Below are 57,671 nucleotides of genomic sequence, written 5' to 3'. Positions count from 1 at the left end.
AGGGCATTCTCCTGGATGAACTCGCGGCGCGGCTCGACGATGTCGCCCATCAGGGTGGAGAAGACCTCTTCCGCCTGATCGGCGTGGTTGACCTTCACCTGCAACAGCGAGCGCTTGGTCGGGTCCAGCGTGGTTTCCCAGAGCTGATCGGGGTTCATCTCGCCCAGGCCCTTGTAGCGCTGGATCGTCACGCCGCGGCGGCCCAGCTCCATCACCGTGTCGAACAAGGCGACGGGTCCGGTCAGGCTGCGACTCTCCTTCTGCTTCTCGAAGGCGCGGCCCGGCTCGGCGTAGACACGCTTCAGGTCCGCCGCGATGGCGTCGAGTTTGCGGGCCTCGGCGCTCTTCAGCAGGTCGGCGTCGAGATGGTGGCGGTGGGTCACGCCGCGGCGCGTCCGCACCAGCGCATAGCCGCCCTGGAGCAGGCTCTCGCCGCGCCAGCCGCCTTCCACGTCCAGCGCGTTCAGCCGGGCGGCCACCGTCTCGGCCGCCTGCTGCGCCTGGGCGGTGTCCTGCGACAGAGCGACCGACAGGGCGCCGCTCACCGCCGCCGATTCCACAACCAGGAGATTGCCGGCCTTGCGGGCCAGCGTCTCGATGTGCAGGCGGGCGCCGCGGGCCTGTTCGACCATCTCCCGCAGCGGGGCGCCGTTCAGCAGGGAGCCGTCGGCGGGGCGCACGGACAGGTCGCCCAGCGCCGCCTCGATCAGATACTCCTCCAGCGCCCGGTCGTCCTTCAGGTACCGTTCCTTCGCGTTGCCGCGCTTGATGCGGTAGAGCGGCGGCTGGGCGATGTAGAGATAGCCGCGGTCGATCAGCTCTGGCATCTGCCGGAAGAAGAAGGTCAGCAGGAGCGTGCGGATGTGGCTGCCGTCCACGTCCGCGTCGGTCATGATGATGATCTTGTGGTAGCGCGTCTTGTCCGGGTTGAACTCGTCGCGCCCGATGCCGGTGCCCAGGGCCGCGATCAGCGTGCCGATCTCCGCCGAGGACAGCATCTTGTCGAAGCGCGCCCGCTCGACGTTCAGGATCTTGCCGCGCAGCGGCAGGATGGCCTGGAACTGGCGCGACCGGCCCTGCTTGGCCGAACCGCCCGCCGAATCGCCCTCCACGATGAAAAGTTCGGACAGCGCCGGGTCGCGCTCCTGGCAGTCGGCCAGCTTGCCGGGCAGGGAGGCGATGTCGAGCGCACCCTTGCGCCGGGTCAGCTCGCGCGCCTTGCGGGCGGCCTCGCGGGCGGCGGCGGCCTCGACCACCTTCTGGACGACGCGCCGGGCGTCCGCCGGATGCTCCTCGAAATATTGGGCGAGGCATTCGCCCACCACCGCCTCGACCACCGGGCGGACTTCCGACGAGACCAGCTTGTCCTTGGTCTGGCTGGAGAATTTCGGGTCGGGCACCTTCACCGACAGCACGCAGGTCAGGCCCTCGCGCGCGTCGTCGCCGGAGAGGTTGACCTTCTCCTTCTTCGCGATGCCCGATTCGTTGGCGTAGTTGTTGACCGCCCGCGTCAGCGCCGCGCGGAAGCCGGCGAGGTGGGTGCCGCCGTCCTTCTGCGGGATGTTGTTGGTGAAGCAGAGAGTCGTCTCGTGGTAGCTGTCGTTCCACTGGAGCGAGCATTCCACGCTGACCAACCCGCCATGCTCGGTCGGGCGCTCCGCCCTGATGGAGATCGCCGGCTTGTGCAGCGGCACCTTGGAACGGTCGAGCCAGTTCACGAAGGCTTCCAGGCCGCCTTCATAATGGAGGTCCTGAACCCGCGGCTCCACGCCGCGGGCGTCGGTCAGCACCAGCCGCACGCCGGAGTTCAGGAAGGCCAGCTCGCGCAGCCGGTGTTCCAGCGTGGCGAAGTCGAATTCGGTGTTGGTGAAGGTGTCCTTGGACGGCAGGAAGGTGACCTCGGTGCCGGAGAGCGGCTTCTGCCCGCCATTGCCGTCGTCCACCATCGGGGCCGGGCCGACGTCGGCCAGACGGGCATCGGCGACGCCGTGGCGGAAAAGCATGAACCATTCGCGGCCGTTGCGCCAGATGCGCAACTCCAGCGTCTCCGACAGGGCGTTCACCACCGACACGCCCACGCCGTGCAGGCCGCCCGACACCTTGTAGGAGTTCTGGTTGAACTTGCCGCCGGCGTGGAGCTGGGTCATCACGACCTCCGCCGCCGACACGCCCTCTTCGGAGTGGATGTCGGTGGGGATGCCGCGGCCATTGTCGCGCACCGTGACCGACCCGTCGGCGTTGAGCTGCACCACGACCGCGTCGCAGTAGCCGGCCAGCGCCTCGTCGATCGCGTTGTCCACGACTTCGTAGACCATATGATGCAGTCCGGAGCCGTCATCGGTGTCGCCGATGTACATGCCCGGACGCTTGCGCACGGCGTCCAGCCCGCGCAAGACGGTGATCGATTCCGCGCCGTAATCCTGCTGCGGGAGGTCGTTCTTAAGTGCTTCCTGTGCCATGGTGCGACTATAGCAGACTGCGTTGGGTTTCGGCGGAATACCGTACTTCGGTCGGTGATTTTCTGGGCTTTTGAGCCCTTTTTCGAGCGCTAGGCCGGGGTCACGGTCGCATCCTCGATGTGAAAGCGTTTGGCCGCACCGCCCAGCGGCCCGAAGACCGAATCGTCGGTGCCGGTCATCCAGGCCTGGGCGCCCAGCGCCAGGATCTCGTCGAACAGCGCCTCGCGTCGCTGCGGGTCCAGATGGGCGGCCACCTCGTCCAGAAGCAGCAGCGGGGCGGCCCCGCGCTCCGCCGCCAGAAGGCGGGCGTTGGCCAGCATGATGGCGATCAGCAGCGCCTTCTGCTCTCCGGTGGAGCAGAGCGCCGCCGGCATGTCCTTCTGGGCGTGGCGCACCGCGAGGTCGCTCTTGTGCGGTCCCAGCGTGGCGCCGCCGCCGTCCGAATCGGCCCGCCGGCTGTCGCGCAGCGAGCGGCGCAGCGCGTCCTCGGCGGCCAGAGCGGGGCCGTCGTCGAGCCAGCGCTCCACCGTGCCCTGCACCGTCAGGTCGGCGCCGGGGAAGGGGCCGACGGCCCGCCCGCAGGCGGCGCGCAGCCGCTGCACAACCTCGCGGCGGGCGGCGGCCACGGCGACTCCGGTGGTCGCCATCTGGTCCTCCAGCCCGCTCAGCCAGCCCTCGTCGCCGTTCCAGCCGCGATGCCCCTCGCGCAGCAGGCGGGCGCGCTCGCGCAGGGCGTGCTCGTAACGGCTGAGCCGTCCGGCGTGGGCGGGGTCGAAGCCGAAGACGAGACGGTCGAGGAAGCGGCGGCGCCCGCTGGAGCCTTCGAGGAACAGCCGGTCCATCTGCGGGGTCAGCCAGACGACGGCGACATGCTCGGCCAGAACCGTCTGGCCCTTGGCGGGGTGGCCGTCCACCCGGACGACGCGGCGGTCGCGCTCGGCGCCCGACGCCGTTGGGGCGCCGATCTCGCGGCCCGTGCCGATGTCCACCGGGCCGGTGGGGGTATCCAGCACGGCGGCGACGGCCCAGCCGGCGCCTGCGCCGGAGCCGATCCGCTCCACCTCCGACAGCTTGGCGCCGCGCAGGCCGCGGCCGGGGGCGAGGAAGCTGACGGCTTCGAGCAGGTTGGTCTTGCCGGCGCCATTCGGCCCGGTCAGCACCACCGGGCGGTGGTCGGGCTCCAGGCGTACGCTGTCATAGCCGCGGAAGCGGGTCAGGGTCAGGCGCGTCACCGCCAAAGCGGCCGGAGTGTCCATCACGGGGACGGGATAGGGCGAAGTCTGTCTGGCGTCGAGCAAAGTGTCCGATCCGGGATGCGGGGACCGGGCCGCCGCACCCCGTCAAACACGGGGTCCGGAGCGCACCGGCCCGAAAAGCGCCGATCCGTCCGGACCGGTCACACACGCATCGGCATCAACACGTAAAGGGCCGTGGGGTCGGCGACGTCGCGCACGATGGTCGGCGAGGCGGCGTCGGCCAGCGAGAAGCGCGCGCCCTCGCCCTCGATCTGCTGCGTGATATCAAGCAGATAGCGAGAGTTGAAGCCGATTTCCAGGGGGCCTTCCTGGTAATTGACCTCCAGCTCCTCGGTGGCGCTGCCGGCTTCGGGGCTGGTGGCGGAGAGGGTCAGCGTGCCGCGGGTCAGCGACAGCTTCACCGCCCGGCTCTTCTCGGTGGAGATGGTGGCGACGCGGTCCACGGCGGCGGCGAACAGCTTGGCGTCCACCTCCATCGTCTTGTCGTTGCCGACCGGGATCACCCGCTCGTAGTCCGGGAAGGTGCCGTCGATCAGCTTGGAGGTGACGACCACCGAATCGAAGGCGAAGCGGATTTTGTTGTCCGACAGCGACAGCTCGATGCGGTCGGCGGCCTCGTCGATCAGCTTGCGGATCTCGTTCACGGTCTTGCGCGGAACGATGACGCCGGGGATGCCGGCGGCCCCCTCCGGCAGCGGCATCTCGACCCGCGCCAGACGGTGGCCGTCGGTCGCCACGGCGCGCAGCACCGGCAGCTCGGACCCGCCGGCCTTGGCCTTGGCGGCGTGCAGATAGATGCCGTTGAGGTAGTAGCGCGTCTCTTCGGTCGAGATGGCGAAGCGGGTGCGGTCGACCAGCGCCCGCAGATCGCCCGCCGTCAGGTCGAAGCGGTGCGGCAGGTCGCCGCCGGACAGCTGCGGGAAATCGTCGATCGGCAGGCAGGACAGCTTGAACTGCGACCGGCCCGCGCGCAGCGTCAGGATCGTGCCGTCGCCGCCGATGTCCAGCTCCACCTGGCTGCCGTCGGGCAGCTTTCGCACGATGTCGTACAGCGTGTGGGCCGGGGCGGTGGTGCCGCCCGCGCGGGTCACCGTGGCCGGGACCGTTTCGACGATCTCCAGATCCATGTCGGTGGCGGCCAGCGACAGCTCGCCGTCGCTCGCCCGCAGCAGCACGTTGGACAGAATGGGGATGGTGTTCCTGCGCTCAACCACGCTCTGCACATGACCAAGGGACCGGAGAAGGGCGGCGCGTTCGATGATGATGTTCATGCTGGTCGTCGTCTCGGCAGGTCGTGTTTTTTGCGATTCGCAGGTGTACCTATGCCGGTCCGGCCACAGTCCAGCGGGCCGGAACGGGGGCGCATGATACCACAACGTCGGTTTTGCCGAACCAAATTCGTTCGGCGCGGTCGGGCGGTCGCCGGAAACGCTGATTCCAGCCCATCCGGAGGCCCGTGACGCCCCCGCGGGGGGCCGCCGTAGGGGGAATGCGGCCGGGGCGGGAGGGCGCGCGATTCGCGCCGCCGCGACTCTAGCGCCCGCCTTCCGCCGCGAATTGCGCGTCCAGCCCGGCGCGGTAATCCGGGTAGGTCAGCTCCACGCCGAGCTGGCGCTTGATGCGGTCGTTCTTCACACGCCGGCAGTCGGCGTAGAAGCTGGCGGCCATCGGCGACAGCCCGGCCTCCGCGAAGGGAACCAGCGGCGGTGGCTCCACCCCCAACAGGCCGCAGGCGTAGCTCACCACCTCGTGGGAGGGGGAGGGCAGGTCGTCGGCGACGTTGTAGACCGCGCCCAGCGTCGGCTTGTCCATCGAGGCGCGGAGCGTCGCCGCGATGTCCTCGACATGGATGCGGCTGAACACCTGTCCGGGCTTGTCCACCCGCCGGGCGGTGCCGTCGCGCACGTTGTCCAGCGCGCTGCGCCCCGGCCCGTAGATGCCGGCCAGCCGGAAGAGATGCAGCGGCACGCCGTACTGCCGGTACAGGTTCAGCCAGCCGCGCTCCGCCTCGACGCGGCGCTTCTGCCGCTCGCCGGTCGGGCGCAGCCACGCCGCCTCGCCCACCCAGTCGCCCTTGGTGTCGCCGTAGACTCCGGTGGTGGAGAGGTAGCCGGCCCAGTCGAGCGTCCGCAGGTCCGCCAGATCCATGGCGTGCTGGTCCAGCACCGGGTCGCCCCGCTCGTCGGGCGGGACGCTGACCAGCAGATGGGTGGTGCCGGCGAGTGCGGCGCGGGCGTCCTCCAGCGGGCGGCCCCGGTCGAACAGGAACGCCTCGATGCCCTGCGCCTCCAGGGCGGCGCGCTTGTCCTCGCCGCGGCAGGTGGCGGCGATCCGCCAGCCTTCGGCCTTCAGCCGGTCGGCGAACACGCGGGCGGTGAAGCCCAGGCCGAAGACGAACAGACGGGGTGAAGCCATGTCTTGCGGGGTCCTTGCGTCGGAAGCGGCAATGGCGGAGTGTAAGGCCGCCATGAACCGACGCAACGCTTACCTCATCACGGCCGCGCTGGCGCTCTTCTCCGTCAGCCCCGCCTTGGCCGCTCCCGCCGTCGATCACAACCGGGAGTTCCAGGCCTGCCTGACGCTCGCCGAAAAGCGCCCGGCCGAAGCGCTGGAGAGCGCGCAGACCTGGCTGAACCGCGGCGGCGGCGACCATGCCCGGCTGTGCCAGGCGCTGGCGCTGTTCCACAAGGGTGACTTCACAACCGCCGGGGCGCGGCTGGAGGAGCTGGCCCCGGTGCTGGGCAAGGACGACCCGAAGGCCGGGGCCTCGATCCTCGGGCGGGCCGGCTGGGCGTGGCTGCGCGCCGGTGACAATGTGCGGGCGGAGCGGGCCTACAGCCGCGCCCTGGCGCTCCAGCCGGACGATGTGGACCTGCTGATCGACCGCGCCATCGCGCGGGCCGAGACGGAGCGCTTCTGGGACGCCGTGGCCGACCTGGACGCGGCGCTGAAGAGGGACCCGCGGCGGCCCGAGGCCTATCTCTACCGCGCCGCCGCGCACAAGGCGCTGGCCAACGACCGGCAGGCCGTCGCCGACATCGACCGCGCGCTGGAGCTGCGCCCCGGCGACCCCGACGCCCTGCTGCTGCGCGCCAACATCAAGGCGCAGGCCGGCAATCTGCCGGGCGCGCGGGAGGATTGGAGCCAGATCGTCCGCAACGCGCCGAACAGCGCGGCGGCGAAGACCGCGCAGGCCAACCTCGACCGCTCCGCCAGGGCGCCGGCTCCCGCACCGGTTGCAAAAGGCGACGCGAAGGGCGCTCCCGCTCCCGCAAAGCCCTAGTCGCCATGGGGTCGTTGCGCTAATTTCACAAGGCTCCTGCGACATTTGGCCGGCTGGACGAATGCGAACGCTTCGCAGGATCATCCGCGGCGAAGAGGGGCGGACACGGACGCGCCCCCCACCTCCCGGTGCGATCAGGTGCAGCCATGAGCGGTCATCCCACCCCCGAAACGGGCCAGTCCCCCGGTGGACGGCATTTGGGCGAGTTGAAGAAGGGCGAGCGCGCCCGCGTGACCGGCGTCGATGAGCGGGGGGTCGTCACCACCCTTCCCGAAGGGGAGCTGGAGCGGCGCATGATCGAGATGGGGCTGGTCGAGGGCTCCCACGTCGAGGTCCTGCACGAAGCCTTTCCGGGCCGCGACCCGATCGCCATCCGCGTGAACGAGCACACGCTGGCGCTCCGCCGCGCCGAGGCGCGCGCCGTGCTGGTGGCGCCGGCCACCTGACGCCCGCCGCCCGCCGCGCGCCGCCGCCACCCTCCGTCAAAGCGACCTCCTGCAAGGACATCCGGCCATGTCGGTCCTGGACTCCGCCCTGCCGCCGCGCATCGCGCTGGTCGGCAACCCGAACTGCGGCAAGACCGCCCTGTTCAACGCGCTCACCGGGTCCCGCCAGAAGGTGGCGAACTATCCGGGCGTCACCGTGGAACGGAAGATCGGGCATTTCGTCAGCCCGCTCGGCCGCCGCGTGCAGGTGATCGACCTGCCGGGCACCTACAGCCTGCGCGCCCGCTCCCCCGACGAGGAGGTGACCCGCGACGTCGTGCTGGGCCGCTTCTCGCACGAGGACAGCCCCGACCTGCTGGTCTGCGTCGCCGACGCCACCAACCTGCGCCTGAACCTGCGGCTGGTGATCGAGCTGAAGCGGCTGGGCCGCCCGATCATCCTGGCGCTGAACATGATGGACGCGGCGGAGAAGCGCGGCTGCCGCATCGACGCGGCGGCCCTGTCCGCAGCACTCGGCGTGCCGGTGGTGCCGACCGTCGCCATCCGCCGCGGCGGCGTCCAGCCGCTACTGGAGCAGATCGACGGCGCCATGGCCATGGCAGTGGATGCGGCGGAAACCCCGCCCCCCTGCGGCTGGAGCGAGCCCTCCTCGCGCGACCTGCGGGCCTATCACCAGGAGGTCGAAGGGCTTCTGGCCGGCTGCGTGGCCGACGCCGGCCTGCCGCCAGTGGCGACCCGGCGGGTGGACGCCGTGCTGCTGCACCCGGTGTTCGGGCTGGCCTTCCTGTTCCTCGTGCTGTTCTTGATGTTCCAGGCGGTGTTCGCCTGGGCCGAGGCGCCGATGAACCTGATCGACGGCGCGGTCAGCGGGCTGAAGGATTGGGTGACCGCGACCCTGCCGGACGGCGCGCTGCGCAGCCTGCTGACCGACGGGATCATCGCCGGGGTGGGCAGCGTGGTCATCTTCCTGCCGCAGATCCTCGTGCTGTTCTTCTTCATCCTGGTGCTGGAGGCGACCGGTTATCTCGCCCGCGCCGCCTTCCTGCTGGACCGGCTGATGGGCGGGGTGGGGCTGCACGGGCGGGCCTTCATCCCGCTGCTGTCCAGCTTCGCCTGCGCAGTGCCCGGCGTCATGGCGGCGCGCACCATCGAGAACCGGGCCGACCGGCTGGCGACCATCATGATCGCCCCGCTGATGACCTGCTCCGCCCGGCTGCCGGTCTACACGCTGCTGATCGCGGCCTTCGTGCCGGACCGTCCGCTGCTGGGCGGTCTGGTCGGGCTGCCGGGGCTGGTGATGTTCGCGCTCTACGCCGCGGGCATCCTGTCGGCGCTGGCCGTCGCCTTCGTGCTGAAGGGCACGGTGTTCAAGGGCGCGCGCGAGCCGTTGCTGATGGAGCTTCCGGCCTACCGCCTGCCCAACCCGCGCGACATCGCGCTGGGCCTGTTCGAGCGGGCCAAGGTCTTCCTGGCGCGGGCCGGGACGACGATCTTCGCGCTGATGATCGTCATGTGGTTCCTGGCGAGCTTCCCCGCCGCGCCGGAGGGGGCGACCGAGCCGGCCATCCAGTATTCCATCGCCGGCATGATCGGCCACGCGCTGGAACCGCTGCTGGCGCCCATCGGCTTCACCTGGCAGATCGCCGTGGCGCTGGTGCCGGGCATCGCGGCGCGCGAGGTGGCGGTCGGCGTGCTGGGCACCATCTACGCGCTGAGCGACAGCGGCGACGCGCTCCAGACGTCGCTGGCCGGCGCGCTGGCCGCCTCCTGGAGCCTGCCGACCGCCCTGTCGTTGCTCGCCTGGTACGTCTTCGCCCCGCAATGCGTCGCCACCCTGTCGGTGGTGAAGCGGGAGACCAACGGCTGGTTCTGGCCGGCGGTGATGTTCGTCTACATGATCACGCTGGCCTATGGGGCGAGCTTCATCACCTACCGCGTCGCGTCTGCGCTGCTGTAAGGGGAGGGCATAGCCATGTGGCAGAATCTGCTGGTTGCGGTGGTTGTGGCGGTGGCCGCGGCGTGGACGGTGTGGCGCGTGATCCTTCCGGCCGGGCTGCGCGCCCGCCTGCTGGGCCGCGCCGTGCCGAAGGGGCCTGGCTGCGGCGGCGGGTGCACGGGCTGCGGCCCCTCCGGCGGCGGTTCGGGCTGTCACTGAGCGGAAGCGCCTACAGGGCCGGGACCCGTGCGGCGCCCCTCTTGACCGCGTACATGGCCTGATCGGCGTGGACGATGAGCTGCTGGGAATCGCGCCCGTCCTGCGGGTAGACGGCAACGCCGATCGACAGGGCGAGCGGCAGCCGCAGCCCGTCGATCAGGATGGGCTCCTCCAGCGCCGCCCGGCACTTGTCGGCGACCGTTTCCGCCCCGGCGCGGGTGACCTCCACCTCCAGGATGATGGCGAACTCGTCGCCGCCGATGCGGGCGATCAGGTCGGATCGGCGCAGCAGGCCGGACAGGCGGCGCGCCACCACGCGCAGGACCTCGTCGCCGCGGCTGTGGCCGTGGGTGTCGTTGATCGGCTTGAAACCGTCCAGATCGATGTAGAGCAAGGCGAACAGCATGCCGCCGCGCTCCGCCCGGTCGATGGCCTGTTGCAGCCGCTGGAGGAACATGGCGCGGTTGGGCAGGCCGGTGAGCGCGTCGTGATGGGCCATATGGGCCATCCGCGCCTCGCTCGCCCGCAGGGCGGCCTCCTGCTCCCGCAGCTTGCCCAGCAGATAGTTGAAGCCCTGCGCCAGCTCTCCGACCTCGTCCATGCGGTGGACCGGCAGGGGCGACAGCTCGACATGCCCGTCGGCCATCTGGTGCATCCGCCGCGCCGCCTCGGTCAGCGGGCGGAAGAAACGGCGCATGCCGAAGAACAGCACGGTCACGGCGAAGGCGGCGATCATCAGGCTGTTGGTGGCGATGAAGGTCTGCAGGTCCCGCACCCCTTCGAACGCCTCCGCCGTGGGCAGCCGGGCGACCAGGAACCAGCCTGCCGTCGGGACCGCCGCGATGGCAGACAACTCCTCCACTCCCGCCGCGTTGACGGTGATGCCGGTGCCGCGGTAGCCGGCCATGGCCCGGTCGTGCAGCGGGTTCACCCCCTCCGGCGGGGTCGCGGCCAGGATCATGCCGTGATCGCTGGCCGACACGAACAGCTTGTCGCGGGGGGAGACCAGCAGGAAGCCGCCGCTGCGCCCGATGCGGTTTCCCTGCACCAGATTGAGGAAGCCGGGAGACGACAGGGCGGTGGCGCCGGCCAGGACCGCGACCGGGGTTCCGGCCGCGTCGGTGACCGCCGTCGCCATGACCACCATCGGCTCATCATCGATGGCGGAGCGGGCGGGCCTCCCGATCACCGGTTCGCGGGTGTCCAGCGCCGACCGGAACCAGTCGCGATCCGAAACGTCGAAATCGGGCGATCGGTGCCGTTCCGGGTAATCGGCGAAGACTCCGTGCCCGTCCGGCCGGACGACCATCAGCCCGCGCGAGAACAGGGGCGCGATCTCGTGATGCGTCTTCAGCCAATCCCGCAGGGCTGCGGGATCGTCGAGGCTCGCCAATGGCAGGCTTCCGGCGGCCCGGCGCAGGAGGTCGAGCCGGGCCTTGATCTTCTCGTCGATGTCGTGGGCAACGTAGGACGCGGTCGATTGCTGTTGGGACGAGGTCAGGTTGTCGATCTTGTTCTCCAAGAAGGAGGACAGGACCCAGATGCGCGCGCAGGCGCCGACAAAGACCAAGACTAGTCCAAACAGCATAAGACGTACGATGATGCTGCGGCTCTGTCGGCGCAGTTCATCGGCCACGGCGACAAGCATCCGCAAGCTCTGCTCCTCCAAGAAGCCGTTTGCTTATTTCACAGATGGATAGGCTTCGTGCCCACCGCTGTCCGAAGATAAACGATGCAGGGCCGGTCCGGAAGACGCAAAGGGAGCTAAATCTCCATCAAAAGCACCGGAACTGATTGAAAAAACGAAATATTTCCACCGCTGGGCGAACAGCGGCGGTGCCGGTTCGCGTGTCTTCCCGTTCTCTTCCCCCCTTGCCGCGATCCAGCGGCGCCGTCCTCCACCGGCTTGCCATACGCACGGGCGGCCCACCGATACCTCCGTATAGTTTCCAGGCCGGGCCGCTTTCGGCACTGTTGTGACGCCGACGTCGTCCCGCGTTGCCCATGGAAAGGCCGGTGTCCGCCTTCCCCCGCGCCGCGGAACTTTCGAGCGCCCAAAAAAATGGAGGGGGTTTTGAGCACGATCTCGACCAAGGACGGCACCCGCATCTTCTACAAGGACTGGGGCAGCGGACAGCCGGTGGTCTTCTCGCACGGTTGGCCGCTCAGCGCCGACGCCTGGGACGGGCAGATGCTGTTCTTCGGCCAGCAGGGCTACCGGGTCATCGCCCACGACCGACGCAGCCATGGCCGGTCCGACCAGACCTGGGCCGGCAACCACATGGACCAGTATGCCGACGATCTGGCCGAGCTGCTCGACGCGCTGGACGTGCGCGACGCGGTGATGATCGGCCATTCGACCGGCGGCGGCGAGGTCGCCCGCTACATCGGGCGCCACGGCACCGGGCGAGTCGCCAAGGCCGTGCTGGTCGGGGCGGTGCCGCCGATCATGCTGAAGACCGCGGCCAACCCCGGCGGCCTGCCGATGGACGTCTTCGACGGCATCCGCAAGGGCACCTACGACGACCGGTCGCAGTTCTTCCTCGACCTGACCATGCCCTTCTACGGCTTCAACCGTGACGGGGCGAAGGTGTCGGAGGGGCTGCGGCAATCCTTCTGGCTGCAGGGCATGATGGCCGGGATCAAGGGCGCCTACGACTGCATCCAGCAATTCTCGGAAACCGACTTCACCGAGGATCTGAAGAAGATGGCGCTCCCGACGCTGTTCATCCACGGCGACGACGACCAGATCGTGCCCATCGACGCGGCGGCGCGCCGCGCCGTGGAGATCGCGCCGCAGGCGACGCTGACGGTCTACGAGGGGGCGCCGCATGGCCTGACCGCCACCCACCAGGACCGCTTCAACGCCGACGTGCAGGCCTTTATCAAGGGGTCGTAAGCAAGGACCGGTCAGGCGTCGCCGGCAGGGGTCACCTTGTCGGCGATGCGCACCAGATCGGGCAGGGACCGCGCCTGCATCTTGCGCATCACGCTGGCACGGTGGACCTTCACGGTGATCTCGCTGAGCTGCAACTCGGCGGCGATCTGCTTGTTGAGCTGCCCGGCGGCGACGAGCCGCATCACCTCCCGCTCGCGCGGGGTCAGGCTGCGGAAGCGTTCCTGAAGATCGGACAGGGCGTCGACGGCGCGGCGGCGGTCGCGGTCGCGCTCGATGCCGGTGTGGACGGCGTCGATCAGGTCCTGATCGCGGAAGGGCTTGGCCAGGAACTCGACGGCGCCGGCCTTCATCGCCGTCACCGACATGGGAATGTCGCCGTGGCCGGTGATGAAGACGACCGGCAGATGGATGCCCGCCCCGGTCAGCTCGCGCTGGAACTCCAGCCCGCTTTGGCCGGGCAGCCGCACGTCCAGCACCAGGCAGCCCGGCGCGTCGGGCCAGCGGTGCTGAAGGAAGTCCTGCGCCGAGGCGAAGGGCAGGGCGGTCAGCCCGACGGAGCGCAGCAGGCTGACCAGCGATTCCCGGATCGACGGATCGTCGTCGATGATGGCGACGAAGGGCGTTTCCATGGCGGTGGCGGGCCGGTCGGAGACGGTTCGGTCGGTCATCGCGTCCGCTCCAGGGCGGCGCCGGCCTCCGGCCGCTCCGGCTCGTCGTCGGCGGGCAGGGTGAAGCGGAAGACGGCGCCGTGGGGCTGGTTGGCGGCCATCCACAGCCGACCGCCATGGGCCTCCACGATCGACTGGCAGATGGTCAGCCCCATGCCGATTCCATGCTCCTTGGTGGTGAAGAAGGGTTCGAACAGCCGCTCCTTTTGGGTCGCCTGCAACCCGGTGCCGGTATCCTCCACCGACACGAGGACGTCGGCGAGGCCGCGGCGGCGCGAGCGGATGCTCAGCACGCGCGGACGGTCGGCGACCGCGCCCATCGCGTCGTCGGCGTTGGCGATCAGGTTCAGGAGCACCTGTTCGAGTTGCACCGGGCTGCCGTTGACCGGCGGCAGGCTCTGCTGCAGGTCGGTGCGGACGGCGATCCGGTTCAGGCGGCGCTCGCCCTCGGTGCGGTCCAGCGCGCTCCGGATCACGCCGTTGATGTCCAGCCGGCGGCGCTGGGGCGGCGCCTTGCGGAAGGAATCGCGGATGCAGGCGATCACCCGCGCGGCGCGGTGGCCGTCGTCGGAGATCCGCTTCAGCGCCGCCCGCACCTCCACCAGATTGGGCGACGGGCGGTCGAGCCAGCGGAGCCCGGCGCCCGCGTTGGTGACCATGCTCGCCAGCGGCTGGTTGACCTCGTGCGCGATGGAGGCGGAGAGCGCCTCCAGGCTGGCCAGCCGCGCGTCGCGCACCCGCCGTTCCGCCGCCACCGAGCGGACCAGCCGCCCGTAAAGCGTCGTCATCTCCGCCAGCAGGATCAGCAGGACGACGCTGGAGGCGGCCAGCCCGAACAGCCGCCCCGACCACCAGCCGGCGCTGAAGCGCCCGCCGCTGATGAAGCTCAGCAGGCAGGTCTCGATGGCCCAGGCGGCCAGGACGACCATCAGCCAGAGGTCCAGGACGGAGCGCCGTTGCCGCCACAGGACGGCCAGTGCGGCGGCGCAGAGCGCCAACGCCGTCACCGGCACGACCCGCCACAACGGCGTTTCCCGCATGGTGTCGACCATCAGCTGGGGAAGAACGGCGTCGTTGGCCAGCGCGAAGGCCGTCAGGCCCCCGGCCAGCGCCGCCGCCAGCGCCACGCCGCCCGCGATGGCGGGGAGGGCCGGGCGGTGGGCCTCGCGCGGCCCGGCCTCCACGGCCTTCAGCAGCGCGTAGGCCAGGATGAACAGCGGCAGCCCGATGCGGCGCCCGGCGGCCACGATGGCCGTGCTCTGCAGGCCGGCGCCGAGCAGCCCGGTCGGCGCGAAGACTCCGGGGAAGGTCAGCGCCCAGGGAACGATCAGCAGCGCCGTGACCAGATAGCCGGCGGCCAGGGCCAGCAGGGCCGGCGAGCGTTGCGTGGCGTAGAGCGCGAACAGCAGGACGGCGGTCATCAGCTCGGTCAACAGGACCGCGGTGGCGTAGGCGGGCAGCAGAACCGCCGTGCCGTCCAGCGTCAGGCGGGCGAAGGGGGTCGCGATCGCAAGGGCGACCAGAAGCCCCGCCACCGTGCCGATGGCCAGCCGCGTCTGCCCTGCCCCCGGGGGCAGGGTCGCCAGAAGAAACCGCTGGTCTCCGGGGACATCCCTCGTGCGCATCACCGTCGCTCGCCTGGCCGTCGGGTCACGTCTTTCCTCAACCCTGTCCCTTTGCCCTGTCCCTTTACCCTGACCGGCACCGGCGGCGAGCGGCGCCTTGGCCTGATATACCAAGGTATAGGGCCGGCAAACGCAAGTTCAATGTCGCCGTCCTCCGTCCCTGGCCGATGCTTCGACGCACCGCCGGGCCACGGGCTTCGCCCATAGGCCCCGTCTGGAGCACCGGCGCCAAGAACAAAGGGATAGAGACATGACCATCACCGCCACCGCGACTCCCGGCAAGCTGCTCGTATCGCCGAAGGACCACGCGCTGATCATGATCGATCATCAGTCGCAGATGGCCTTCGCGACCCATTCGATCGACGCCACGACGCTGCGCACCAACACCGCGCTGGTCGCCCACGCCGCCGCCGGCTTCGGCGTCTCGACGATCCTGACCACGGTCGCGGAGAAGAGCTTCTCCGGCCCGATCTTCTCCGAGATCAGGGAAGCCTTCCCGGAGGCGGAGGTCACCGACCGCACCTCCATGAACACCTGGGAGGACGCCAACGTCATCAAGCGGGTGAATGGCCTGGGCAAGACCCGGCTGGTCTTCTGCGGCCTGTGGACCTCGGTCTGCATCGTCGGCCCGACCCTGTCGGCGCTGGACCAGGGCTTCGAGGTCTACGTCATCGCCGACGCCTGCGGCGACGTCTCGGTCGAGGCGCACCAGCGCGCCATGGACCGCATGGTCCAGGCCGGCGTCCGCCCGATGACCTCGCTCCAGTACATGCTGGAACTGCAGCGCGACTGGGCGCGCACCGAGACCTACGAGATGACCACCGGCATCGCCAAGAAGTACGGCGGCGCCTATGGCCTGGGCATCATCTACGCCAAGACGATGTTCGGCGCGTCGGAAGGCGGCCACAGCGCCGCCGCCTGATCGCGGCCCTTGCTTTGCGGCGCCTGACGCCCTGCGCCGCGGCGGACCGGTCCCGACCCTTCCCGGAGCCGGTCCGCCTCTTTCCGCCCTTCCGGACGAAGAACAGGCACGCCATGATGCCCTATCTGCTTTCCCTCGGCGCCGGCATCCTGGTCGGCGTCCTCTACGCGTTGCTCGGTGTCCGCTCCCCGGCGCCGCCCACCATCGCCCTGATCGGCCTGCTCGGCATGCTGGTCGGCGAGCAGGCGGTGCCGGTGGTCAAGCGGCTGATCGCCGGGCAGCCGGTCCTCGCCTTCATCCAGAACGACTGCGCCCGTCACATCCTGGGGCCGCAGGCCGGCAGCGCCGCCGCTCCCGATGCCGCGAACCCGCCGGTCCCGGCCGCGGACGCACCCCCGCGGGGCCGGGCATGACCGGCCGTACCGGTATCGGCCGCACCGGCATCGGTCGTCGCGGCGCCATCGCCGGAAGCGCCGCCGCCACCCTGCTCGCCTCACCCCTGTTCACCCGCCTTGGGAATGCCGCCATGCCGTCTTCCGACCTTCTGATCGTCAACGCCCGCGTCACGACGCTCGACCGCGCCAACCCGCAGGCCGACGCCGTGGCGATCCGCGACGGGCGCTTCCTCGCCGTGGGGCGGGAGGCCGAGGTGCGCGCCGCATCATCTCCCGACGCCACGGTGATCGACGCCAAGGGACGCCGCCTGATCCCCGGCCTGATCGACAGCCACATCCACGTCATCCGCGGCGGCCTGAACTACAACATGGAGCTGCGCTGGGACGGCGTGCCGACGCTGGCCGACGCCATGGCGATGCTGCGCGCCCAGGTGGCCCGCACCCCCGCCCCGCAGTGGGTCCGCGTCGTCGGCGGCTTCACCGAGCACCAGTTCGCCGAGAAGCGCCTGCCGACGCTGGAGGAACTCAACGCCGCCGCCCCCGACACGCCGGTCTTCATCCTGCACCTCTACGACCGCGCGCTGCTGAACGGGGCGGCGCTGCGGGCGGTGGGCTACGGCAAGGACACGCCCAACCCGCCGGGCGGCGAGATCCAGCGCGATGCCGCGGGCAACCCGACCGGCCTGCTGCTCGCCCTGCCCAACGCGATGATCCTGTACTCCACCCTCGCCAAGGGGCCGAAGCTGCCGGAGGAGTATCAGGTCAACTCCACCCGCCACTTCATGCGGGAGCTGAACGGTCTGGGCGTGACCAGCGTGATCGACGCCGGCGGCGGCTTCCAGAACTACCCCGACGACTACGCGATCATTGAGAAGTTGCACGCCGACGGCGAGATGACGCTGCGCATCGCCTACAACCTGTTCACCCAGAAGCCGAAGGAGGAGTTGCAGGACTTCGCCAACTGGTCGGACAAGGTCAAGCCGGGCGACGGCGACGACCGCTACCGCCTGAACGGGGCGGGGGAGATGCTGGTCTATTCGGCTGCCGACTTCGAGGACTTCCGGGTCGCCCGGCCCGAGATGCCGCCCAACATGGAGACGGACCTGGAGCCGGTGGTGCGCCTGCTGGCCGAGCGGCGCTGGCCGTGGCGGCTGCACGCCACCTACGACGAGACCATCGGCCGGGCGCTCGACGTCTTCGAGAAGGTCAACCGCGACATCCCGCTGCAGGGGCTGAACTGGTTCTTCGACCACGCCGAGACGATCAGCGAGCGCAACATCGACCGCATCGCCGCGCTTGGCGGCGGCATCGCCGTGCAGCACCGCATGGCCTATCAGGGCGAGTATTTCGTGGAGCGCTACGGCGCCAAGGCCGCCGAGGCCACGCCGCCCATCGCCAGGATGATGGCCGCCGGGGTGCCGGTGGGCGCCGGGACGGACGCCACCCGCGTGGCGAGCTACAACCCCTGGGTCTCGCTATCCTGGCTGGTCACCGGCAAGACGGTGGGCGGGCTGTCGCTCTACCCGATGGCCAACCGTCTGGACCGCGAGACGGCGCTGCGCCTGTGGACGGAGGCCAACACCTGGTTCTCCAACGAGCAGGGCAAGAAGGGCCGGATCGAGGCCGGGCAACTCGCCGACGCGGCGCTGCTCAGCGACGACTACATGGCCGTGCCGGAGGACCGCATCCCCCACATCCGCTCCGTCCTGACCCTGCTGGGTGGTGCCGTGGTGCATGGCGAGGGCGATTACGACACGCTCGCCCCGCCGCTGCCCAAGCCGATGCCCGACTGGTCGCCGGTCGCCACGGTCGGCGGCTATTACCGCGATCCCAAGACGGTGCAGCGGCAGGCGGCGGAGTGCGGCTGCCACTCCGGCTGCGCCGTGCACGGCCACGACCACGCGGCGGCGCTGGGCGCCGACGTGCCCTCGGCGGACGCGCGCAGCTTCTGGGGCGTGTTCGGCTGCGGCTGCTGGGCGGTGTGAGGGGGAGCGGGACGATGGCCGACACCCTTTGCACGCGCAAGGACGCCGCCGGTGCGCCGGTCGCCGCGCTGCTCGACTGGCCGGGGACCGCCTGGCTCGCCCGCCTCGCGCTGGCGGCGCCCTTCCTGGTCAGCGGGCTGGTCAAGCTGACGGACTTCAACGGTGCGGTGGCCGAGGCGGCGGGGCTGGGTCTCGGCCTGCCGGTCCTCGTCGCGGCGGCGGTGATCGTCACCCAGCTCGGCGGGTCGGCGCTGTTTTTGACACGGCGCTGGTGCTGGCTCGGCGCCGGGCTGCTCGCCGGCTTCACGGTGGTCGCCACGCTGCTCGCCCACGCCTTCTGGACTTATGAGGGGCCGGACCGCGCCCGCCAGACCGCCACATTCCTGGAGCATCTGGCCATCGTCGGCGGCTTCGCGGCGGCGGCGGTGCTCACCCACCGCAACGCCCACCGCCGGGGAGGGTCCGCATGACCGCCGAAACCGTTCCCTCCCCTGGAACCAAGCCGGCCGGGGCCTTCGCGCCGCTGCGCAACCGGCTGTTCGCCGTGCTGTGGGTGGCGGCCGTGCTGGGCAACGTCGGCACCTTCATGCGCGACGTGGCGAGCGCGTGGCTGGTGCTTGACCTGTCGGGATCGCCGTCCACCGTCGCGCTGATCCAGGCAGCGGGCTCGCTGCCGATCTTCCTGCTGGCGATCCCGGCGGGCGTGCTGTCGGACATCATGGATCGGCGGCGGATGCTGATCGTCATCCAGTGCCTGCTCGCCTGCGTCAGCGCCGCGCTGATGGTCCAGGCGTGGCTGGGCGTCGCCAGCGTGGCCTCCATCGCCGGGCTGACCTTCCTCGGCGGGGTCGGGGCGGCGCTGATGGCGCCGGTCTGGCAATCCATCGTGCCGGAGCTGGTGCCGCGCGGCGAGCTGAAGGGCGCGGTGGCGCTGAACAGCCTGGGCATCAACATCGCCCGCGCCATCGGCCCGGCGGCGGGCGGCGCGATCCTGGCCGCCGCCGGGGCCGCCGCCACCTACGCGGTGGATGTGAGTTCCTACATCATCGTCATCGCCGCCCTGCTGTGGTGGCGGCGCACCCCCGACGCCCGCGACGATCTGTCGGAGCAGTTCGGCGGCGCGTTGCGCGCCGGGCTGCGCTACGCCCGCGCCAGCAAGGAGTTGCACCGCGTCTTCCTGCGCGCCGGCCTGTTCTTCGCCTGCGCCAGTGCCCTCTGGGCCTTGCTGCCCATCGTCGCCGGGCCGATGCTGGGTGGCGGGCCGGGCTTCTACGGCCTGCTGCTCGGCGCCGTGGGGGCGGGTGCGATCGGCGGGGCGACCGTCCTGCCGCGCCTGCGCGAGCGTCTGGGCGCGGATGGCCTGATGCTGGCGGCGGCGCTGGTCACCGCCGTCGTGATGGGCATTCTGGCCCTGGCCCCGCCGCGCTGGCTGGCGCTGCCGGTCCTGCTGGGCGCCGGGGCGGCCTGGATCGCCGTGCTGACGACGCTGAGCGCCACGACCCAGGCGATCCTGCCTAATTGGGTACGCGGGCGTGGTCTGGCGCTGTACCTGACGGTGTTCAATGGCGCACTGACGGCGGGCAGCCTTGGCTGGGGGGCTCTGGCCGAAGGGATCGGCGTGCCCGCCACCCTGTGGGTCAGCGCCGCCGGGCTGCTGGCCGTGGCGGTGCTGTCCCGCGCGGTGCCGCTGCCGGAGGGCGAGGCCGACCTCACCCCCTCCAACCACTGGCCGGAGCCGTTGACCGCCGAGCCGGTGCGCAACGACCGCGGCCCGGTGCTGATCACCATCGAGTACCGGGTGGCCGCCGCCGACCAGCACGCCTTCCACGCCGCGCTGCGCCGCCTGTCGGAGGCGCGGCGGCGGGACGGCGCCTACGCCTGGGGCGTCAGCCAGGATTCCGGCGATCCGGAACGGGTGCTGGAGTGGTTCTTCGTGGAGTCCTGGGCGGAGCACCAGCGCCAGCACCGCCGGGTGTCCAACGCCGACGCGGACGTGCAGAGGGAGGCGCTGGCCTTCCACCGCGGCGACGGTCCGCCGCGGGTGTCGCATTTCCTGGCGCTGGAGCACGGCTCGGGAAAGGCGTCGTGAGGCGATGGCGCGGGGCGCTGGTCGCGGCTCTGCTGCTCCAGTCCGCCCCGGCCCCTGCGGAAACTCCTGTGGAGACGCCGCCCCCACCCCTGACCAACAGCCGCTACGACGAGGACTACCGCTACCTCCTCGACCCCGCGGCGGGCAGCGGCGCCTTCTGGGAGCGGTTCAAGGCGATCCCGCTCACCCCCGGCGGCACGGTCTCCCTGTCCACCGGGCTGGAGGCGCGGCTGCGCGGCGAGGCGGTGCGCAACAGCGGCTGGGGACAGGATGAGCCCAGGAGCGACGCCTACGGCCTGTGGCGGCTGTTGCCTTACGCCGACCTGCGCGTCGGCCCGGCCCTGCGCGTCTTCGGTCAGCTGATCATGGCCGACACGGCGGGCAAGCTCGGGCCGGAGGGGGCGCCGGACGTCGACCGAGCCGACCTGCTGCAGGGTTTCGCCGACCTGTCCGTCCCGCTGGGGAGCGCGCAGGGCACGCTGCGGGCGGGGCGCCAGATGCTCGCCTACGGGTCGGAGCGGCTGATCAGCCTGCGCTACGGTGCCAACGTGCCCCGCGCCTTCGACGCGGTGACGGGCATCGTGCAATCCGGTCCCTGGCGGGTGGACGGCTTCCTCGGCCGCCCGGTCCGCGCCGCGCCCGACCTGTTCGACGACCGGCGCGACGGCGGGCGCTCCGCCTGGGGGCTGTACGCCACGCGCGGCGCCGGTGCGGGCTGGGGCACGGGGCTGGACGCCTACTACATCGGCTACGGCAACCGGGCGGCGTCCTTCGAGGGCGGGCAGGGGCGGGAGGAGCGGCACACGCTGGGCACCCGCCTGTTCGGAAAGGCCGACGGCTGGGACTGGAACTGGGAGGCCATGCTCCAGACCGGGCGCATTGATGGCGACACCATCGCCGCATGGTCGGTCGCCAGCGACACTGGTCACCGCTGGGAGAGCGTCCCGCTGCGCCCGCGGCTCGGGCTCAAGGCCAACATCGCCAGCGGCGACCGCGATCCCGGCGACGGGCGGCTGGGCACATTCAACCCTCTGTTCCCCCGCGCGAAGTACTTCGGGGAGCTGACCCCGGTCGGGCCGCTGAACCTGATGAACCTGCATCCCTCCGTGGATCTGGCGCTGTCGGACGAATTCAGCCTGTCCGCCTCGGCCATCGCCTATTGGCGGACGAGCCTGGGGGACGGCGTCTACGACCTGTCCGGGACCCTGCTCCGCGACGGCGCCGGTTCGCGGTCGCGTTACATCGGCACGCAGGGGGAGCTTGTGCTGTCCTACGCCGCCGGGCGCACGGTCGAGGGGCTGCTGTCCTACTCGCTGTTCCGGCCCGGCTCCTTCCTTCAGGACACCGGCCCCGCGAAGACGATCCACTTCGTCGGGGTGGAGGCGGTGTTCAAATTCTGATCCTTCCGGGTGACCGCTCCCCCCACATCCGACGAATCGATGGATCGGGCCGTCCGGGCCAGCCTGCCGGGCTTACGGTAACTTACGCCGGTTACCTCTCAGGCATGCGGAACGTCCGTGCAAGCGTGCCGTTCCACTGACCCGAACCGGACGACCTGAACCGGACATCGGCCCACGACGGCCCACGAGCGGGTCCAAGAACAGACGGAGACGATCCATGAAACGCCCCATGAGCCACCGTACCCAGGCCGTCCTCGCGGTGTTCCTGACCGGTGCGGTTCTGGCCGGTTGCTCACCGGCCTCCGAAACCGCGGGGCCGTCCGCCGCCATGGCGCCGGCGAGCGTGGAGTCCACGCCGCGGCTGTCCATGGTCGAGAACGTCCGCTCCGCCGCCAAGGTCCGCGGTATCGACAAGGCGGCCCGGACGGTGATCCTGCAATTCCCGGACGGGCGGGAGGAGGCTGTGACCGCCGGAAGCGAGGTGCGGAACTTCGACCGCATCAAGGTGGGCGACACCGTGCAGATCGAGTACTCCCGCCTGACCAACATCGTCACTCAGCCGCCGGGCGGCGGGCCCGGCGCCATCCAAAGGAGCAGCACGGACCGCGCCGCGGTCGGCGAGATGCCGCGCGCGTCGGCGGTCACCACCACCCAGGTGACGGAGGTCGTCGAGGCCATCGACCTCGGCCGGCGGACGGTCACGCTGCGCGGGCCGCAGGGACGCACGCGCACGGTTCCGGTGCCGCCGGAGGTGCAGGGGCTGGAGACGGTGAAGCCCGGCGACGAGGTGGTGATCAGCCGGACGGAGGCTGCCACGGTCACCGTGATGCGATGAGGGGGACGAAGGAGAAGGCCACCGATGAGGGAAGGTGGCGCGAGTGACGGGACTTGAACCCGCGGCCTCCGGCGTGACAGGCCGGCGCTCTAACCAACTGAGCTACACCCGCAATATGGCTCCGGATGCTGGACTCGAACCAGCGACACGCGGATTAACAGTCCGCTGCTCTACCGACTGAGCTAATCCGGAACGGAGGCCGGCTTATAAGCCCCTTTCCGGAGGCTGGCAAGGGGAAAACGACCCGCCGGCGGGATTTTCTACCCAGCACCCGCGGTGGCGATGCAGGGCCGTGACAATGGGGCCGAAATGTGGCGAAGGCCTCGCGCATCGGTTGACAGGGGGCGCGGCTTTCGCTTCCTTCCGGCCCCGGTTCCCGTCCCTGTCCCCTGCCGCTGGTCCCCGTTCCCCATGTCCAAGGTCGTTCCCTTCGCCCAGGCGCGCGAAGCCCTCCTCGCCCGCCTCACCGAACAGCTTCCCCCCTCCACCGAGTGGGCCGGGCGGCTGATGCTGATGCCGGACGGCAACCGGGTGGAGCCGATGCCCGCGACCGACGCGGTCGAGGTGCTGCGCGCCTTCCGCGCCGGGCTGGGCGAGGCCATCGGCGCCGCCCCCTGCTCGGTCGGCGGCATGTGGGTGTCGCGGGAGGACTGTCTGGACTGGGACGGGCTGCTGGCCCCGCTGGCGGTGGCCGCCGGCTATGTGGTGGCCGGGGCGACCGGCGGCGCCGGCCTGTCGGTGGAGCTGTTCCGCTGCAAGACGGCGCTGGCCGGCTGGGGCGTGCGCGGATTGCGCGGAGAGCCGGCGGTGGCCCGCTCCGCCGGCTACGCCGTGGTGATGGTCAGCCGCCGTCCGGACGATCAGGAGATCGTCCTGGACCGCGTCATGGACACCTTCGGCTTCGTCATGCGCAGCCAGGGCGAGCCGGTGGTGGAAACCGGCGACCTGAACGCCCGGCTGGCCCGCCGGGCCTGCCCGCTGCGGCGGTAACCGGGCGGTTACCGGTTCGGCGCGTTGGCCTGGACGATGCGGGCGACGGTCTGCAGACGTTGCACGTCGCGCACTTCCAGAACGATGCCCAGGTTCAGCGCGGCGAGCGTGTCGGCCAGGGACCGCATGCTGTCCCGCACCCGCTCCAGCGCGTCGGGGCCATGGTCCGATTCGCTGCCGAGGGAACTGACGAAGGCACTGATTTCCAACTGCATTTACGCCCGGCTCCGCCTGTGTGATGGGTGCTGTCCCTCAAGGCGTTACTCCGATCCACGCACTCGCGTCCATGACGCTTGCGCCATAGGCCGCTGGGCGAATCCCCTCGTCCACCCGGCCGAACATCAGGCCGAGCACTAGGCCGGGCGGCGACGGAAGCGCATCGGTTCGCCGAAGCCGGGGACGGCGAAATGGCCGGGATCGACCGCCTGTTCGGCCAGGGCGTGGTGCAGCGCCCGGATGGGAGCGTCGATGCCCTCCGCGGTCAGCTGGAAGGTTCCGAAGTGCATGGCGACGCTGTGTCGTGCCCCCAGGTCGCGGTGAGCCCGCACAGCGTCGGCCGGGTTCATGTGCTGGGCGGCCATGAACCAGCGCGGCTCGTAGGCGCCGATCGGCAGCAGGGCGACGTCGATGGCGCCGAACCGCCGCCCGATCTCCCGGAAGTGCGGGCAATAGCCGCTGTCGCCCGCGAAATAGACGGCGGCCTCCGGCGTCTCGACCACGAAGCCGCCCCACAGCGTCCGGCGCCGGTCGAAGGGGGTGCGGGAGGACCAGTGCTGCGCCGGGACGAAGGTGATCCGGGTGCCGTGCGGGCCGGGCAGGCTGTCCCACCAATCCAGCTCGTGCACCGCGTCGAAGCCGGCCCGGCGCATCATCGGGCCGTTGCCCAGCCCCGTCATCACCTGCGGCACGCCGCGCCGCCGCGCCAGATGGCGGAGCGTCGGGGCGTCGAGGTGATCGTAGTGGTTGTGACTGAGCAGCACCGCGTCGATGACCGGCAAATCCGCCATGCGCACCGCGGGCGGGCGCACCCGCTTCGGTCCCAGACGCCCGAAGGGGCCGGCATGGTCGGAATAGACGGGGTCGGTCAGGAAGGCCGCACCACCGATCTGGATCAGGAAGGTCGCCTGTCCGATGAAGGTCACCGCGACCTCGCCCCGCGCCGGGGTGATGGGGCGGAAGGGGCTGGGCGGTTCCGGGTCAGGCGGCGTCCAGCGCGGGCCGCGCGCCTTGTAAAGCCGCCACAGCTCGCGCGGGCTCTTGTCCGTGTCGGCGTGCGGGTTGAAGAAACGGCGCCCGTCCCAGTGGTCGGACGGGACGGCGGGAAAGCGGGGCTGGCTGTCGTCGCGCGGCATGACACGAGAAGTGGGGTGGTGCGGCGGCATTGACTAGGCCACCGCCTTCCGCGATGCGGCAAGAATTCCATGCTCGCGGCACGGACAGTCCGCAAAACTGAATGTGCTATTGATAAAGCATTGAAAGCGTTGCGTTTTTTGGGGTCTGCCCTGCAAGAAGCGCGCGTGTGGTATCGGGTATACCAGGGCATATTGGTCTCAACGAACAACGCCCCCGATAACGCCTCCCAACGATTGGAGACCATCATGAACAGCTCGACCTACACCCACATCGGCAGCGACCGCGCCCCGTCCTCCGCCCTCCAGGCCGTCCGCGAGTTCCTCGCCGCCTGGCTGCGCGCGACCCCGGCCTACATCGTCTACCGCGCCATCAACGAGCGCTGATCTACGAGCGCGGATTGTCAAACGGGGGCGGCCCAACGGTCGCCCCCGTGTTGTATGAAGAAGCCCTTGGGCGTTCGGCTCAGGGTGCTTCGGTGAAGTTCCGGCGCCAGACCGGTGCCAGGTTCGGCAGGGCAAGCACCCGCCCCGCCACGCTCGAAAGTTTCGGGCAGTGTTCCGCGAACCAGTCGCGGCGAGGCCGCCAGTGCACCATGGCCCCGATGTAGATGTCGAGCGCGCTGAAGCGCTCCCCCAGCACCCACGGGCCATCGCCCAACTGTGTTTCCAGCCAGAGCCACAGCGTCTTGCGGTGTTCCACCATCGCCGCGCCGAGAGCCCCCGGAGTTTCCGTCACCCAGCGCTCCGGATAATCGCCGTAGGTGAAGGTCGGGTAGACGTTCGCCACCAGCCAAACCAGCAGCCGCAGGAAGGCGGCGCGCTCCGGTGCGTCCGGCGGCGGCGCCAGTCCGGCGTCCGGGTGCCGTTCGGCCAGCAGCAGCGCGATGGCCGCGCTCTCCGTCATCACCGTCCCGTCCGGCAGGACCAGGGTTGGAATCTGCCCCAGCGGGTTCAGAGCGATCAGCCTTTGTCGCTCTTCTCCCTGCGCGTCGAAGCCCTCGACGTTCTCGAAGACGAAGGGAACGCCGCATTGGACCAGCATCGCTTCGGTCAGGACGGACCCCCAGCCGGGCACTCCATAAAGCCTGTAATCCGCTCCGCTCATTCCGGTGCCCTCCCATCCTGGATCGCCTGTTCCGCCGCCAGCGTCCAGAAAGCCTCCGCCGCCGGGCTCTGGCGCGCGCGCGGGCGGTAGAGACGAACCTCCACCGGGATTTCCCAGCCCGCCCCGCCGGCCCGCACCAACCGTCCCTGCGCCAGATCCTCGGCGATCAGGCTGTCCGGCAGCCACGCTACGCCGCGCCCGTCGCGGGCCAGCGTGCGCAGCACCGCGGCGAGGTGCGAGGTGAAGACGGTGTCGAGCGCCAGCGCAGCCGGAAAGCCGCCGCGCGCCGCCGTGACGATGCGTCCCATGCCGGATTCCGGGCTGTAGGCGAGATGGGGCAGGGCGGCCCCGCCACCGGACAGCCCGCCTCCGGACAGGGCGTGCCGCGGCGCGCCCGCCTCGTCCGGGGCGGAAACCGGCACCAGACGGTCACCGCCCACCGCGGCCGAGCGGAAGGCCCCGGCCTCCAGCCGGGAGGGGGCGGCCGCATGGGTGTGGCACAGCAGGAACTGCGCCTGCCCCTGCGTCATCACCTGCTCGCAGGCCTGCATGCTGTCGGACAGCAGATGGATGGCGCCCAGCCGCGCCTGCCCCTCCAGCCGGCTCAGCCAAGCCGGAAAGAAGGTCAGCGACAGCGCGTGGGTCGCCGCGAAGCGCAGCGCCGTCGCCGCCGCGCCGCCGGCCAGCCGCGCCTCCTCCCGCCCTTGCAGAAGGCGGCGCACCGTCTCGTCGGCGAATGGGCGGAAGCGGCGCCCGGCCTCAGTCAGCCCGACCGGCTGGGTGCTGCGGTCGAACAGCGGCGTGCCGGTCCAGTCCTCCAGCGCGCGGATGCGGCGGCTGAAGGCCGGCTGGGTCAGGTTGCGCCGCTGCGCCGCGCGGGAGAAGTTACCGCACTCCGCCAGGGCGAGGAAATCCTCAAGCCAGTCCAGTTCCATCGGTAACTCATCAGCCCATGCCGGACGCGCATCATGCGATTTGAAACTGGCATTGGCCCGGCGGTCCCGTCCATCCCTATCCTGCGGCCCAGGGCAGAGGAACAAGCCAAAGGGAAGCAGCGCCATGCGCATCGTGGAGATCCGGGAAAAGACCGTCGGCATCAAGTCCGACATCGCCAACGCCTACATCGACTTCAGCCAGATGACCTGCTCCACGGTGGCGGTCATCACCGACGTGGTGCGCGACGGCAAGCCGGTGATCGGCTACGGCTTCAACTCCAACGGACGCTACGGCGCCGGCGGCCTGATGCGGGAGCGCTTCATCCCCCGTCTGACGTCGGCGGCCCCCGACAGCCTGATCGACGAGGCGAACGGCAACCTGGACCCGTTCAGGATCTGGGCACGGCTGATGAGCAACGAGAAGCCGGGCGGCCACGGCGAACGCTCCGTCGCGGTGGGCACCATCGACATGGCGGTGTGGGACGCCGTGGCGAAGATCGCCGGCAAGCCGCTCTACCGCCTGCTCGCCGACCGCTACCGCGGCGGCGTGGCCGACGAGTCGGTCTGGGTCTACGCCGCGGGCGGCTACTACTACCCCGGCAAGGGGGTGGAGGCGCTCCAGGACGAGATGCGCAGCTACCGCGACCGTGGCTACAAGGTCGTGAAGATGAAGATCGGCGCCACCTCGCTGGACGACGACCTGCGCCGCATCGAGGCGGTGCTGGAGGTAGTCGGCGACGGCCGGAACCTCTGCGTCGACGCCAACGGCCGTTTCGACCTGAAGACCGCCATCGCCTACGCCGAGGCGCTGAAGCCCTACGGCCTGCTCTGGTACGAGGAGGCCGGCGATCCGCTCGACTACGCGCTCCAGGCCGAACTGGCGAACCACTATGACGGTCCCATGGCGACGGGCGAGAACCTGTTCAGCCACCAGGACGCCCGCAACCTGATCCGCCACGGCGGCATGCGCCCGGACCGCGACTGGCTGCAGTTCGACTGCGCGCTCAGCTACGGCCTCGTCGAGTACATGCGCACCCTGGACATGCTGGCGGAGAACGGATGGTCGAGTCGGCGCGTGGTGCCGCACGGCGGCCACCAGATGTCGCTGAACATCGCCGCCGGCCTGCATCTGGGCGGCAACGAGTCCTATCCGGACGTGTTCAAGCCCTTCTGCGGCTTCGCCGACAGCATCGCCGTGGAGGACGGGCGCGTCCGCCTGCCGGACCAGCCGGGCATCGGCTTCGAGGACAAGGCGGAGCTGTTCCGCACCATGCGGGAGGCGCTGGAAACCGCGTCCTGATCCCCGCCGCCCGATTCGGCCGCACCCTGTACGGGCGGTATAGGGCGTTGACTCGCGCCGGATCATCCTCACATGCTGTTGCGGTGTTCAACAGTTTTGAAAGGAGGTGATCCAATGTCTCATGGAGCCAAGCCGGTAGCCGTTCTGTTCGGTCTCGCCGCCCTCCTGACGGCGGGGGTCGCCAGCGCGGACTGCTCGTCCAGCCACAGCGCCAGCGCCGGCACACAGAAGCCGGTCAGCGATACGGTCGCCACCGGCGACCGGGCTTCGGGCAGCACCCGCGGCTGATATCAGCAGCGAAACACTGGCAAGCACCATGCCGAACGGGCCGTTTCCCAGATGGGAAACGGCCCGTTTCCTTTTGGCGTGAGCGCTTCCATCCGACGCCTTTATAATTCGTATGCGAAATAGTCGGTTGAGCGCGATCCTTCCATTTGGTAAACGCAAAGGTAAGGATGTGGCCGGCGGGGTAGCGGGACACCGCTGTCGCGACTATGACGGCGTGCATCGGACCCGGGGTGCCGTCCGGTCCTTGGGAAGTGCAGGGTTGTGCCGTCCCTTTCCGCCGTGCTGTTCCCGGGCCACCGATGAGCATTCTCACACGCCTTGTCCTGCTCGTTCTCCTCGCCAGCCTGCCGGCCATCGGCATTCTGGCCCACAACAGCCTGACCGCCATCGAGGCGGGCGAACGCCAGGCCGAGGCGGAGGCCCGCCGCCTGCTGACGCTGATCCAGGACGAGCAGCAGCGGGTCGTTGAGGGCATGCGCGGCGTGCTGGTGACGGTGGCCGAATTGGCGCCGCGGCTGGCCATCGACCCGCAGCAATGCTCGACGACATTGAACCGCCTGCGCGGCCGGCTGCCGCGGGTGAAGGGCATCGCACTGACCGATCTCGACGGCTCGGTCCGCTGCGCCAGCGACGCCAAGCTGAACGGTCTGATGGTGGCGGCGCTGCCGCACATCCGCATGGCACTCTACGGGCAGAGCTTCGTCGTCGGCGACTACGCGGTGCGGCGCTCCGACGGGCGCCCCGTGCTGCCCTTCGCGGCGCCCTACACCGATGGGGCGGGCCGCATGGCGGGGGTGGTGTCCATCGCGCTCGACGCCGGATGGCTGCGTGAGTATCTGGCGGAGAAGCCGTTGCCGCCGAACGCCATGCTGGTGCTGGCCGACCGCAACGGCACCGTTCTGGGCCGCTTCCCCGGCAGCGACGACCAGCGGGTGGGCAAGCCGCTGCCCGAACCGCTGATGGCCTTGCTGCGCGCGCCCTCCGAAGGTGTTGCCGAATTGCCCGGCCTCGACGGGGAGCCGCGGATACTGGCCTTCGCTCCGGTGGATCAGAAGGTCCGCGACCTGTTTCTGGCGGTCGGGCTGGATCGGACGGAGGCGCTGCGCCCCGTCACCGCCGCGGCCGAGCGGAGTGCCTTCCTGCTGGCGCTGGCGGCGGCGCTGTCCCTGGCCGCGGCCTGGATCGGAGCGCGCCTGTTCGTGCTGCGTCCCGTGGCCCGGCTGAAGCGAGTGGTGGAGCGTTGGAGCGCCGGGGACCGGGACGCGCGGATCGGGCGGCCGGGCGACAGCTCGGAGATCGGCGCGCTGGGTCTCGCCTTCGATTCCATGGCGCAGGAGCTTCAGGCGCGGGAACAGGCCCGCGACGCCGCCCATGCCGCCGAACACCGCATGGCCGCGATCCTCGCCGCCTCCACCGACGCGGTGGTGGAACTGGACCATGAGGGCCGGGTGACCTTTGCCAACGAAAAGGCGGTGCGTCTGTTCGGCGACGGCGGGGATCTCCTGGGGCACGTCTTCGTCGCCTTGCTGCCGCCCGCTGTGGTCGAACCCTTCGCGGCGCGCCTGCGCGACGCGCTGGACCGGCACGAGCCGGAGGAGTTCGAAATCCGGCTGGCCGGCGGTGACGACCGGAGCGGTGGCGACTGGTACGCCCTGCGCCTGTTCGCCACCGGCGACCGGCTGGCCGTCTATGCCCAGGACGTGACCCGCCGCAAGGAGGACGAACGGGCGATCCGGCGGGCCGTGGAGCGCCACCGCTCCCTCTTGGAAACCGCCGCCGACGCGATCCTTCTGGTGGATGGCAATGGCACGGTGCACACCTACAACCGCGGCGCGGAGCGCATCTTCGGCCATTGCCCCGCCGACGCGGTTGGGGCCGACGTGCGCCGGTTGATCCCAAGCGGCTTCGTTCCGGAAACCCTCAGCCCGGACAAGCTGGCCGACGGCGTCGCGCGGGAAGTGGAGGGGCGGCGCCGCGACGGGTTGGCGGTCCCGCTGGAACTATCGCTGTCGGCCTGGAGCGACGGCGGCGACCGCTTCTTCACCGCCATCCTGCGCGACATCACCGAGCGCAAGCGCACCGAATCGGCGCTGCGCCGCGCCAAGGAGCAGGCGGAGCGGGCCAACCGGGCGAAGTCGCGCTTCCTCGCCGCGGCCAGCCACGACCTGCGCCAGCCGGTGCAGTCGCTGTTCTTCCTAACCTCCGCGCTCAGCGAGCAGACACCGGGTGGTCCGGGCCACGGCACGCTGAAGACCATGCAGCAGGCGCTGGAGGCGCTGAAGCGCCTGCTCGACGGGTTGCTGGACATCTCCAAACTCGACGCCGGGGTGGTCGAGCCGGTGACCTCCACCGTGGCGATCCAGCCCCTGTTCGATCGCCTCGCCGCCGAATACGCGCCGGAGGCGGCGCGGCGCGGCCTGACCCTGCGCGTCGTTCCGACCACGCTCCACGCGCGCAGCGATCCCATGCTGCTGGAGCGGGTCGTCCGCAACCTGCTGGACAACGCGCTGCGCTACACCGGGCGGGGCGGGGTGCTGCTGGGCGTGCGGCGGTCGCGCCGCCGCTTCCACATCGCCGTGTGCGACAGCGGCGCCGGCATCCCGCCGGACCGCCAGGAGGACATCTTCGAGGAGTTCACCCAGCTCGGCAACCCGGAGCGCGACCGCGAGAAGGGGCTGGGTCTCGGCCTCGCCATCGTGCGGCGGCTGTGCGCGCTGCTCGGCCATTCCGTCGCCCTGCGATCGCGGCCGGGCAGCGGATCGACCTTCCTGGTCACCGTTCCCGCCGCCGAGCCGCCCCGGCCCGTGGCGGCGGTTCCCGCCGTCGGCCGGACGGAGGGCGGCGGGAGCCGGCTCGTCCTGATCATCGACGACGAGGTGATCATCCTGATGGGGCTGCGCGCCATGCTGGAAGGCTGGGGCTACGAGGTCATCGCCGCCACCGCGGGGGACGAGGCGATCCGCCTGCTCGACGAGGCCGGGCGGCGGCCGGACGTCATCCTGGCCGACTACCGGCTGCGCAACGGCAAGACCGGGCCGGAGGCGTTGCGCGCCATCCACGCCCATTGCCGGGCGTCGATTCCCAGCATCATCCTGACCGGCGACACCGCCCCCGAACGCATCGTCGAGGCCCAGCGCAGCGGCTTCGCCATCCTGCACAAGCCGGTGTCGTCCCATCACCTGAAGCAGGTGGTGGCCGAAGCCGGGGGGCGCTGAGAGACACTCCGGCTTCGGCTTTCGTTCATCGCGCCTGCACCAGCGCGTGGCGCTTGCGCCCGGCGGACAGGCGGATGAGTCCCTCGCCGTCGAGGTCCGCAAGGGACAACACCGCCGTCTCGTCGGTGACGGGGGTACCATTCACACGTGCCCCGCCGTCGCGGATCAGCCGGCGGGCCGCCCCCTTGGATTCGGCCAGCCCGGCGGCGGACAGCAGGTCGGCCAGCCGGACGCCGGCGGCGAGGTCGGCGCGGGCGGCCTCCACCGTCGGCAGGCCGCCGCCGGCCCCGGCCTCCTCGAAGACCCGGCGGGCGGTCTCCGCGGCCTCGGCCGCCGCCGCCGCGCCGTGGCAGAGGGTTGTGGCCTCATGGGCGAGGATCTTCTTGGCCTCGTTGATCTCCGATCCTTGGAGGGCCTCCAACCGGGCGATCTCGTCCAGCGGCAGCTCGGTGAACAGGCGCAGGAAACGGCCGACGTCCGCATCCTCCGTGTTGCGCCAGAACTGCCAGAAGTCGTGCGGGCTGCGCCGTTCGGCGTTCAGCCACACCGCCCCCGCCGCCGTCTTGCCCATCTTGGCGCCCGACGCGGTGGTCAGCAGCGGCGTGGTCAGGCCGAACAGCTCCGTCCCGTCGACGCGGCGGGCCAGCTCGATCCCGTTGACGATGTTGCCCCACTGGTCCGACCCGCCCATCTGCAGCCGGCAGCCGTGGCGGCGCGACAGCTCCAGGAAGTCGAAGGCCTGGAGGATCATGTAGTTGAACTCCAGGAAGGTCAGCGGCTGCTCGCGGTCGAGCCGCAGCTTGACGGACTCGAAGCTCAGCATCCGGTTGACGGTGAAATGGCGCCCGATGTCGCGCAGCATCGGGATGTAGCGCAACTCGTCCAGCCAGTCGGCGTTGTCGACCATCACCGCGCCGTTCGGCCCATTCTCCAAGGGGGCGTCGCCGAAGGACAGGTACTGGGCGAAGGCCCGGCCGATGCCGGCCATGTTGGCGGCGATCTGCGCGTCGTCCAGCATGGGGCGGCTGGTGTCGCGGAAGCTGGGGTCGCCGATGCGTGTGGTGCCGCCGCCGATCAGCACGACGGGCCGGTTGCCGGTCTTCTGGAACCAGCGCAGCACCATGATCGAGACGAGATGCCCGACATGCAGGCTGTCCGCCGTGGCGTCGAAACCGATGTAGGCGCCGACCGGCCCCTGGCGCAGCAGGGCGTCGAGGCCCGACAGGTCGCTGGCCTGATGCAGAAAGCCGCGCTCGTCGAGCACGCGCAGGAAGTCGGACTGGAAGGGGCTGGAAGCGGCGGGGGTCGCCATGATGCTGATCTCCGGAAGGGAAGGGCCGCGTCCCGGAGATCATCTGTCGAAGCACATGCCGCCGGTTCGCGGCGGCATGGTTCATATGGTCAAGACCGAACGCGCCGCCCTATGGGAGCAGCGTATAATAGCGGCTGAAATGGTGCGTGCGCGTTGTCATGACCGGGAAGCTAGGCGCGCGGGAGCGGGTCGTCAAGGGCGATCCGCCTATTCCTCCCGTTCGAAACAACGGATAATTGTTCCCTTTACGTTCCGTTTTGGCGCCGCTATCCTTCTCCCATGGACGAGATCCCGCGGCAGGCCCTGAAAGGACGGGGGGCGATCAGCAATATGACCTCCCGTTACGAGCGGGAGGCGCGCGTGCTGGCCGACGACGGCTGGGGCGAGAACGAAGCGGTGACGGAAACCGTCCCGACCCAGGTCTTCGACGACACGGCCCGCTCGGTCCTGTCGAAGAACACGTCGCCCGACGTGATCTTCGAACGGTCGGTGAACCCCTATCGGGGGTGTGAGCACGCCTGCATCTACTGCTTCGCCCGCCCGACCCACGCCTATCTCGGCCTGTCGCCGGGGCTGGATTTCGAGACGAAGATCTTCCGCAAGGCCAGGGCGGCGGAGCTTCTGGCAGTGGAGCTTCGCGCCAAGTCCTACCGTTGCCAGCCGCTGGCGCTCGGCGCCAACACCGATCCCTACCAACCCATCGAGCGGGAGCAGCGCATCACCCGCGCGGTGCTGGAGGTCTGCCGCGACTTCAACCAGCCGGTGATGATCATCACCAAATCGGCGCTGGTCCTGCGCGACCTCGACATCCTGGCGCCGATGGCGGCGAAAGGGCTGGTCAACGTCGCGCTGTCGGTCACCACGCTCGACCGCGACCTTGCCCGCCGCATGGAGCCGCGGGCCAGCACGCCGCAGCGGCGCCTCGCCGCCATGCGTGAACTGACGGCGGCCGGCGTGCCGGGGGCCGTGCTGGCCAGCCCGATGATCCCGGGACTCAACGACCATGAACTGGAAGCCATTCTGACGGCGGCGGCCGAGGCCGGGGCGACGCAGGCCAATTACATCCTCCTGCGCCTGCCGCTGGAAATCGCCGATCTGTTCGAGGAATGGCTGCGCGAGCACGCGCCCAACCGCGCCGACCGTGTGCTCAGCCTGATTCGCCAGTGCCGCGAGGGGGAGTTGTACCAATCCCAATTCGGCAGCCGCATGAAAGGCTCCGGCCCGGTCGCGGAGCTGCTGTCGAGGCGGTTCAAGCTGGCCTGTCGGCGCCTCGGCCTCAACGCCCGCGACGCCGCTCTCAACTGCGCCGACTTCAGGCCCCCTCCGGCCCGTGGCGATCAGTTGACGATGTTTTGACCGTTCCGTCTTGCACGGGAACGAGCCGGCCCGCTCCGAGTTGATCGGTCGGCCATCGCTGGGCTACCTTCGGCCGCCCGGACACGCGTCTGAAATCCGGGTCGCGGTTCGAAGGTTGCAGTTCGAAGGTCGAGGGAGACGGGGTGATGGCCACGATCGGTGAAGTTCTGGCCATCGCGTTCGCCGATCATTGCGCCGGTCGCGTACCTGAGGCGGCCGTCCTTTACCGCCGGGTGCTGGAAGCTGACCCGACCAACCCCAACGCCTTGTATTTGCTTGGAATGGCCGAGTGGCAGAGCGGCCGGCCGGTCGCGGGCTTGTCCCTGATCGGGCGGGCGCTCCGGCTCAATCCCGGCTGGATCGAGGCGCGCGTCAACCGGGCCATCATCCTGGACAAGGTCGGCCATCCGACGGAGGCTGCCGCCGACTGGCGACGGCTGACCCTCTTCGATCCGGGCCATCCGCAGGCATGGCGTAATCTCGGCGACGCCTTCCAAGCCCAGGGCGATGCCGGGGCGCCGCAGGCGATCGATGCGCTGCACCGCGCCGTCCGCCTCGATCCCAATCAGGCCGAAGTGCATCACGACCTGGGGGTGGTGCTCCGCCGCGCCGGCCGGCTCGACGAGGCGGTGGGCAGTCTGGTCCGCGCCATCGCGGTCAAGGCCGATCTGGCGCCCGCCCACATGAACCTGGGCAACACCCTGCTCGAACGCGGTGATGACGACGCGGCCCGGGACAGCCTGCGGCGCGCGCTGGCACTCGGCCCGGCCAGCCCGGAATACTGGTACAATTTCGGCAACGCCCTGTACGCCCATGGCGATCCCCTACGGGCTCTGCACGCCTACCGGCGGTCGGCGCGGCTGGGGCTCGCCCTCGCCCGTCTGCGGGTGGCGACGGTGCTGAGCGATCTGGGCCGCTTGGCCGAGACCGAGGCCGAACTGATCGAAAGCCTGCCGATCCCCGGAGTCGAGGTTCCCCTCAGCATCGAGTTGCTGAGCAACGTCTTCCTGCGAGGCGACCGGCTGGCGGACGGGCGGGCGTTCTTCACGCGGCTGGCCTCGACGCCGCTCGGCGGCGTGGTCTATCGCGGGGAATGCCTGACGGCGCTCGCCGCGTTCGATCTGCGGGACGGCGCGCCACGGGCCGCCCGCGACCGGCTGGCGGCGGTCCGCGGGGACAACGGCTGGTTCTTCACCGTGAAAGCGCTCGCCGCCCTGCGCGCGACCCTGGCCGATCAGGGGCTCCAGCTGGTCCGCCCCGCCGCCATGGAGGCGGACGGCGGGCACCAGCCCCCGCGCGTGACCTCGTCGTCTTTGGCCACCCGGGGCCGCTTCGCCCACACCGTCCTGGAATACATCCTGGTCCGGCTCTATGCTGAGAAGCATGGCTTCGTGCTGGAGACTCCCGACTGGGTGGGCGGCGCCTTCTTCGCGCTGAACGATCCGCCGCAGAGCGGTCCGCTGCCGCCGCTGCTGTTTTCCCGCCGCATTCTCAACGATCTGGTCAGCGGCACGGCGGAGCGGGCGCCGATCGCCGATCGCGACATCCTCTCGCCCCTGTTCCTGTTCAAGCACAAACAGGCGTACCGGCAGCGGGTCCAGTCCTGGCTGACGCCGCGCCGGGTCTGGGCGCCGTATCTCGACCCGGCCGTCGAGCGGTTGCGGGCGGCGGGGAACACGGTGGTCGCGCTCCACATCCGGCGGGGCGACTTCGTGACGGCCAACTACCCGATCACCGAGACCGCCTGGTACGTCGACTGGCTGCGCGCCTGGTGGCCGCGTTTCGACCGGCCGGTGCTCTATGTGGCCAGCGACGACGTCGCGGCGGTCCGCCACGCCTTCGCGGAATTCCATCCGCTGACGCGGGCCGACGTCGTGGAGGAGTGGGCGGGGTTGGACTTCCTTCAGGATTTCCACGTGCTGATGAACGCCGACGTGGTCGGCACCAGCGCCGCCAGCGGCTTCAGCGTCCTGGCCGCCCGCCTCAACACACACGCCCGCCTGTTCGTCGAGCCGGACGTCGCCGCCCGCCGCATCCGGCCCTTCGAGCCCTGGACGCCCTGAACTTTACGCGACGGGCCACGGGCGGGGCCGGGCAAGGGCTTGCAGAGCGGCGCGGACACGGCCGACGACGGGCGCCCACGCGCCGCGCCGGTCCTGGCGGAACAGGCGCATGGTCGGGTACCACGGCGTGCACATCCCCTGGTCCAGCCAGCGCCAGTCGGGGGCGAAGGGCAGCACCGTCCAGACCGGGCGGCCGAGCGCCCCGGCCAGATGGGCCGGCGCCGTGCAGGAGCTGATGACGAGGTCGAGGTTCTGCATGATCGCCGCGGTGTCGGCGAAGTCCGTGATCTCCGCGCCGAGGTCGGTGAAGGACGGCGGCAGCGGCCCGCAGGTTTCCAGGTCCTGCCGTCCCGCCCCCTTCTGCAGGCCGAAGACCGTGACGCCTGGAACGTCCAGCAGCGGAAGAAACGCCTTCAGGCGGGGCGAACGGATGTGGTCGGCCTTGAATTCGGGGTTGCCGGCCCACACCAGCCCCACCCTCAGCCCCGTCCACGGACCGGGCGGCGGCCCCAGGCGCGTCGCCCAGCGTGTCACCAGTTCCGGCTCGGCGCGCAGATAAGGGGCGTCGGCGGGGATCGTGTAGAGCATGGTGCCGAGGCGGTGCGGCAGGCTGGCCAGGGCGACGTGCGCGTCGTGCGGCGGCGGCGGGTCGAAGCGGCCGACCACGCCCTCGATGCCCGGCATGGCGGAGAGCAGGCGGACGGCCTGACCGTTGCACTCGATGAAGACGCGCACGCCCCGCGCCTGAAGCTGCGGGGCGAAGCGGGCGAACATGATCGTGTCGCCCACCCCCTGCTCGTCATGGACCAGCAGGGTCCGGCCGGTGAGGTCGGAGCCGTCCCAGACGGGGGAGGAGAAGCTGCGCCGGGGCGACGGAAAGTCGGCCATGCGCGAGCGCCATTCATACTCGGCGAACCCCTCCTCCAACTCGCCCTTGAGCAGCAGCCCGAAGCCCAGAGCGGTATGAGCCTCCGCCAGGGACGGGTCGAGCCGGACGGCGGCCCGCGTCAGGGCGATCATCTCGTCAACCCGCATCAGGTCGCGGGCCGCCAGACCGAGGTTGAGGTGGGTGTGCCCCGCACCCGGCTGCATCGCGATGGACCTCCGGAAGCAGGCCACCGCCTCGTCGAGCCGCCCGAGATCCTGAAGCGTGACGCCCAGGTTGTTGAGGACGCCGGGATCGCCCGGCGCGAAGCCGAGCGCGCAGCGGTAGTAGCGGACCGCCTCGTCGGCCCGGCTGAGACGGCGGTGCGCCATGCCCAGGTTGGCGTAGGCGGCGACCGAAGACGGCGTCATGCCGAGAAGCACCAACAGCTCCTCGATCGCCTCCTCGGCGCGGCCGGCCAGGATGAGCGCCTGCGCGAGCAGCAGCCGCTGTTCGGTCAGCAGCGGCTTGAGGCGCAGCAGCCGGCGCAGCGCGGTCGCGGCGTCGCCGTGCCGGCCCTGATCCGTCAGCACGTTCGCTAAGTTGTTGAGCGCGTCGGCGGAGCCGGCGTCCAGCGCCAGGGCGCGCCGGCAGCAGGCCACGGCCTCGTCGCGCCGGCCGAGCCGCCGCAGCGCGCTGGCGAGGTTGGAGAAGCAGGCCACGTTGTCCGGGGCGGAGCGGACGGCCTGGGTCATCCAGTCCACGGCCTCCGCCGGCCGCCCGCCCTGGAGCGCCAGCGCGCCCAGGAGATGCAGGGCGTCCGGGTGACGGGGGTGGTCGGCGAGAACGCGCCGGTACGCGCTCTCCGCCTCGGCCAGCCGGCCGGCCCCGTGATGGGCGAGGCCCGCCGCGACGAGCGCCGCGGGGTCGGGTCGATCCAGGGTGGCTTTGCTGGGGAAGGCCATGCGTGCGTGCTTTCGAATCGTCGATCAGATCAGAACCGGGGATGCCCAGGGATCGTAGGGGACCAGGGCCCGGCGCGTCGGGTCCGGCCGATGGAACCCGTCGGCGTTGCGGTTCAGCATGGTGGCGACGAAGGAGAAGGAGCTGTTGGAAATGGCGACCCGGTCGGCGTGGCAGAGCACATGGAAATCGGTGAAGAACTCCGCGCCCGCGATCGGCTCGGCGAGATCGCGGCCGGTGACGGGGCGGTAGGCGGCGAACTCCCGCAGCTGGGCGGGATCATCGGTCGCGATGAACAGGAGCGGATGGTCGAGCGTCGACCAGACGGTCTCCAGCCAGTGCCGGTACCAGGACGCCGGGGCGATCCAGAACCGTCCCCAGCCGAAATCCCCGCGCCGGAGGTGCAGCGCCACGACGGTGCGGCCGGCGTCGCGCAGACGGCCGAGCACCGCATCCGCGTAAGGTTGGAGGTTGCGCCCCGGCGTGAACAGCGCGCGGAACTCCTCCCTGAACGGTGCCAGGGGGGTCGTGTCACCACAGAAATAGCCGGACACGTCGCGGTCCGCCAGCACGGCGGAGTGCTCCCCGCGGAGGGAGGCGGTCAGGGCGGCTTCCCCGTCCGCTTCCGCCACGCGCGGCAACGCCGGGCCGGGCAGGGGATCGGCGTGATCGTACAGGTGGCGGCCGAGCCATGGCGGAACCTCCAGGGTGAGGCCATGCCTTGCGGCGTAGAGGCGCAAAGCGCCGTACTGGAGAAGCTGGTTGCCGAACCGTCCGTTGAGTCCGAGGACGGTCGAGGCGAGGCGGCGGCCCGGCCCGCCCGCCGGGGCGGGAACCGGCGGCTGCCCCCACCGGCGCGTCAGCAGGGACAGCGCGCGGCGCGTGAAGGCCTCGCCGAAACCGGGGTTGCAGCGGATCGCCCGTTCCCAGGCCGTCAGCGCCTCGTCGGGGAGGCCAAGCGATTCCAACGCTCCGGCCAGCGCCGCGTGGCCGCCGTACAGCGCGGGGCTGAACCGCAGCGCCCGGCGGGCATGCTCCACCGCCGTCACCCCGTCGCCGAGGGCCAAAGTGGCTTCTGCGCAGTCCACGTTGAGGTCGGACGGCATGGGGTCCAGCCGGAGCGCCCGACCCAGCTCCCGCCGCGCCTGTTCGGTATGCCCGAGCCGCCGGTTCGCGCGGCCCAACAGCCATTGGGCGTTGGGATGGCCCGGCTGGAGCGCCAGCGCGCGGCGCAGCCGGAGGACGGCCTGGGCATGGGCGTCGGTATCGAACAGCAGGGAGCCGAGATTGCACCATGCGGCGGCCGCGCCGGGATGAAGGCACGCCACCGCCCGGAAGGCCGTCAGCGCAAGCCGGTTGCGTTGAAGCCGGTGCGCGAGCAATCCCAACTCGAACCAGGCTTCGGTGCGACCAGGGTCCTCGGCGGCGGCGCGGGTCAGCGCGGCGGTGGCGCGGTCGAGCTGTCCGGCCTGGATGGCGTCCTTTCCCAGCGCGACGAGGTCGATGGCGCGCGGGGCGTCCGCGGGGAGCGTGGGCGATGTGGGCGGAGGCCCCCCAAGCCACCCCTGCGCCGTGAGGAACGGCGGTCCGTTCCAGCCGCCGTCGCGCAGAAGCGCGGATCGCTTGGCTTTCAGCGCGTGGAGGCGGCGCTGGGTCAGGATCTCGATCGCCACGAAGCGGGAGTCGGGCGGCGCCGCTTCCCCCGGCTTGGCGCCGCTGGTCATCGTCTGGCGTTGCCGCGCCAGGGCGTTGTCCGCCCGCATCGTGTAGTGGACCGTCTTCTCCGCGATCCGGATTCCGCCGAACATGCTGTGGAGCGCCCGGCCGTAGGCCACATCGTCGGCCACGGCCGGGTGGAACGGCGCCTCCTCCGGAAAGCCGCCGATCATGTCGTGGCAGACGCGCCGTACGCAGAGGTTGCAGGGGTAGCTCAGTTCCGACGCCTCGCGCCACGCGGGGGTGATCTCCTCGTCGATGGTGTCGAAGTGCATCCCGGTGCGGACGAACCCGGCGTTGGGTGTGTGATCCAGTACCGTCGCCGTCAGCACGAAATGCCGCTCGAAGAAGTAATCGTCGGCGTCGAGGAACCACAGGTAACGGCCCAGCCCCGCGGCGGCGCCGATGTTGCGCGACCGGCCCGCCCCCTGGTTGCGGTTGTTCGCGATCAGCGCGACGCTCTGCTCCGGATGTTCCCGCGCCCAGCGCAGGACCCGCGACGCCGTCTCGTCGGGGGAGGCGTCGTCGACGACGCAGACATGGACCTGTGCCCGTGGGTCCCGCACCGTCTCGCGGTAGAATCGGGCCGCCGCGGCGACGCTGTCGAGCGCCCGTCCGATGGTGTCCTCCATCCGATGCGCGGGGATCACCACGGTGCCGAGACAGTCGGTGTCGACCTTGTGGCGCGCGATCCCCCGCAGGGCGACTCCCAACCCGCAATCCTCGAAGCCGGCGGCGGCGTGCAGCCGCTCGGCCTCCGCGTCGCGCCCCTGGACCAAGCGGACGATGCCCAGGGCGCGGGCCAGGTCACCCTGTGGCGGCATGAGGCACGCCAACGGTTCCAGCAACGCCGCCGCCTCGTCGGCCGCCCCGTCCTGCAGGCGCGCCAAGGCCCGGCCGGCGGCGCGGCCCAGGGGCTCCCCGATCTGCCGGCCGAGCGCCTCATGGTCGCCGTGCAGGCGGGCGGCCCGGACGAACAGCCCGATCGCCCGCAGGCCGTCGCCCGCTGTGCGGGCGGCGTGCGCCGCGTGCTGCCACGCGACCGCATCCGCCGGATCGATCGCGAGCACCCGTCGGTGTGACGGGGCGCCGTCGGAGGCCATCGCATCCCGTGTCATCCCCGGACCACCGCCGCCACGAAGGTCTCGGCGAAGGCGCGCCAGGTCCGCTCGCCGCGCAGGAAGGCCCGCGCCTTGTCGGCGCGGGCGCGGGCGGCGGCGCGGTCGGTGTAGAGGGTTTCGAGATGGGCGACGACCTCCTCGACGGAGGATTCCCCCCAGCCGCGGCGCCGGCCAGCCGGATCGGCCACCGGGTCCTGCCGGCTCAACGGCAGACAGGCGCCGTCGCGGATCAGGTCGAGGTGGCCGGTGTTGGCCGACAGGATGACCGGCACGCCGCAGGCCATCGCCTCCATGGCGACGAGGTTGGTCGCCCCTTCGCAGCGGTTGGGAAAGATGGCGGCGTGGCATTCCGCCAGGATGGCGGGGATCTGGCCGCGCCCGAGGAAGCCCATGTCGACGAAGCCCTCCGGCGGCACGCCGCAGTCCATCGCCCATTCCACGATGCGCAGCTTGCCGTTGTCGCCCACGGCGGGGGCGGCGGGCACGAGCGGGGACTCCGCGATGTCGGCGGAGGTGTGCGGCCAGGGGTTGTGCCACGCGGTGACCAGCAGCGCGTCGGGATGGCGCTCATGGAACCGCCGGAAGGCGGCGAGCACGATGTCCTGCCCTTTGCGGAACTCCACCTTCCCGCCCGAGAAGACGACGAAACGGTCGCCGAAGCGCCGGGCCGGCGGGACCGGCGCCAGTTCGTCCGGGTCCACGCCCTGGAAGGCGCAGCCGACGTTGGCGAAGCCTTGTTCGGCCAGCAGCGCCCTGTTGTACTCGGAATGGACCACGAGCGTGTCATAGCTCCGCGCGCGGCGCAGCGTGTCCTGGTCGAACAGGGTATCCTCGTAGGCGATGACCCCGACGTTGCGGCTGCCGCGGAACCGGGCGGAGAGCGGCCCCGCGACGAAACCGTTGCCGAGCGCGTGCAGGACGGTGCAGTCGTTGAGGCCCAGCATCCGGTTCCCCGACCGGTCGGCGATCGCCGTGATCTGCTGATAACCGTTCACCAGGACGTCCAGCTTGTCCCGGTTCTCCGGCCGCATCGTGGACAGAAGCGGCTTTTCCAGCAGGAGCGGTGGCCGTCCCCGGTCGATCAGATGCAGCGCCGTGTGGACGCCGACCAGACCCCAGCCGTGGATCTCCGAAAGCTGCCACGTCAGCGCCAGGTTCTGTTCCACGCACGGCTTTCCGACGCCCACCGCTGCCAACTCCGTCACGCGCCGCACATCCTTTCATGCCATGGCCTTCATGCTCATCGCCTTGGATGGTAGGATAGCAGAACGCGGACGCCGATACACAGCGTGAGCCGCCGTCCAGTGCGAGCCATCCAGCCCGAGCCAGCATGACCGTCAAGATCGCCTTTCTCGACCCGGCGGGTGGGGACTACACGCCGGACACGCCACGTCTGCACCCACTCGGCGGTTCGCAATCGGCCCTGTGCTACCTCGCGGAGGCACTGGCCGCCGCCGGGCTTGAGGTCACGCTGGTCAACGGCACCCGGACGCCCGGCATGGTGCGCGGGGTGCGCTGCCTTCCCGCCGGCGCGGTGCCCTGGGAGGGCATGCGCGCCTTTGACGTCGTGGTGCTGCTCAACGGCTGCCCGACGGAGGCGCTGACCCGGCTGCGCGCGACCCTCGACGGCGGCCGGAAGCTGATCCTGTGGATGCAGCACGCCGCCGACCAGCCCGCCGCGCAGTGCGTCGCGGAGCCGCAGGCGCGCGCCTGCTGGGACGCCCTCGCCTTCGTCAGCCGCTGGCAGATGGACGGCTACCTGAAGGAGTTCGACCTCGACCGCCGGCTCTGCCGCATCCTGCGCAACGGAATCGCCCCGGCCTTCTCCGGCCTGTTTCCGGCGGGGGCCGACATCATGGCGGGGAAGCCGTGGCCACCGGTCCTGGCCTACACCAGCACGCCCTTCCGCGGCCTCGACGTGCTGCTCGACAGCGTTCCCCGCCTGCGGGCGGCGATCCCCGGAACCACCGTCCGGGTGTTCTCCAGCCTGGAAGGCTATCAGGTCCCCGCCGACCAGGACCCCTACGCCGCCCTCTACCAGCGCTGCCGCGACACCGAGGGCGTGGATTATGTGGGGGCGGTCTCCCAAGGCGCCCTGGCGGAGGCGTTGCGCGGCGCGACCGGCTTCGCCTACCCGAACCGCTTCACCGAGACGTCCTGCATCGCCGTCATGGAGGCGCTGGCCGCCGGCTGCCTCGTCGTGTCCAGCGCGCTGGGGGCGCTGCCGGAGACCACGGCCGGCTTCGCCCGGCTGATCCCGGTCCCGGAGGACCCGGCGGAGCACGCCGTCCGCTTCGCCGACGCCGCCGGCGCAGCCCTCGTCCAGTGGCGCGACGATCGCGCGGCCGCCGGCCGCCGGCTTCGCGAACAGGTGGATCACGTCACCGCCGGGATGAACTGGGCCGGACGGGCCGGGGACTGGTTGGCGTGGCTCGATGAGCTGAGAGGCGATCACAGGAAAGGCGCCGCACCGGGCAAGGCGGTGGCGGCCGTCACCGCCGATCTGGCCGAAGCGCAGCAGCGCCTGCTGGATGCGTTGGGCGGCCACCTGAACGCCCGCCCGCAGGACGGGGACGATCACGCCTGGCGGGCGGAGGCGCGCGCGCTGATCGCGCTGATCGAGCGCTCCTTGCGGCTCGACCACAACACGGAGGAGAACCGCTCGGCCGTCTGGACGACGCTGCGCGGGTTCGACGCATGGTTCGCCTATGTCACGACGCTGTCGGACGCGCCGCCGCCAGCGGCACCGCCCGCCGGCGGGCGGCGGATCTACGATTGCTTCCAGTTCTACAACGAGCTGGACCTCCTGGAGGTGCGGCTGGCCGAGCTGGACGCGGTGGTCGACCGCTTCGTCCTGGTCGAGGCGACCTTCACCCACGCCGGCGATCCCAAACCCCTCCATTACGCGGAAAACCGCGCGCGCTTCGCGGCCTACGCCGACAAGATCATCCACGTCGTCGTCGACGATGACCCCGGCGGCTTCGCGTGGCAGCGCGAGGCCCACCAGCGCGACGCGATCACCCGCGGCCTCGACGGCTGCGACCCGACGGACATGATCGTCGTCTCGGACGCCGACGAAATCCTCCGCCCCTGGGTGATGGAGCGGCTGCGCCGGGAGCCGGACGACGGACGCTCGCTGTTCGCGCCCCACCTCGACATCTTCCTCTATTTCCTCGACCTCAAATCGCCCGACCCCTGGGTGTCGGTGGCCGCCGCCCCGTGGGAGCTGATCCGCCGGATCGGCGCCAACCGCGCCCGCTACCTGACCAAGTTGGGGCATGGGCGGGTCGTCCCGGACGCCGGCTGGCACTTCACCTGGATGGGCGGGATCGAGCGCTTCCGCGCCAAGCTGCGGGCCTTCGCGCACCGCGAGATGATCGCGGCGTTCGAACGGGACCCGGCGGCGAACCGGGAACGGCTGGACCGCTTCTACGCCACCGGGCGCTTCGACGGCGGTGCCGTTCCCGGCATGTGGACGTCCCCCGCGCCCGTCCCCATCGACGCTAGCTTTCCCCGGCCGATCCGCGAGCGGATCGACCATTTCCGCGCCCTCGGCTGGATCTCGCCGGATGCCAGCCCCCCGGTGTCAGAGGAGCCGGCGGAGGAAGCCGGGGCGGAGCACCGCCGTGCCTTGGTCCTCGATCCCGCGTCCATCGACGCCTTCCATGTCCTGGCGATGGAGCGGCTCGGCCGCAACGCGCCGGAGGCGGCGGTCGGGCCGCTGCGCCGCTGCGCCGTCCTCGATCCCTTCGGCACCTTCCACCGCTTCCATCTCGCCCATGCGCTGCTGACGCGCCAGCGTTACGGCGAGGCGGCGGGCGTGCTGCGGGAGCTGATCCGCCTCGCCCCCGACGACCATCGCGCCCGCGCCAACCTGGGCATCGCGCTCAAGAATCTGGGGCGCCACGACGAGGCGGTCGACATCGGCCGCTTGGCGCTGGCGCTGGCCCCCGCCGAACCCGGCGTGCTCAGCAACCTGGGGCTCGCGCTCTCCCTGCGGACCGGGGGGGACGAGGCGGCGGCGCGCGTCCTGCGCCGGGCGGTGGCGATCGACCCGGACTTCACGTCGGCCCGGCTGAACCTCGGGCTGGTGCTCAGCAAGCTGCGGCGGATCGGGGAGGCGGAGGCTCAGTGCCGGCGCGTCCTCGACCGCGATCCGAACCACGCCGAGGCGCACACCCTGCTGGGCACCTGTCTGCTGCTCCGCGGCGAGTTGGAGGCGGGGTTCCGGGAATACGAGTGGCGCACCCGTCTGGTCGACCGTCAGGTCACGCCGCGCGGCCTGCCGACACCGGTCTGGGAGGGCGGGAATCCGGACGGACTGACGATCCTGCTGCACGACGAGCAGGGGCTCGGCGACGGCATCCAGTTCGTCCGTTACGCGCCCTTGCTGCGCCGCCGGGGTGCCCGCGTGATCGTCGAGTGCAACGACCGGCTCGTCCGCCTCTTCGCCACGCTCTCCGGCGTGGACGCGGTCGTCGGACGTTCCGACTCGCCGCCGCCGCACGACGCCCACGCCGCGCTGCTCAGCCTGCCGCACCGGCTTGGCACCACGCTGGCGACCGTCCCGGCCGAGATTCCCTACCTGCGCGCCGAACCGGCGCTGGCGGCGGCCTGGGCGACGCGCCTGGGACCGCCGCCCAATCCGCGGACGGGGCTGCGGGTGGGGCTGGTGTGGGCCGGCAACCCCGAATTCAAGGACGACCGCCGGCGCTCGCCGGGGCTGGACGCCCTGCGGTCGCTGCTGGATGTTCCGGGCGTCGCGGTCTTCGGCTTGCAGAAGGGGGCGGGACGGCGGGACCTCGACCGTTGCGGACCGCTGCCGCCGTCCTTCACCGACCTCGGCGCGGAGATCGCCGACTTCGCCGACACCGCGGCGATCATGCAGAACCTCGACCTCGTCATCAGCTCCTGCACGGCGCCGGCCCATCTGGCCGGGGCGCTCGGCCGCCCGGTCTGGACGCTGCTGCCGGACATCGCCGACTGGCGCTGGCTGGAGCGCGGCGACACCACCCCCTGGTACCCGACCATGCGCCTGTTCCGTCAGGCGGCGCCGGGCGACTGGGCGTCCGTCGTCGCCGACGTGCGGGCGGCGCTGGCGCGGGCCGTGGCTACAGGCATGGCTACAGCGGGAGCACGGTGAAGGATGTCGGCGGCAGGCCGGCGGCGTGGCGGTCCCACATCGTCCGGTAGGCGCGTTCCAGGTGACGGGTGAAGCGGGGGCTGTCGAACAGCGGGGCCGTCGTCCGGGCGGCCTCCAGGCGGCGGCGGTAAGCGGCGAGCGTCGCCGGATCGCCGGCCAGCTGCGCCGCCAGCGCCTCGTAGCCGTCGAAGCTGGTGGTAACCGTCTCGGGAAGGCCGGCGGCGTTCAGCAGGCCGGCGGCGACGCGCGACGCGAAGGTTCCGCCGATCCGCGTCACCACCGGCACGCCCATCCACAAGGCGTCGGAGACGGTGGTGTGGCCGGTGTAGGGAAAGCTGTCGAGAAACAGGTCGGCCAGACGGTAGCGGGCGAGGTGCTCGGCCTGAGGCCGGTGGGGGGCGAAGACCAGACGGTCGGGATCGACCCCGCGCCGCGCCGCCTCGCGCCGCAGGTTGTCCGCACCGTCCCGGCCGGGCTGCTGCAGCCACAGCACGCTCCCCGGCACCCGCGCCAGCACGCGCATCCACAGCCCGAACAGCGACGGGGTGATCTTGAACGGCGCGTTGAACGCGCAGAAGACGAAACCGTCCGGCGGCAGGCCGCAGGCGGCGCGGTCCGGGGCGGGCGCGTCCAGGGGCCGGCGCCGGTCGTTGACCTGATAGGAGTCCGGCATGATGACCAGCCGCTCCCGGTAATGGGGCTGATGCTCCGGCGGCGTGACGAAGCGGTCGCCGATGACGTAGTCCATGGCATCGCCGCCCATCGTCCCCGGATAGCCGAGATAGGCAACCTGGACCGGCGCCAGCCGACGCGCCAGGAGATCGAAGCGGACGTGCCGCGTGTAGCCCTTCAGATCCACCAGGATGTGGGCGCCGTCCGCCGCGAGCAGTGCCCGCACTTGCTCCGCATCGCAGCCGCGGATGTCGTGGAAGGCGTCGAAGGCGGCCTTCAGGCGGCGGCGCGTCGGACTGCTGTCGTCGGGGCCGTAGGAACAGGCGACGACGCGGAAGCGGTCGCGGTCATGCAGTTCGAACAGCTCGGCCGCCAGATAGGCGGTGGCGTGCTCGTGGAAGTCGGCGGAGAGGTAGGCGACGGTGAGCCGGCCGCCATCACCGGAGGGGGCGCCGAGGGCTGCCGTCGCTGGAACCGCCGCGGCGGCTTGCGGGATGGCCGCCGGCTTCACCACCGCGCTGTGGAAGTGGCGGGCGGCGCGGTCCTGCTGCGCCGGGCTGGTATCGATCAGCAGGGTGAGGAGGGGCAGGGCGATTCCCCGGCCGCTGTCGATGACCGACAGAACCTCCCGGCACAGAGCGTCATACGCGCTCCAGTCGCACTGCGAGAGGGAGGCATGGAGCCGGTCACCGAGGGATTCGGTGCGGCTCGGGTCGAGCCGATATGCACGATCGTAGGCCACGGCCGCCGCGCCCGGTGCGCCGCCGTCGCGCAGCGCATGGCCGGATTCGCGCCACGCCTCGGCGTCATCCGGCGCCTGCGCGACCGCCCGGCGAAGGACGGCGCGCGCCGCCGCGATCCGGCCCAGCTCGCGGAACATCCCGCCCAGAGTGGTGATCGGCCCGGCATCGGTTTGGCCTGGGACCAGCCGGAGTGCCCGCCCCTGAAGCGCAGCCGCCTCGGCAAGGCGGCCCCGGCGGCGCAGCAGAAGCGCCAGATTGAAGGAGGCGTCGGCCAGATCCGGCTTCAGCACGATGGTAACGGCGAGGTGGTGCTGTGCGTCCTCGATCTGTCCCAGCGTGAAGGCGGCGACGCCCAGAAGGAACGAGGCGTCATGGTGATCGGGCTTGATGGCGAGGATCGCACGGCACACCGCGCCGCACTCGGCGGGCCGGCCGTTCTGATACAGCGTCAAGGCGTAGCCCAGCGCTTCGGCAGGGGACGCAAAGTGCCGGGCCGTACTCATGCTCCCACCTCGGTGCCGCCGCCCCTACCTGTGCCGCCCTCGGGCGAGGGGCGTCCGTGGAGGCTTGCGGAGCGTGAATTCATCGGGAAAATGGTTACCATCGGGCGCGGCAATTCCAAACCCATTTGCCGGGTCGACCAAGTGGATGGAGACGGTGGGTGATCGAGGGGACGTTCGACGGGGCCGGAGACGCGTTCGGCCGATGCTTCGGCTCCGGCCTGCGTCACGTCGAATCCGAATCGCTGGAGGCGGCAGCGCGCTCCTTCCGAACGGCGGTGGCGATCCGGCCGGAGCATCCGGTGGCCTGGTTCGTGCTGGGGCTGGTGCAGCGCGGCCTGGGGCGCCTGGACGGCGCGACGGTCGCTCTGCGGGCCGCCCTTCGCCTTCGGCCGGACGACGCCGACACGCTGTTCCAGTGGGCGTCTCTGCTCATCGAGCGCCGTCTGCCCGGCGAGGCGGTGGCGTCGCTTCTCCGTCTCGTGGCGTCGCGGCCCGGCCACCCGGACGCGGCGTTCAGCCTCGGCAACGCGCTGATGGCCGTGGACGAGCCTGAACGGGCCGAAACCGCCTACCGGCTGGCCGTGCTGCTGGAACCGGGCGCGGCGGCGGCCAACAACAACCTCGGAGCGGCGTTCCTGTCCCAAGGACGGCCGGAGGCGGCCGCCGTGAGCTACCGGCGGGCCGTCCGGCTTGAGCCGGGGTCCGCCGAACACCACAAGAATCTCGGCGTCAGCCTGCTCACCGCCGGGAACTTCGCGGAGGGCACGCCCGAGTACGAATGGCGAAGCCGACAAGCCGTCTGGCAGTGGAACCGGGACTGTCCGGGCACCCCGCTGTGGGACGGCGGCTCGTTGGACGGAAAGACCATCCTGGTCCATTTCGAGCAGGGGCTCGGCGACACCGTGCAGTTCATCCGCTACATGGCGGTGCTCAAGGCGATGGGCGCCCGCACCGTCTTCGAATGCCAGCCCCCGCTCAAGCGCCTCCTCGCCACGGTTCCGGGCATCGATGCGCTGGTGGCGCACGGCGAACCGGTGCCTGAGGCCGACTGCTTTCTACCCCTGATGAGCCTGCCCCACCGCTGCCGGACGACGGCGGCGACGATTCCCGGCGGCGTTCCGTACCTGCGGGCCGATCCGGACCGGTCGGCGTTCTGGAACCGGCAAATCGCCGAGGCGGGGTGGCGGAACGAGTTCCGGGTGGGCATCCAGTGGCGCGCCGCGGGGGCCGACCGCTCGATTCCGCTGGAACGCTTCGCACGCTTGTCGCACCTTTCCGGAGTGCGGCTGTACAGCCTGCAAAAGGCGGACGGACCCGGCCAATGGGAGCGGCCCGACGACCGGCTGGGGATCGTCTCGCTGCCGGGCAGGGACGGGAGTGGTGAGGATGAAGGGTTTGTCGATACGGCCGCGATCATCGAGGGCATGGACCTGATCGTCGCCTGCGATTCCGTGGTCGGCCACATCGCGGGCGCGATGGGGCGCCCGGTGTTCCTGGCCCTGCCGTGGCTGGGGGACTGGCGTTGGATGCGCCTCCCCGACCGCACGCCCTGGTACCCGGCGACCCGGCTGTTCCGCATGACGCGCCGGAACGACTGGGACGGGGTGATGGCCCGGATCGCCGCCGAAATTGCCGCCGTGGTCGCCCGACGCGCCGCGGGGACGCCGTGACGGCTGCCGTGATGGCCAACGTCGAGGCGGCGTCCCGGCTTTATCGCGCCGGGCGGCTGGCGGAGGCCATCGACGCCTGCCGGGCCGTGCTGGCGGCGGAGCCGGGGCGATTCGATGCGCTCAACCTGCTCGGCGCCGCGCTGTTCTCGGCTGGCCAGGACGGCGCGGCCAGAGAGGCCCTGTGCGATGCGGTTCGCATCGAACCGGGGCATGCCGCCGCGCTGACCAACCTCGGCATCGTCCTGCAACACCGCCGGGAGTGGCCGGCCGCCGCGCGCGCCCTGCGCACGCTGGCGGCGATGCAACCGGAGTCCGCGGCCGTCTGCAGCCGTTTGGGCACGGTGTCGCAGGAAACGGGGGACCTGGACGGTGCCGTCCGGTTCCTGCTGCGCGCCTCGCGCCTCGCTCCCGGCCCGGCCGTGCAATGGTACAATCTCGGTCTGGTCAGGATGCTCGCCGGCGACGTGGCGGCGGCATCCCAGGATCTGCGCCGGGCCATCGCCGTCGCACCCGAGGGGGGCCTCGCTTATGTCCAGCTTGGCGAAACGCTGTTGCGGCTCGGTCGGCTGAACGAGGCCACCGGGGTTTTCCGCCGCGCGCTCCGGCTCGACCCGACCACCTCCGAGGCAGTCAACGGCTTGGCGCGCTGCGGACGGTACCGGGCCGCCGCCGCGCACGCCTTCGGATCGGGGCCGGGAACGCAGAAGGGACTGGCCGTCCGCGGCGCCTTCGAAAGCGCCACGGGCTACGGCCATTTCTGCCAGCGCTTCATTCGGACGCTGCGCAAGCAAGCCGTGCCCCTGCAGACGATCGGAATCTTCGGTCGGGAATCCTGGCGGGAGGAGGATCTCGACCCGCCGGTTCCCGCCAAGGCCCTGGTGAACTTCCTCATCCCGCTGGCCGTCGAGCGGGTGCCCGGTCTGGCCACGGTGACCTTCACGATGTTCGAGGGAACCCGGATACCGCCGGCATGGCGGCGCCTGAGCGAGCACAGCGACCTCATCATCGTGCCCAGTGAATCGTCCCGGATGGCCTGGGCGGCGCAGGGCTATCCGGAGGATCGCCTGCGGGTCTGCCCCTTGGGCATCGATCCGGAGGACACCGCCGGCGGCGGCCCCGTGCCGACCCTGGTCGATCCGCGCGGGAGGCTCGTCTCCAGCTATCGGCACCGCTTCCTCAACGTCTCGGATTTCATTCCCCGCAAGAACATCGACGGGCTGCTGCGGGTCTGGCTGCGGAGCACGGCGCGCACCGACGACGCGGTGCTCATCCTGAAGCTGGGCAAGGGAAACAACCCGGCGTTCGGCGCGGAACTCGGCGAGCTGGTCCGACGGACGGAGATCGCCGTCGGGAAACGGATGGCCGACGCGGCGCCCGTCGTGCTGATCGACCAACTCCTGTCGAATGCCGACATGACGGGGCTGCTGCGGGCGGCGACCCATTACTGGAGCATGTCGCACGGCGAGGGCTGGGACCTTCCCCTCTCCAAGGCCGGAGCCATGGGGCTGAGCCTGATCGCGCCGCACCATTCCGCCTATGTGGATTATCTCGACGACCGGGTGGCCCGCCTGATCCCGGCCACCGTCCGTCCCGCGCGCCTGCCCTACAGCGAGCAGCCCTATCCACCGTTCCACGGGCTCGACTGGTGGGACCCGGACGAGGACGCCGCAGCGGACATCCTGACCGCCATCATCCGCGGCGGCGACACCGGCCACCCGTCGGCCCGCGACCATCTGGTGCAAGGTTTCACCTGGACCCGCGCGGCGGATCGGCTGCTCGCCATCCTCGACGATGCGGGGCTGCGATGATGGGAGACGCGGCGGGAACGGCGGCGGTGCAACGCTTCGCCGCCGCCCTGGAGCATCATCGGGCGGGCCGGCACGACGCCGCCGAGGCCGGCTACCGGGCGATCCTGCGCGACGATCCCGGACACGCCCACGCCAACAACAATCTGGCCATCCTGCTGCGCGGCACGGGGCGGTGGGAGGAGGCCGTCGCCTGCTACCGCCGGGCCGTCGCGGCGCTGCCGGACGACGCGCCGATCCGCAGCAACCTCTCCTGCGCGCTGGCCGACATCGGCCGGCCGGCGGAGGCGCTGGCGATGGTGCGGGTGGCGCTGTCCCTGTGCCCGGACTACGCCGACGCCTGGTTCAACGCCGGCAACCTCCTGAAGACGGAGCGGCAGCCCGACCGGGCGATCACCGCCTACCGCCGGGCGGTGCGGCTGAAGCCCGGCATGGGCGGCGCCCACAGCAACATGGGCGACGTCTACCGGGACCTCGGGGAATCGAGCCGCGCCGTTGACTGCTATCATGCCGCAATCCAGGCGCAGCCCGACCTGCCGCAACCCGTCGTCAACCTCGGCGAAGCGCTGAAGGAGCAAGGGCGGATCACCGAGGCCATCGCGGTCTTCCAAAGCGGGATCGAACGCCACCCCGATCTGGCCCTGCTGCACTCCAACCTGCTGTTCGCCCTGCATTACACGCCCTGGGTTCCGCCCGAGGTCATCGCCCGCGCCCACACGCACTGGAACGAGCGGCACGCCCGGCCGCTGATGCCGCGGAACCGGCAATTCTCAAATGACCGGACCCCCGGCCGGCGGCTGCGGGTGGGCTATGTCTCGCCCGACTTCCGCGCCCACGCCTGCGCCCATTTCATCGAGCCCCTGCTGCGCGAGCACGACCGCGCTACGGTCGAGGTGTTCTGCTTCGCCACCTCGGACCATCACGACGCGATCACCGAACGCATGAGGAGTCTGGCCGACGGGTGGCGGTCGTTGACCAACCTGGACGATGCGGTGGCCGCCGCGCTGGTCGAGCGCGACCGCATCGACATTCTGGTCGATCTGGCCGGCCACACGGCGCACAGCCGGCCGCTGCTGTTCGCCCGCAAGCCGGCCCCGGTCCAGGTCGCCTGGCTGGGCTATCCCGACACCACCGGCATGCCGGCGATCGACCACCGCCTGACCGATGCGGTCGCCGACCCGCCGGGTCTCACCGACGACTGGCACGCCGAGCGGCTGGTCCGCCTGCCCAACGGGTTTCTCGCCTTCCAGCCGTTGCGCTTCGTCACGGCGCGCGAGGAGCCGCCGGCGCTGGCCAATGGCTTCGTGACGTTCGGGTCCTTCAACAACGCCGCCAAGGTGACGCCGGAGGTCGTGCGGGTCTGGTCGGCCATCCTGGCGCGCGTGCCGACCGCCCGCCTGATCCTCAAGAGCCGCGCCTTCGGCGACCCGCCGACTAGGGCGCGCTGTCTCCAGCGGTTCGCGGGCAACGGCGTGGAGCCCGGCCGTGTCGATCTGCTTCCCCCGATGGATGTGATCGATCACCATCTGCGGGCCTACGACCGGATCGACATCGGCCTCGACCCGTTCCCCTACAACGGCACCACCACCACCTGCGAAGCGCTGTGGATGGGGGTGCCGGTGGTCACGCTCGCCGGCCGCCACCACGTCGCGCGGGTGGGCGCCAGCCTGCTGTCCCAATGCGGGCTGGCCGAGTTCATCGCGACGGACGAGGCCGGCTATGTCGAGACGGCCGTCGCCCTGGCCGGGGACATGGGGCGACTGGCCGCGCTGCGCCGCGGCATGAGGGAACGGATGGAACGCTCGGCCCTCAACGACCATCGCGGCTTCGCGGCGGCGGTCGAGGAGGCCTACCGCGACATGTGGCGGTCCTGGCTCGGGTGTGAGCGGGAGGAAACAGCGGCGGACCCCTGAGCGCCGGGCATTCTATTGCCCTGCGCGACGACGGACCTCCTCGCGCAGGGCGTCCGCCGCCCTTGCGAACACCGGTTCCCAGTCCTGGTCGGGGCCTTGGCGGAACAGGCGCATCGTCGGGTACCACGGCGTGCAGTCGCCGGAAAATCCGTAGATCCAGTAGGGGACGTGCTGCACGAGGTTCCAGACCGGCTTGCCGAGGGACCCGGCGAGATGCGCCACCGAACTGTCGGTCATGATGACGAGGTCAAGCTGTTCCAGCATCGCCGCCGTGTCGGCGAAATCGTCGAGGTCGGGGCCGAGCGGCGTTACCAAATGGCCGGCGACGCCGCTGTCCGCGAGTTCGGCCTCGGGCGGTCCCTTCTGGAGGCTGTAGAGCCGTACGCCCGGCACTTCGGCGAAGCGCAGGAACCGGGCGAGGCTGGTGGCGCGCCGGCCGTTGTCGGCGAAGGTCACCCGCCCCGACCAGACGATCCCGACGCGCAGCGTGCCCGGCTCCCGCGCGCCGAGCCGATGGGCGGCCTTCTCACGGGACGAGTCCGGAATGGTCAGGGTCACCGGCGGCGGGACCGAGGCCAGCGTGGTGCCGAACAGGCCCGGCAGGCTCATCTGCGACGCCTCGACGTCGAAGGCCGGCGGCGGGCTCCCTGGTTGCAGGACGGAATCGACGCCCAGCCCTGACAGAACCCGGCGCAGCTCCGGATGGCATTCGTACAGCACCCGGCCGCCCCGCTCCCTGACCAGCGGCATGTAGCGCGCGGCCAGGATGGCGTCGCCGAATCCCTGCTCGGTGAACAGGAACAGGGTGCGCCCGTCCAGCGGGCCGCCGTTCCAGGTCCGTTCCGATGGCGGCCGCCCATGGTAGGAGGCAAGCCCGCGCCGGGCCTCGTAATCCGCGAAGCCGTGGACGTAGTCGCCGATCTGGAGCCGGGCGAGAGCCCGCTCCCAGCGCAGTTCGGGGGTGGCGCCTCCGCCCGCCGTCGCCCGCCCGATCATCGCGAGCGTCTCCTTGAAGCGTCCCGATTTGCGCAAGGCCACGGCGTTGTTGAAGAGGAAGGCCGGGCTGTGCGGTTCGAGCCGCAGCGCCTCCGCATGCGCGGCCAACGCCTCGTCGAACCGGCCGGCGTCCACCAGGGCGTTGCCCAGATTGCTCCAGATGCTGGCGTTCTCCGGCGCGACCTCCAGGCCCCGCCGGTGGCAGGCGATGGCCCCGTCCAGCTTTCCCGCACGGCGCAGGAGATGGCCGAGCATGCTCCAGGCGCCATCGTCACGGGGATTGGCCGCGAGGACAGCCTCCAGCGTGGTCGTGGCCTGTGCGTGGTCCATCCTCGTCCCCCTGGCTCGCCGTGGCCGAACCGCAAGACCACGCTGCGACCATAGACTCGTTCGATCGCACGGTTGTCAACCACCCGCCCCCGAGGGTGATGCCGCAACCGCGCATGCATGCGATTTCTTGATGATTTTCTCTACTTTTTGTAGCCGACGGTGGTTTTTGCGAGGCCGGCATCATGAAGTAATTTGCAGCAACTCGCTGTATTTAACAACCGACGCGCGATAAGGCGAGGCGTCAAAAAAACAATCCACCGCCATCAGCGCAACTCAATCTCGCAAAGGCGAAAATGTATAACCCATGCGGCACTTTGATTTTCTGCGGCAGTGCGGTGGTTGGCGCCAGCGATTCGAGGGATGGCAGGTAGCGTAGATAAATTTTTAACTTCACTTATCCACTATTGCGAGGTGGTGGCCAATCGTATGAGAGCCACGACGCTCCTGCCGCCATGGCGGCAGAGCCTTAAGAACGCCGATGCAAGAGGGATGAGATGGCTGCTGGTGGAACACTGACGCTCTCGGGCGGCTCGGACTACGTGTTCGCCTCGACGGAGGTCTGGTCGGGGATCGTTGGCAACGGCAGCACCCAGGGCGCGCGGCTCAACACCCAGGGCCAGACCCTGACCGTCTCCAACCTCGACCACCTCATCGGCGGCACATCGGCCCAAAGGAAGGACGTCGTCACGCTGGCCGGCACGGCCGGCAACACCATCACGGTCCAGGCCCTCGAAACTCTGATCGGCAGCTCCGGCAACGACCGGGTTCAGCTGACCTCCACCGGCACCACCATGGTGGTGGAATCGCTCGAGACGATCATCGGCGCGTCCACCGGCACCACCCTCATCACGCTGGCCGGCACCACCGGCAACACGATGTCGGTGGCGTATCTGAAATCGATGATCGGCAGCGCCGGCAAAGACGTCATCAGGATGAATGCCGCCGGCTCCAGCGGCAGCACCATGGCGGTGACCATGATGGAGACGCTGATCGGGACCGATGGCTGGGACCTCGTCGCCACCATCGGCGGCGGCAGCAACACGATGTTGCTGCAAGGCGTCGAGATCGTCCTCGGAAACGGGAGCGGTGCCGGCGACACGGTCATTCTGGCCAGCGGCGGCAACACGATCGGCGTGTCCTTCCTGGAAACCCTCATCGGCGGCAGCGGCAACGATGTCGTGACGATGGGCTACAAGACCGGCACGATCAGCTTCCAGACCGGCGGCGGCACCGTTTCCATGTCGTCGATCGAAACGATCGTCGGCGGAACCGGCAGCAGAACCACGGCCATCCTCCTCGACGTCGGCAACACCGTCACGGTGGCAAGCCTCACCACTCTGATCGGCGGCGGCGGCAACGATGTCGTCAACGTCACGCTCCGGGACGGGACGGCAATCGTCGGCGACGGGCCGATCGCCTGGAACACCGTCGGTAGCACGATGCTGGTGTCGCTGATCGAAACGATGATCGGCAGTTCCGGCGACGACGTGGTCGTCGCGTTGAACAACAACGGCATGACCCTCTCGGTTTCGGCGATCGAATCCGTGATCGGAAAGGCCGGCAACGACGTCGTCCACCTCGGCACCGGTGGAAACACGATCCAGGTGGAGGCGCTGGAAACCCTGGTCGGCGGTTCCGGCATGGATGTGGTGACGATGAGCACCACACGGGGCGCCACCATGACGGTGTCGGCCGTCGAATCCGTCGTCGGCAATGGGGGCACCGACGTCGTCTATCTCGGCGCCGGTGGCAACACGGTCCAGGTCCAGGCGCTGGAAACCCTGATCGGCGGCACCGGCAACGATGTGGTGACCGTCACCGACACCGCCGGCACCATCTTCGTGTCCGGTGTCGAAACCATCTACACACCCTATGAGACACTGACGCTGAGCGGTGTGGACACCTACGTTTCCTTGCCGCCGGTTGTCGCCGACACGACGCCGCCGTCGATCACCACGGTGACGATCCCGGACGCGGTGATGAAGATCGGCGACACGGTGACGGTGACGATCACCGTGGCGTCGGACAGCGACACCTACACGCTGGGCGCCGGCAGCACCGTCGGCGGCTTCGCGCTCGGCAACCTGACCAAGGTCGACGCGACGACCTACACCGCCACCTTCACGGTGACCAGCGGCGGCACCGACGTGACGGCGGGCTCGGATGTGCCGGTCAACATCGTGCTGACCGACAGCGCCAGCAACTCCAACGCCCCCTACACCACGGCGATCAGCCAGAGCGCCGACCGCATCGACGCGAACCGGCCGACCATCGCCTCGGCGGCGGTGAACGGCACGACCCTGACGGTCACCTTCGCCGAAGCCATGTCGGCGACCAGCGCCGCCGGCTTGACCGTCACGGTCGCCGGCCAGAGCCGTGCCGCGACCTACGCCAGCGGTTCGGGCACCGCCACGCTGACCTTCACGCTGGCCTCGGCGGTCGCCCAGGGCGAGACGGTGACGCTCGACTACAACCCGGGCACCGGCAACCTGACCGACACCGCGAGCAATGCTCCGGCCACCGTCACCAACCAGTCCGTGACGAACAGCACCCCGGACACGACGCCGCCGTCGATCACCACCGTCACCATCCCCAACCAGCCGGCCAAGGTCGGCGACACGGTGACGGTGACGATCACCGTGGCGTCGGACAGCGACACCTACACGCTGGGCAGCGGCAGCACGGTCGACGGCTTCGCGCTCGGCAACCTGACCAAGGTCAGCGCGACCACCTACACCGCCACCTTCACGGTCACTGCCGACGGCCAGCGCACCGGCGACCGCGCCGCCAACCAGGACATCCCGGTCAACATCGTCCTGGTCGACAGCGCCAGCAACGCCAACACCCCCTACACCACCGCGATCAGCCAGAACAACGACCGCATCGACACCAACGCCC

At 70.6% G+C, this 57,671-nt stretch carries 41 protein-coding genes and 2 tRNA genes (1 of these 43 cut by a window edge); 24 read left to right on the top strand and 19 right to left on the bottom strand.

Annotated features, from left to right (window positions below):
- The 4 genes from gyrB to JJL56_RS19015 all read right to left on the bottom strand — a co-directional run.
- A protein-coding gene (gene gyrB, locus JJL56_RS19030) for a DNA topoisomerase (ATP-hydrolyzing) subunit B (RefSeq protein WP_145627056.1) crosses the window boundary here: on the bottom strand, positions 1–2,459 show its 5' portion. Its footprint begins 25 nt before the window's first position; 2,459 of the gene's 2,484 nt are visible here — the first part of the coding sequence; the start codon lies at positions 2,457–2,459; its stop codon lies beyond the left edge, outside the window.
- 89 nt (positions 2,460–2,548) lie between these two features.
- Positions 2,549–3,715: a DNA replication/repair protein RecF gene (gene recF / locus JJL56_RS19025; protein WP_200486001.1), complete on the bottom strand. Its 1,167-nt coding sequence runs from the start codon at positions 3,713–3,715 to the stop codon at positions 2,549–2,551.
- 140 nt (positions 3,716–3,855) lie between these two features.
- The gene (gene dnaN, locus JJL56_RS19020) at positions 3,856–4,986 is read right to left on the bottom strand and encodes a DNA polymerase III subunit beta (RefSeq protein ID WP_145627058.1); all 1,131 of its coding nucleotides are present in this window, start codon (positions 4,984–4,986) and stop codon (positions 3,856–3,858) included.
- 262 nt (positions 4,987–5,248) lie between these two features.
- Positions 5,249–6,130 (bottom strand): SDR family oxidoreductase, encoded by an 882-nt coding sequence (locus tag JJL56_RS19015; RefSeq protein WP_145627060.1) that lies wholly within the window; start codon positions 6,128–6,130, stop codon positions 5,249–5,251.
- Between the two features lie 52 nt (positions 6,131–6,182).
- On the opposite strand from JJL56_RS19015, the gene JJL56_RS19010 reads away from it, so the two are divergent.
- The 4 genes from JJL56_RS19010 to JJL56_RS18995 all read left to right on the top strand — a co-directional run bounded on the left by JJL56_RS19010 (position 6,183) and on the right by JJL56_RS18995 (position 9,599).
- Entirely contained in the window at positions 6,183–6,998 is an 816-nt protein-coding gene (locus JJL56_RS19010; RefSeq protein ID WP_247891147.1) for a tetratricopeptide repeat protein, read from the top strand.
- A gap of 146 nt (positions 6,999–7,144) precedes the next feature.
- A complete protein-coding gene (locus tag JJL56_RS19005) occupies positions 7,145–7,444 on the top strand; it encodes a FeoA family protein (RefSeq protein WP_200485937.1) in 300 nt (99 codons plus the stop codon).
- Positions 7,445–7,511: 67 nt separating this feature from the next.
- Positions 7,512–9,401 carry a ferrous iron transporter B gene (feoB, locus tag JJL56_RS19000; protein WP_200485936.1) on the top strand — a complete coding sequence of 630 codons (1,890 nt, stop codon included), beginning with the start codon at positions 7,512–7,514 and terminating at the stop codon, positions 9,399–9,401.
- Positions 9,402–9,416: 15 nt separating this feature from the next.
- On the top strand, positions 9,417–9,599 hold the full coding sequence (locus JJL56_RS18995; RefSeq protein ID WP_145627067.1) for a hypothetical protein: 183 nt from the start codon (positions 9,417–9,419) through the stop codon (positions 9,597–9,599).
- A 10-nt stretch (positions 9,600–9,609) separates the two neighbouring features.
- On the opposite strand, the gene JJL56_RS18990 is transcribed toward JJL56_RS18995, so the two are convergent.
- Positions 9,610–11,247, bottom strand: a complete 1,638-nt coding sequence (locus JJL56_RS18990; protein WP_200485935.1) for a bifunctional diguanylate cyclase/phosphodiesterase — start codon at positions 11,245–11,247, stop codon at positions 9,610–9,612.
- Positions 11,248–11,673: 426 nt separating this feature from the next.
- Between JJL56_RS18990 and JJL56_RS18985 the strand changes: the two genes are divergently transcribed.
- Positions 11,674–12,498: an alpha/beta fold hydrolase gene (locus tag JJL56_RS18985; RefSeq protein ID WP_200485934.1), complete on the top strand. Its 825-nt coding sequence runs from the start codon at positions 11,674–11,676 to the stop codon at positions 12,496–12,498.
- 11 nt (positions 12,499–12,509) lie between these two features.
- On the opposite strand, the gene JJL56_RS18980 is transcribed toward JJL56_RS18985, so the two are convergent.
- Positions 12,510–13,166 (bottom strand): response regulator transcription factor, encoded by a 657-nt coding sequence (locus JJL56_RS18980; RefSeq protein WP_145627070.1) that lies wholly within the window; start codon positions 13,164–13,166, stop codon positions 12,510–12,512.
- Positions 13,163–14,791 carry an MASE4 domain-containing protein gene (locus JJL56_RS18975; protein ID WP_200485933.1) on the bottom strand — a complete coding sequence of 543 codons (1,629 nt, stop codon included), beginning with the start codon at positions 14,789–14,791 and terminating at the stop codon, positions 13,163–13,165. Before JJL56_RS18975 ends, JJL56_RS18980 begins: the two co-directional genes overlap by 4 nt.
- Before the next feature lie 250 nt (positions 14,792–15,041).
- Here JJL56_RS18975 and JJL56_RS18970 point away from each other — a divergent pair, with 250 nt between their 5' ends.
- The 7 genes from JJL56_RS18970 to JJL56_RS18940 all read left to right on the top strand — a co-directional run bounded on the left by JJL56_RS18970 (position 15,042) and on the right by JJL56_RS18940 (position 22,417).
- Complete coding sequence (locus tag JJL56_RS18970; RefSeq protein WP_145627073.1) at positions 15,042–15,713, top strand: hydrolase; 672 nt, start codon at positions 15,042–15,044, stop codon at positions 15,711–15,713.
- Positions 15,714–15,826: 113 nt separating this feature from the next.
- The gene (locus JJL56_RS18965; RefSeq protein WP_145627074.1) at positions 15,827–16,126 is read left to right on the top strand and encodes a XapX domain-containing protein; all 300 of its coding nucleotides are present in this window, start codon (positions 15,827–15,829) and stop codon (positions 16,124–16,126) included.
- Positions 16,123–18,093, top strand: a complete 1,971-nt coding sequence (locus JJL56_RS18960) for an amidohydrolase (protein ID WP_200485932.1) — start codon at positions 16,123–16,125, stop codon at positions 18,091–18,093. Before JJL56_RS18965 ends, JJL56_RS18960 begins: the two co-directional genes overlap by 4 nt.
- A gap of 14 nt (positions 18,094–18,107) precedes the next feature.
- The gene (locus JJL56_RS18955; protein WP_186452986.1) at positions 18,108–18,563 is read left to right on the top strand and encodes a DoxX family protein; all 456 of its coding nucleotides are present in this window, start codon (positions 18,108–18,110) and stop codon (positions 18,561–18,563) included.
- Positions 18,560–20,182: an MFS transporter gene (locus JJL56_RS18950; protein WP_145627077.1), complete on the top strand. Its 1,623-nt coding sequence runs from the start codon at positions 18,560–18,562 to the stop codon at positions 20,180–20,182. The genes JJL56_RS18955 and JJL56_RS18950 overlap by 4 nt, the downstream gene beginning before the upstream one ends.
- Complete coding sequence (locus JJL56_RS18945) at positions 20,179–21,582, top strand: alginate export family protein (protein ID WP_200485931.1); 1,404 nt, start codon at positions 20,179–20,181, stop codon at positions 21,580–21,582. The genes JJL56_RS18950 and JJL56_RS18945 overlap by 4 nt, the downstream gene beginning before the upstream one ends.
- A 229-nt stretch (positions 21,583–21,811) precedes the next feature.
- The gene (locus JJL56_RS18940; protein ID WP_145627081.1) at positions 21,812–22,417 is read left to right on the top strand and encodes a hypothetical protein; all 606 of its coding nucleotides are present in this window, start codon (positions 21,812–21,814) and stop codon (positions 22,415–22,417) included.
- Positions 22,418–22,452: 35 nt separating this feature from the next.
- On the opposite strand, the gene JJL56_RS18935 is transcribed toward JJL56_RS18940, so the two are convergent.
- Positions 22,453–22,529: transfer RNA gene (locus JJL56_RS18935), tRNA-Asp, on the bottom strand.
- Positions 22,530–22,533: 4 nt separating this feature from the next.
- A tRNA-Asn gene (locus JJL56_RS18930) sits at positions 22,534–22,609 on the bottom strand.
- 219 nt (positions 22,610–22,828) lie between these two features.
- On the opposite strand from JJL56_RS18930, the gene JJL56_RS18925 reads away from it, so the two are divergent.
- Positions 22,829–23,407 carry a hypothetical protein gene (locus JJL56_RS18925; protein WP_145627082.1) on the top strand — a complete coding sequence of 193 codons (579 nt, stop codon included), beginning with the start codon at positions 22,829–22,831 and terminating at the stop codon, positions 23,405–23,407.
- Between the two features lie 8 nt (positions 23,408–23,415).
- Here JJL56_RS18925 and JJL56_RS18920 read toward each other — a convergent pair whose 3' ends face one another.
- Positions 23,416–23,622, bottom strand: a complete 207-nt coding sequence (locus JJL56_RS18920) for a hypothetical protein (protein WP_109070395.1) — start codon at positions 23,620–23,622, stop codon at positions 23,416–23,418.
- Between the two features lie 138 nt (positions 23,623–23,760).
- Positions 23,761–24,789 (bottom strand): MBL fold metallo-hydrolase, encoded by a 1,029-nt coding sequence (locus JJL56_RS18915; protein ID WP_247891146.1) that lies wholly within the window; start codon positions 24,787–24,789, stop codon positions 23,761–23,763.
- A 216-nt stretch (positions 24,790–25,005) separates the two neighbouring features.
- On the opposite strand from JJL56_RS18915, the gene JJL56_RS18910 reads away from it, so the two are divergent.
- The gene (locus JJL56_RS18910; RefSeq protein ID WP_014197745.1) at positions 25,006–25,143 is read left to right on the top strand and encodes a hypothetical protein; all 138 of its coding nucleotides are present in this window, start codon (positions 25,006–25,008) and stop codon (positions 25,141–25,143) included.
- A 79-nt stretch (positions 25,144–25,222) separates the two neighbouring features.
- Here the strand turns inward: JJL56_RS18910 and JJL56_RS18905 are convergent, their stop codons facing one another.
- Positions 25,223–25,864 carry a glutathione S-transferase family protein gene (locus JJL56_RS18905; protein WP_200485930.1) on the bottom strand — a complete coding sequence of 214 codons (642 nt, stop codon included), beginning with the start codon at positions 25,862–25,864 and terminating at the stop codon, positions 25,223–25,225.
- Positions 25,861–26,799, bottom strand: a complete 939-nt coding sequence (locus JJL56_RS18900) for a LysR family transcriptional regulator (RefSeq protein WP_200485929.1) — start codon at positions 26,797–26,799, stop codon at positions 25,861–25,863. The genes JJL56_RS18905 and JJL56_RS18900 overlap by 4 nt, the downstream gene beginning before the upstream one ends.
- A 124-nt stretch (positions 26,800–26,923) precedes the next feature.
- Here JJL56_RS18900 and JJL56_RS18895 point away from each other — a divergent pair, with 124 nt between their 5' ends.
- From JJL56_RS18895 to JJL56_RS18885, 3 genes are all read left to right on the top strand, one after another.
- Positions 26,924–28,099, top strand: coding sequence for a mandelate racemase/muconate lactonizing enzyme family protein (locus JJL56_RS18895; RefSeq protein ID WP_200485928.1), 1,176 nt, complete (start codon positions 26,924–26,926; stop codon positions 28,097–28,099).
- A gap of 114 nt (positions 28,100–28,213) precedes the next feature.
- Positions 28,214–28,387, top strand: coding sequence for a hypothetical protein (locus JJL56_RS18890; protein ID WP_186452987.1), 174 nt, complete (start codon positions 28,214–28,216; stop codon positions 28,385–28,387).
- A 299-nt stretch (positions 28,388–28,686) separates the two neighbouring features.
- Complete coding sequence (locus JJL56_RS18885; protein WP_200485927.1) at positions 28,687–31,602, top strand: PAS domain S-box protein; 2,916 nt, start codon at positions 28,687–28,689, stop codon at positions 31,600–31,602.
- Between the two features lie 25 nt (positions 31,603–31,627).
- On the opposite strand, the gene tyrS is transcribed toward JJL56_RS18885, so the two are convergent.
- Positions 31,628–32,914, bottom strand: coding sequence for a tyrosine--tRNA ligase (tyrS, locus tag JJL56_RS18880; protein WP_200485926.1), 1,287 nt, complete (start codon positions 32,912–32,914; stop codon positions 31,628–31,630).
- A gap of 279 nt (positions 32,915–33,193) precedes the next feature.
- Here tyrS and JJL56_RS18875 point away from each other — a divergent pair, with 279 nt between their 5' ends.
- Positions 33,194–34,270 (top strand): PA0069 family radical SAM protein, encoded by a 1,077-nt coding sequence (locus tag JJL56_RS18875; protein WP_200485925.1) that lies wholly within the window; start codon positions 33,194–33,196, stop codon positions 34,268–34,270.
- Positions 34,271–34,416: 146 nt separating this feature from the next.
- On the top strand, positions 34,417–36,333 hold the full coding sequence (locus JJL56_RS18870; protein ID WP_200485924.1) for a tetratricopeptide repeat protein: 1,917 nt from the start codon (positions 34,417–34,419) through the stop codon (positions 36,331–36,333).
- Positions 36,334–36,336: 3 nt separating this feature from the next.
- Here JJL56_RS18870 and JJL56_RS18865 read toward each other — a convergent pair whose 3' ends face one another.
- The 3 genes from JJL56_RS18865 to JJL56_RS18855 are packed head-to-tail and all read right to left on the bottom strand — an operon-like array spanning position 36,337 to position 42,164.
- The gene (locus JJL56_RS18865) at positions 36,337–38,163 is read right to left on the bottom strand and encodes a tetratricopeptide repeat protein (RefSeq protein WP_200485923.1); all 1,827 of its coding nucleotides are present in this window, start codon (positions 38,161–38,163) and stop codon (positions 36,337–36,339) included.
- Between the two features lie 24 nt (positions 38,164–38,187).
- A complete protein-coding gene (locus JJL56_RS18860) occupies positions 38,188–40,995 on the bottom strand; it encodes a glycosyltransferase (RefSeq protein ID WP_200485922.1) in 2,808 nt (935 codons plus the stop codon).
- Positions 40,992–42,164: a glycosyltransferase family 4 protein gene (locus JJL56_RS18855; protein WP_247889529.1), complete on the bottom strand. Its 1,173-nt coding sequence runs from the start codon at positions 42,162–42,164 to the stop codon at positions 40,992–40,994. Before JJL56_RS18855 ends, JJL56_RS18860 begins: the two co-directional genes overlap by 4 nt.
- Before the next feature lie 164 nt (positions 42,165–42,328).
- Between JJL56_RS18855 and JJL56_RS18850 the strand changes: the two genes are divergently transcribed.
- Positions 42,329–46,141 (top strand): tetratricopeptide repeat protein, encoded by a 3,813-nt coding sequence (locus JJL56_RS18850; protein ID WP_200485921.1) that lies wholly within the window; start codon positions 42,329–42,331, stop codon positions 46,139–46,141.
- Here JJL56_RS18850 and JJL56_RS18845 read toward each other — a convergent pair.
- Complete coding sequence (locus JJL56_RS18845) at positions 46,122–48,059, bottom strand: O-linked N-acetylglucosamine transferase, SPINDLY family protein (RefSeq protein ID WP_200485920.1); 1,938 nt, start codon at positions 48,057–48,059, stop codon at positions 46,122–46,124. The two genes, JJL56_RS18850 and JJL56_RS18845, sit on opposite strands and share 20 nt — an antisense overlap.
- A 158-nt stretch (positions 48,060–48,217) precedes the next feature.
- Between JJL56_RS18845 and JJL56_RS18840 the strand changes: the two genes are divergently transcribed.
- The 3 genes from JJL56_RS18840 to JJL56_RS18830 are packed head-to-tail and all read left to right on the top strand — an operon-like array spanning position 48,218 to position 53,447.
- Positions 48,218–49,729, top strand: a complete 1,512-nt coding sequence (locus JJL56_RS18840; RefSeq protein WP_200485919.1) for a tetratricopeptide repeat protein — start codon at positions 48,218–48,220, stop codon at positions 49,727–49,729.
- On the top strand, positions 49,726–51,537 hold the full coding sequence (locus JJL56_RS18835) for a tetratricopeptide repeat protein (RefSeq protein WP_200485918.1): 1,812 nt from the start codon (positions 49,726–49,728) through the stop codon (positions 51,535–51,537). Before JJL56_RS18840 ends, JJL56_RS18835 begins: the two co-directional genes overlap by 4 nt.
- Positions 51,534–53,447 (top strand): O-linked N-acetylglucosamine transferase, SPINDLY family protein, encoded by a 1,914-nt coding sequence (locus JJL56_RS18830; RefSeq protein WP_247891144.1) that lies wholly within the window; start codon positions 51,534–51,536, stop codon positions 53,445–53,447. The genes JJL56_RS18835 and JJL56_RS18830 overlap by 4 nt, the downstream gene beginning before the upstream one ends.
- A gap of 12 nt (positions 53,448–53,459) precedes the next feature.
- Here the strand turns inward: JJL56_RS18830 and JJL56_RS18825 are convergent, their stop codons facing one another.
- Positions 53,460–54,773: a tetratricopeptide repeat protein gene (locus JJL56_RS18825; RefSeq protein WP_200485917.1), complete on the bottom strand. Its 1,314-nt coding sequence runs from the start codon at positions 54,771–54,773 to the stop codon at positions 53,460–53,462.
- Between the two features lie 494 nt (positions 54,774–55,267).
- On the opposite strand from JJL56_RS18825, the gene JJL56_RS33715 reads away from it, so the two are divergent.
- Positions 55,268–57,671 (top strand): beta strand repeat-containing protein (locus JJL56_RS33715; RefSeq protein WP_282188938.1); only part of this gene is annotated, 2,404 nt, incomplete at its 3' end.

It is taken from the genome of Azospirillum aestuarii (assembly GCF_016632405.1).
In the GTDB taxonomy this organism is placed as follows: domain Bacteria; phylum Pseudomonadota; class Alphaproteobacteria; order Azospirillales; family Azospirillaceae; genus Azospirillum; species Azospirillum aestuarii.
The sequence above is the reverse complement of the archived record's forward strand: the minus strand, read 5'-3'. Positions and strand labels throughout refer to the sequence as shown.

Coding starts and splice junctions, on each gene's coding strand:
- JJL56_RS18915 (WP_247891146.1), bottom strand. CDS start 24,789: ATGCCGCCGCACCACCCCACTTCTCGTGTCATGCCGCGCGACGACAGC.
- dnaN (WP_145627058.1), bottom strand. CDS start 4,986: ATGAACATCATCATCGAACGCGCCGCCCTTCTCCGGTCCCTTGGTCAT.
- JJL56_RS18940 (WP_145627081.1), top strand. CDS start 21,812: ATGAGCCACCGTACCCAGGCCGTCCTCGCGGTGTTCCTGACCGGTGCG.
- JJL56_RS18885 (WP_200485927.1), top strand. CDS start 28,687: ATGAGCATTCTCACACGCCTTGTCCTGCTCGTTCTCCTCGCCAGCCTG.
- JJL56_RS18890 (WP_186452987.1), top strand. CDS start 28,214: ATGTCTCATGGAGCCAAGCCGGTAGCCGTTCTGTTCGGTCTCGCCGCC.
- JJL56_RS18850 (WP_200485921.1), top strand. CDS start 42,329: ATGACCGTCAAGATCGCCTTTCTCGACCCGGCGGGTGGGGACTACACG.
- JJL56_RS18965 (WP_145627074.1), top strand. CDS start 15,827: ATGATGCCCTATCTGCTTTCCCTCGGCGCCGGCATCCTGGTCGGCGTC.
- JJL56_RS18870 (WP_200485924.1), top strand. CDS start 34,417: ATGGCCACGATCGGTGAAGTTCTGGCCATCGCGTTCGCCGATCATTGC.
- JJL56_RS18990 (WP_200485935.1), bottom strand. CDS start 11,247: ATGCTTGTCGCCGTGGCCGATGAACTGCGCCGACAGAGCCGCAGCATC.
- JJL56_RS19010 (WP_247891147.1), top strand. CDS start 6,183: ATGAACCGACGCAACGCTTACCTCATCACGGCCGCGCTGGCGCTCTTC.
- JJL56_RS18830 (WP_247891144.1), top strand. CDS start 51,534: ATGATGGGAGACGCGGCGGGAACGGCGGCGGTGCAACGCTTCGCCGCC.
- JJL56_RS18995 (WP_145627067.1), top strand. CDS start 9,417: ATGTGGCAGAATCTGCTGGTTGCGGTGGTTGTGGCGGTGGCCGCGGCG.
- JJL56_RS18825 (WP_200485917.1), bottom strand. CDS start 54,773: ATGGACCACGCACAGGCCACGACCACGCTGGAGGCTGTCCTCGCGGCC.
- JJL56_RS18955 (WP_186452986.1), top strand. CDS start 18,108: ATGGCCGACACCCTTTGCACGCGCAAGGACGCCGCCGGTGCGCCGGTC.
- tyrS (WP_200485926.1), bottom strand. CDS start 32,914: ATGGCGACCCCCGCCGCTTCCAGCCCCTTCCAGTCCGACTTCCTGCGC.
- JJL56_RS18980 (WP_145627070.1), bottom strand. CDS start 13,166: ATGACCGACCGAACCGTCTCCGACCGGCCCGCCACCGCCATGGAAACG.
- recF (WP_200486001.1), bottom strand. CDS start 3,715: ATGGACACTCCGGCCGCTTTGGCGGTGACGCGCCTGACCCTGACCCGC.
- JJL56_RS18970 (WP_145627073.1), top strand. CDS start 15,042: ATGACCATCACCGCCACCGCGACTCCCGGCAAGCTGCTCGTATCGCCG.
- JJL56_RS19005 (WP_200485937.1), top strand. CDS start 7,145: ATGAGCGGTCATCCCACCCCCGAAACGGGCCAGTCCCCCGGTGGACGG.
- JJL56_RS18875 (WP_200485925.1), top strand. CDS start 33,194: ATGGACGAGATCCCGCGGCAGGCCCTGAAAGGACGGGGGGCGATCAGC.
- JJL56_RS18900 (WP_200485929.1), bottom strand. CDS start 26,799: ATGGAACTGGACTGGCTTGAGGATTTCCTCGCCCTGGCGGAGTGCGGT.
- JJL56_RS18960 (WP_200485932.1), top strand. CDS start 16,123: ATGACCGGCCGTACCGGTATCGGCCGCACCGGCATCGGTCGTCGCGGC.
- JJL56_RS18910 (WP_014197745.1), top strand. CDS start 25,006: ATGAACAGCTCGACCTACACCCACATCGGCAGCGACCGCGCCCCGTCC.
- JJL56_RS18845 (WP_200485920.1), bottom strand. CDS start 48,059: ATGAGTACGGCCCGGCACTTTGCGTCCCCTGCCGAAGCGCTGGGCTAC.
- JJL56_RS18950 (WP_145627077.1), top strand. CDS start 18,560: ATGACCGCCGAAACCGTTCCCTCCCCTGGAACCAAGCCGGCCGGGGCC.
- JJL56_RS19015 (WP_145627060.1), bottom strand. CDS start 6,130: ATGGCTTCACCCCGTCTGTTCGTCTTCGGCCTGGGCTTCACCGCCCGC.
- JJL56_RS18925 (WP_145627082.1), top strand. CDS start 22,829: ATGTCCAAGGTCGTTCCCTTCGCCCAGGCGCGCGAAGCCCTCCTCGCC.
- JJL56_RS18865 (WP_200485923.1), bottom strand. CDS start 38,163: ATGGCCTTCCCCAGCAAAGCCACCCTGGATCGACCCGACCCCGCGGCG.
- JJL56_RS18895 (WP_200485928.1), top strand. CDS start 26,924: ATGCGCATCGTGGAGATCCGGGAAAAGACCGTCGGCATCAAGTCCGAC.
- JJL56_RS18920 (WP_109070395.1), bottom strand. CDS start 23,622: ATGCAGTTGGAAATCAGTGCCTTCGTCAGTTCCCTCGGCAGCGAATCG.
- JJL56_RS18975 (WP_200485933.1), bottom strand. CDS start 14,791: ATGCGCACGAGGGATGTCCCCGGAGACCAGCGGTTTCTTCTGGCGACC.
- JJL56_RS18905 (WP_200485930.1), bottom strand. CDS start 25,864: ATGAGCGGAGCGGATTACAGGCTTTATGGAGTGCCCGGCTGGGGGTCC.
- JJL56_RS18860 (WP_200485922.1), bottom strand. CDS start 40,995: ATGACACGGGATGCGATGGCCTCCGACGGCGCCCCGTCACACCGACGG.
- feoB (WP_200485936.1), top strand. CDS start 7,512: ATGTCGGTCCTGGACTCCGCCCTGCCGCCGCGCATCGCGCTGGTCGGC.